This window comes from Sphingobacterium sp. UBA7625 (assembly GCF_002484085.1).
Lineage (GTDB): Bacteria > Bacteroidota > Bacteroidia > Sphingobacteriales > Sphingobacteriaceae > Sphingobacterium > Sphingobacterium athyrii.
The window spans coordinates 1-57671 of sequence record NZ_DLJD01000065.1 but is presented as its reverse complement, the minus strand read 5'-3'; the positions used below and the strand labels follow the sequence as shown (position 1 = coordinate 57671).

61 protein-coding genes (1 of these 61 running past the window's edge) are annotated in these 57671 nt (G+C 40.3%); 21 read left to right on the top strand and 40 right to left on the bottom strand.

The genetic code is table 11. The features are described from left to right. The 5 genes from B4G94_RS27705 to B4G94_RS27685 all read right to left on the bottom strand — a co-directional run. Nucleotides 1-260 carry the 5' portion of an OmpH family outer membrane protein gene (locus B4G94_RS27705; RefSeq protein WP_286863356.1) on the bottom strand. The gene continues 241 nt to the left of window position 1, outside the view, so 260 of the gene's 501 nt are visible here — the first part of the coding sequence; the start codon lies at nt 258-260; its stop codon lies off the left edge, out of view. A 384-nt stretch (nt 261-644) separates the two neighbouring features. Then, a complete protein-coding gene (locus tag B4G94_RS27700; protein ID WP_286863355.1) occupies nt 645-1523 on the bottom strand; it encodes a hypothetical protein in 879 nt (292 codons plus the stop codon). 3 nt (nt 1524-1526) lie between these two features. Beyond that, nucleotides 1527-1961: a hypothetical protein gene (locus B4G94_RS27695; RefSeq protein ID WP_286863354.1), complete on the bottom strand. Its 435-nt coding sequence runs from the start codon at nt 1959-1961 to the stop codon at nt 1527-1529. A 169-nt stretch (nt 1962-2130) separates the two neighbouring features. Further along, entirely contained in the window at nt 2131-2448 is a 318-nt protein-coding gene (locus B4G94_RS27690; RefSeq protein ID WP_286863353.1) for a hypothetical protein, read from the bottom strand. 131 nt (nt 2449-2579) lie between these two features. Continuing rightward, entirely contained in the window at nt 2580-3650 is a 1071-nt protein-coding gene (locus B4G94_RS27685; protein ID WP_286863352.1) for a hypothetical protein, read from the bottom strand. 412 nt (nt 3651-4062) lie between these two features. On the opposite strand from B4G94_RS27685, the gene B4G94_RS27680 reads away from it, so the two are divergent. Beyond that, a complete protein-coding gene (locus tag B4G94_RS27680) occupies nt 4063-4392 on the top strand; it encodes a helix-turn-helix domain-containing protein (protein WP_286863351.1) in 330 nt (109 codons plus the stop codon). Nucleotides 4393-5170: 778 nt separating this feature from the next. Here B4G94_RS27680 and B4G94_RS27675 read toward each other — a convergent pair. The 12 genes from B4G94_RS27675 to B4G94_RS27620 form a co-directional block, all read right to left on the bottom strand. Beyond that, complete coding sequence (locus tag B4G94_RS27675; RefSeq protein WP_286863350.1) at nt 5171-5680, bottom strand: hypothetical protein; 510 nt, start codon at nt 5678-5680, stop codon at nt 5171-5173. Further along, on the bottom strand, nt 5655-6095 hold the full coding sequence (locus B4G94_RS27670) for a hypothetical protein (protein WP_286863349.1): 441 nt from the start codon (nt 6093-6095) through the stop codon (nt 5655-5657). The genes B4G94_RS27675 and B4G94_RS27670 overlap by 26 nt, the downstream gene beginning before the upstream one ends. Nucleotides 6096-6325: 230 nt before the next feature. Beyond that, complete coding sequence (locus B4G94_RS27665; RefSeq protein ID WP_286863348.1) at nt 6326-6613, bottom strand: hypothetical protein; 288 nt, start codon at nt 6611-6613, stop codon at nt 6326-6328. Between the two features lie 113 nt (nt 6614-6726). Continuing rightward, nucleotides 6727-7020: an immunity 53 family protein gene (locus tag B4G94_RS27660; RefSeq protein WP_286863347.1), complete on the bottom strand. Its 294-nt coding sequence runs from the start codon at nt 7018-7020 to the stop codon at nt 6727-6729. Further along, complete coding sequence (locus tag B4G94_RS27655) at nt 7013-7738, bottom strand: RHS repeat protein (RefSeq protein ID WP_376786627.1); 726 nt, start codon at nt 7736-7738, stop codon at nt 7013-7015. The genes B4G94_RS27660 and B4G94_RS27655 overlap by 8 nt, the downstream gene beginning before the upstream one ends. Nucleotides 7739-7921: 183 nt before the next feature. After that, the gene (locus B4G94_RS27650; RefSeq protein ID WP_286863346.1) at nt 7922-8329 is read right to left on the bottom strand and encodes a hypothetical protein; all 408 of its coding nucleotides are present in this window, start codon (nt 8327-8329) and stop codon (nt 7922-7924) included. A gap of 1 nt (nt 8330) precedes the next feature. After that, a complete protein-coding gene (locus B4G94_RS27645) occupies nt 8331-11852 on the bottom strand; it encodes a DUF6443 domain-containing protein (RefSeq protein ID WP_286863345.1) in 3522 nt (1173 codons plus the stop codon). A 34-nt stretch (nt 11853-11886) separates the two neighbouring features. Further along, entirely contained in the window at nt 11887-15102 is a 3216-nt protein-coding gene (locus B4G94_RS27640; protein WP_286863344.1) for a hypothetical protein, read from the bottom strand. Nucleotides 15103-15792: 690 nt separating this feature from the next. Next, the gene (locus B4G94_RS27635; RefSeq protein WP_286863343.1) at nt 15793-16734 is read right to left on the bottom strand and encodes a hypothetical protein; all 942 of its coding nucleotides are present in this window, start codon (nt 16732-16734) and stop codon (nt 15793-15795) included. Nucleotides 16735-16816: 82 nt separating this feature from the next. After that, nucleotides 16817-17578 (bottom strand): tail fiber protein, encoded by a 762-nt coding sequence (locus tag B4G94_RS27630; RefSeq protein ID WP_286863342.1) that lies wholly within the window; start codon nt 17576-17578, stop codon nt 16817-16819. A 1-nt stretch (nt 17579) separates the two neighbouring features. Further along, a complete protein-coding gene (locus B4G94_RS27625; RefSeq protein WP_286863341.1) occupies nt 17580-18248 on the bottom strand; it encodes a hypothetical protein in 669 nt (222 codons plus the stop codon). Nucleotides 18249-18347: 99 nt separating this feature from the next. After that, on the bottom strand, nt 18348-18992 hold the full coding sequence (locus B4G94_RS27620; RefSeq protein ID WP_286863340.1) for a tail fiber protein: 645 nt from the start codon (nt 18990-18992) through the stop codon (nt 18348-18350). A 330-nt stretch (nt 18993-19322) separates the two neighbouring features. On the opposite strand from B4G94_RS27620, the gene B4G94_RS27615 reads away from it, so the two are divergent. Genes B4G94_RS27615 through B4G94_RS27580 form a run of 8 tightly spaced genes read left to right on the top strand, consistent with a single transcriptional unit; the run spans nt 19323 to nt 25059 of the window. Further along, entirely contained in the window at nt 19323-19691 is a 369-nt protein-coding gene (locus B4G94_RS27615) for a hypothetical protein (RefSeq protein WP_286863339.1), read from the top strand. Between the two features lie 7 nt (nt 19692-19698). Next, entirely contained in the window at nt 19699-20205 is a 507-nt protein-coding gene (locus B4G94_RS27610; RefSeq protein ID WP_286863338.1) for a type II secretion system protein N, read from the top strand. After that, complete coding sequence (locus B4G94_RS27605) at nt 20195-20830, top strand: toxin-antitoxin system YwqK family antitoxin (RefSeq protein WP_286863337.1); 636 nt, start codon at nt 20195-20197, stop codon at nt 20828-20830. Before B4G94_RS27610 ends, B4G94_RS27605 begins: the two co-directional genes overlap by 11 nt. Nucleotides 20831-20842: 12 nt before the next feature. Then, on the top strand, nt 20843-22093 hold the full coding sequence (locus B4G94_RS27600) for a hypothetical protein (RefSeq protein ID WP_286863336.1): 1251 nt from the start codon (nt 20843-20845) through the stop codon (nt 22091-22093). Beyond that, nucleotides 22083-22463 (top strand): hypothetical protein, encoded by a 381-nt coding sequence (locus B4G94_RS27595; RefSeq protein WP_286863335.1) that lies wholly within the window; start codon nt 22083-22085, stop codon nt 22461-22463. Before B4G94_RS27600 ends, B4G94_RS27595 begins: the two co-directional genes overlap by 11 nt. Beyond that, nucleotides 22460-22954, top strand: a complete 495-nt coding sequence (locus B4G94_RS27590) for a prepilin-type N-terminal cleavage/methylation domain-containing protein (RefSeq protein WP_286863334.1) — start codon at nt 22460-22462, stop codon at nt 22952-22954. Before B4G94_RS27595 ends, B4G94_RS27590 begins: the two co-directional genes overlap by 4 nt. Before the next feature lie 12 nt (nt 22955-22966). Next, complete coding sequence (locus B4G94_RS27585; protein WP_286863333.1) at nt 22967-24118, top strand: type II secretion system F family protein; 1152 nt, start codon at nt 22967-22969, stop codon at nt 24116-24118. Between the two features lie 17 nt (nt 24119-24135). Then, nucleotides 24136-25059, top strand: a complete 924-nt coding sequence (locus tag B4G94_RS27580) for a hypothetical protein (protein ID WP_286863332.1) — start codon at nt 24136-24138, stop codon at nt 25057-25059. Between the two features lie 329 nt (nt 25060-25388). Here the strand turns inward: B4G94_RS27580 and B4G94_RS27575 are convergent, their stop codons facing one another. The 13 genes from B4G94_RS27575 to B4G94_RS27515 all read right to left on the bottom strand — a co-directional run bounded on the left by B4G94_RS27575 (nt 25389) and on the right by B4G94_RS27515 (nt 36323). Continuing rightward, nucleotides 25389-25796, bottom strand: a complete 408-nt coding sequence (locus B4G94_RS27575) for a hypothetical protein (protein ID WP_286863331.1) — start codon at nt 25794-25796, stop codon at nt 25389-25391. Continuing rightward, entirely contained in the window at nt 25777-26157 is a 381-nt protein-coding gene (locus B4G94_RS27570; protein ID WP_286863330.1) for a hypothetical protein, read from the bottom strand. Before B4G94_RS27570 ends, B4G94_RS27575 begins: the two co-directional genes overlap by 20 nt. Nucleotides 26158-26168: 11 nt before the next feature. Further along, nucleotides 26169-26864 carry a hypothetical protein gene (locus B4G94_RS27565; RefSeq protein WP_286863329.1) on the bottom strand — a complete coding sequence of 232 codons (696 nt, stop codon included), beginning with the start codon at nt 26862-26864 and terminating at the stop codon, nt 26169-26171. 2 nt (nt 26865-26866) lie between these two features. Then, complete coding sequence (locus B4G94_RS27560; RefSeq protein WP_286863328.1) at nt 26867-27658, bottom strand: tail fiber protein; 792 nt, start codon at nt 27656-27658, stop codon at nt 26867-26869. A 170-nt stretch (nt 27659-27828) separates the two neighbouring features. Beyond that, nucleotides 27829-28464 carry a hypothetical protein gene (locus B4G94_RS27555; protein ID WP_286863327.1) on the bottom strand — a complete coding sequence of 212 codons (636 nt, stop codon included), beginning with the start codon at nt 28462-28464 and terminating at the stop codon, nt 27829-27831. Continuing rightward, nucleotides 28451-29308: a hypothetical protein gene (locus B4G94_RS27550; protein WP_286863326.1), complete on the bottom strand. Its 858-nt coding sequence runs from the start codon at nt 29306-29308 to the stop codon at nt 28451-28453. Before B4G94_RS27550 ends, B4G94_RS27555 begins: the two co-directional genes overlap by 14 nt. A gap of 35 nt (nt 29309-29343) precedes the next feature. After that, complete coding sequence (locus tag B4G94_RS27545; RefSeq protein WP_286863325.1) at nt 29344-29889, bottom strand: hypothetical protein; 546 nt, start codon at nt 29887-29889, stop codon at nt 29344-29346. Further along, nucleotides 29867-31102, bottom strand: a complete 1236-nt coding sequence (locus B4G94_RS27540; protein WP_286863323.1) for a hypothetical protein — start codon at nt 31100-31102, stop codon at nt 29867-29869. Before B4G94_RS27540 ends, B4G94_RS27545 begins: the two co-directional genes overlap by 23 nt. A 3-nt stretch (nt 31103-31105) precedes the next feature. After that, nucleotides 31106-33067: a type II secretion system protein GspD gene (locus B4G94_RS27535; RefSeq protein ID WP_286863321.1), complete on the bottom strand. Its 1962-nt coding sequence runs from the start codon at nt 33065-33067 to the stop codon at nt 31106-31108. Nucleotides 33068-33069: 2 nt separating this feature from the next. Further along, a complete protein-coding gene (locus tag B4G94_RS27530; protein WP_286863319.1) occupies nt 33070-34497 on the bottom strand; it encodes a GspE/PulE family protein in 1428 nt (475 codons plus the stop codon). Nucleotides 34498-34539: 42 nt separating this feature from the next. Continuing rightward, nucleotides 34540-35043 (bottom strand): hypothetical protein, encoded by a 504-nt coding sequence (locus B4G94_RS27525; protein WP_286863318.1) that lies wholly within the window; start codon nt 35041-35043, stop codon nt 34540-34542. Between the two features lies 1 nt (nt 35044). Continuing rightward, nucleotides 35045-35461, bottom strand: coding sequence for a type IV pilin protein (locus tag B4G94_RS27520; protein ID WP_286863317.1), 417 nt, complete (start codon nt 35459-35461; stop codon nt 35045-35047). A gap of 202 nt (nt 35462-35663) precedes the next feature. Then, a complete protein-coding gene (locus B4G94_RS27515) occupies nt 35664-36323 on the bottom strand; it encodes a hypothetical protein (protein WP_286863316.1) in 660 nt (219 codons plus the stop codon). A 266-nt stretch (nt 36324-36589) separates the two neighbouring features. On the opposite strand from B4G94_RS27515, the gene B4G94_RS27510 reads away from it, so the two are divergent. The 4 genes from B4G94_RS27510 to B4G94_RS27495 all read left to right on the top strand — a co-directional run bounded on the left by B4G94_RS27510 (nt 36590) and on the right by B4G94_RS27495 (nt 39781). After that, on the top strand, nt 36590-36910 hold the full coding sequence (locus tag B4G94_RS27510; RefSeq protein WP_108633675.1) for an ArsR/SmtB family transcription factor: 321 nt from the start codon (nt 36590-36592) through the stop codon (nt 36908-36910). A gap of 1 nt (nt 36911) precedes the next feature. Then, a complete protein-coding gene (locus B4G94_RS27505; protein WP_108633674.1) occupies nt 36912-37376 on the top strand; it encodes an SRPBCC family protein in 465 nt (154 codons plus the stop codon). 32 nt (nt 37377-37408) lie between these two features. Continuing rightward, entirely contained in the window at nt 37409-37990 is a 582-nt protein-coding gene (locus tag B4G94_RS27500) for a YdeI/OmpD-associated family protein (protein WP_108633673.1), read from the top strand. Between the two features lie 231 nt (nt 37991-38221). After that, on the top strand, nt 38222-39781 hold the full coding sequence (locus B4G94_RS27495; protein WP_286863314.1) for a sulfatase family protein: 1560 nt from the start codon (nt 38222-38224) through the stop codon (nt 39779-39781). Between the two features lie 66 nt (nt 39782-39847). Here the strand turns inward: B4G94_RS27495 and B4G94_RS27490 are convergent, their stop codons facing one another. The 4 genes from B4G94_RS27490 to B4G94_RS27475 all read right to left on the bottom strand — a co-directional run bounded on the left by B4G94_RS27490 (nt 39848) and on the right by B4G94_RS27475 (nt 42443). Beyond that, nucleotides 39848-40597: an SDR family NAD(P)-dependent oxidoreductase gene (locus B4G94_RS27490; RefSeq protein WP_286863313.1), complete on the bottom strand. Its 750-nt coding sequence runs from the start codon at nt 40595-40597 to the stop codon at nt 39848-39850. Between the two features lie 180 nt (nt 40598-40777). After that, a complete protein-coding gene (locus tag B4G94_RS27485; RefSeq protein ID WP_146191019.1) occupies nt 40778-41398 on the bottom strand; it encodes a hypothetical protein in 621 nt (206 codons plus the stop codon). A gap of 324 nt (nt 41399-41722) precedes the next feature. Next, nucleotides 41723-42103 carry a hypothetical protein gene (locus B4G94_RS27480; RefSeq protein WP_286863312.1) on the bottom strand — a complete coding sequence of 127 codons (381 nt, stop codon included), beginning with the start codon at nt 42101-42103 and terminating at the stop codon, nt 41723-41725. A 40-nt stretch (nt 42104-42143) separates the two neighbouring features. Next, nucleotides 42144-42443, bottom strand: a complete 300-nt coding sequence (locus B4G94_RS27475; RefSeq protein ID WP_165307301.1) for a hypothetical protein — start codon at nt 42441-42443, stop codon at nt 42144-42146. Between the two features lie 137 nt (nt 42444-42580). Between B4G94_RS27475 and mazG the strand changes: the two genes are divergently transcribed. The 4 genes from mazG (at nt 42581) to kdsB (ending at nt 45925) form a co-directional block, all read left to right on the top strand. After that, nucleotides 42581-43393 carry a nucleoside triphosphate pyrophosphohydrolase gene (gene mazG, locus B4G94_RS27470; protein ID WP_286863311.1) on the top strand — a complete coding sequence of 271 codons (813 nt, stop codon included), beginning with the start codon at nt 42581-42583 and terminating at the stop codon, nt 43391-43393. A 77-nt stretch (nt 43394-43470) separates the two neighbouring features. Beyond that, entirely contained in the window at nt 43471-44469 is a 999-nt protein-coding gene (trpS, locus tag B4G94_RS27465; RefSeq protein ID WP_108633667.1) for a tryptophan--tRNA ligase, read from the top strand. 15 nt (nt 44470-44484) lie between these two features. Next, nucleotides 44485-45102, top strand: a complete 618-nt coding sequence (locus tag B4G94_RS27460) for a deoxynucleoside kinase (protein WP_104381467.1) — start codon at nt 44485-44487, stop codon at nt 45100-45102. A 79-nt stretch (nt 45103-45181) separates the two neighbouring features. Then, nucleotides 45182-45925, top strand: a complete 744-nt coding sequence (gene kdsB, locus B4G94_RS27455) for a 3-deoxy-manno-octulosonate cytidylyltransferase (protein WP_286863309.1) — start codon at nt 45182-45184, stop codon at nt 45923-45925. Between the two features lie 7 nt (nt 45926-45932). Here the strand turns inward: kdsB and B4G94_RS27450 are convergent, their stop codons facing one another. Genes B4G94_RS27450 through B4G94_RS27440 form a run of 3 tightly spaced genes read right to left on the bottom strand, consistent with a single transcriptional unit; the run spans nt 45933 to nt 48549 of the window. Then, nucleotides 45933-46838, bottom strand: a complete 906-nt coding sequence (locus tag B4G94_RS27450; RefSeq protein WP_286863307.1) for an aldo/keto reductase — start codon at nt 46836-46838, stop codon at nt 45933-45935. Then, nucleotides 46825-47556: an FKBP-type peptidyl-prolyl cis-trans isomerase gene (locus B4G94_RS27445; protein ID WP_286863306.1), complete on the bottom strand. Its 732-nt coding sequence runs from the start codon at nt 47554-47556 to the stop codon at nt 46825-46827. The genes B4G94_RS27450 and B4G94_RS27445 overlap by 14 nt, the downstream gene beginning before the upstream one ends. A gap of 6 nt (nt 47557-47562) precedes the next feature. Continuing rightward, nucleotides 47563-48549 (bottom strand): glycosyltransferase family protein, encoded by a 987-nt coding sequence (locus tag B4G94_RS27440; RefSeq protein WP_104381463.1) that lies wholly within the window; start codon nt 48547-48549, stop codon nt 47563-47565. A 175-nt stretch (nt 48550-48724) separates the two neighbouring features. Here B4G94_RS27440 and B4G94_RS27435 point away from each other — a divergent pair, with 175 nt between their 5' ends. Together B4G94_RS27435 and B4G94_RS27430 are read left to right on the top strand one after the other, a co-directional pair. Continuing rightward, complete coding sequence (locus B4G94_RS27435; RefSeq protein ID WP_286863305.1) at nt 48725-49672, top strand: zinc dependent phospholipase C family protein; 948 nt, start codon at nt 48725-48727, stop codon at nt 49670-49672. A 227-nt stretch (nt 49673-49899) separates the two neighbouring features. Then, nucleotides 49900-51786, top strand: coding sequence for a TonB-dependent receptor plug domain-containing protein (locus B4G94_RS27430; RefSeq protein ID WP_286863303.1), 1887 nt, complete (start codon nt 49900-49902; stop codon nt 51784-51786). 160 nt (nt 51787-51946) lie between these two features. Here the strand turns inward: B4G94_RS27430 and B4G94_RS27425 are convergent, their stop codons facing one another. The 3 genes from B4G94_RS27425 to B4G94_RS27415 form a co-directional block, all read right to left on the bottom strand. Beyond that, nucleotides 51947-52660, bottom strand: coding sequence for a ThuA domain-containing protein (locus B4G94_RS27425; RefSeq protein ID WP_286863301.1), 714 nt, complete (start codon nt 52658-52660; stop codon nt 51947-51949). Nucleotides 52661-52795: 135 nt separating this feature from the next. Then, entirely contained in the window at nt 52796-53863 is a 1068-nt protein-coding gene (gene aroB, locus B4G94_RS27420) for a 3-dehydroquinate synthase (RefSeq protein WP_286863299.1), read from the bottom strand. Between the two features lie 50 nt (nt 53864-53913). Continuing rightward, nucleotides 53914-54120 (bottom strand): RNA-binding S4 domain-containing protein, encoded by a 207-nt coding sequence (locus B4G94_RS27415; protein ID WP_104381458.1) that lies wholly within the window; start codon nt 54118-54120, stop codon nt 53914-53916. 95 nt (nt 54121-54215) lie between these two features. On the opposite strand from B4G94_RS27415, the gene B4G94_RS27410 reads away from it, so the two are divergent. Both B4G94_RS27410 and B4G94_RS27405 read left to right on the top strand, forming a co-directional pair. Next, a complete protein-coding gene (locus B4G94_RS27410; protein WP_165307315.1) occupies nt 54216-55412 on the top strand; it encodes a proline dehydrogenase family protein in 1197 nt (398 codons plus the stop codon). A 283-nt stretch (nt 55413-55695) separates the two neighbouring features. Next, a complete protein-coding gene (locus B4G94_RS27405) occupies nt 55696-57474 on the top strand; it encodes an AMP-dependent synthetase/ligase (protein ID WP_286863296.1) in 1779 nt (592 codons plus the stop codon). Nucleotides 57475-57671 lie beyond the last annotated feature (197 nt).

Below are 57671 nucleotides of genomic sequence, written 5' to 3'. Positions count from 1 at the left end.
AGCTGTTTGGTGTTGTTATCCGATTGTCCGTCGTAACGGATGATGGCTTCACGAACCTCACGGTTCAGGGTGTCGATCTTGAGTTTGAACTCCTTGCCCCTGGCTTCAAGCCGGTCCCGCTCGGCCTTCGCTCCCTTGTATTCCTGAAAGATACGGGTAGATTCAACATAGGCAATTTTTTCACCTTTGAAGAACAATAGATAAACACTCAATCCCAAAGAAAGGATAATACACGCCCACAGCGCCTGAATACTTCTCATAAAAATGGTTATATTAAAATACTTTAAAACAGATCAGTTACAAGCTAAAACTGTAACAACTGAAATTTAATTCAAAATAACAAAAAAAATAATTATCATTAAACAGAAAATAAAAAAAATTTAACCCATCAATGATGACTATAAAAATTTATTGAAATAGACGCTTGTTAAAACAATTAAAATTAGCTGATTAGATTCATGGAAAATACCTATCGGTTTAACAGGTATACGGTGAAAGAGGGCATTATTGAAAATCTATGACCGAAAAGCCACCTCTACACCTATAAAATGATTATCACTTAAACGCCTATTTCAATTTAAATATTATCAAAACGCAATGCAGTCGAAACAATTATTTTTTAATACTGAAATATTGTTTTAAACTCAGTTTACTGATCCTATTGCTATTTTTTCAGACAGCTTGTCAATCTGTTTTTGCTGCGAAATCATATGCAATGTCAATTCCTCTATTTTTTTCAACAGAAGCAAGTTCATCTCTGCTAGGTCCAACCCCTCATTTGCAATTTTACTTGCCGAAGGAACCTCCGGAAGGTGTCTATGAAGTTTTACATAATCTTCAACCGATTTTAGTGAAGGTAATTCGTAATCCGGTTCAAATACATAATCAGGAACAGAAATATCTGTCTTGATCTTGATCTCTTTTGCAAGTATGTTTCCGTTTACCGCTAGTTTAGCTTGAGGATTTTCAGTGCCTATACCTAGATTACCATTAGAAATGATATGGTTTCCTAAACCTGATAAAACTAGTTTTCCTGTTGATTTAACATCACTATGCGAATCAAGTACTGTTCGCCAATTGTTAAATTGCCCGGTTCCATTTTCACTACTATTGTTAGCATATGCACTGGTTCTAAAATACATCTTTCTGTCACTGGCTCCGAAATAGAGATCTGTCTGCCAATGAGAAGCCAACCCATAAATCGCTAACAGTGTACCGTAACTGTTAGTCCCTGGGCTCACCCCGCCAGGACGATTGGTATTATAATCGTCAAACAATTTAATACTCATAGGATTCAGCTGCGTGCGGGGAGAACTGGTAAAATTATATTGTACTGCAGGAAAATTAAATTCATTGCCCTTAACTGTTCCTATTACATCCAAGGTCTTCGCCGGATTAGTTGTCCCAATTCCGACATTTCCATTTGTCGGGAACGTATTACTTTGTGCGGAGGCGCTTACACAAAATAATATTGCAAGCGCACTGCCACAAATACGTGTAAATATTTTATTCTTTATATGCATAACTTATTTAGATTCTAATTTTACAAGCCGGTCTACAATTTCCTTTATTGTTTTATCTTTTTCAATAAGGTGCAAGGTCAACTCCTCAACCTTTTTCAATAGAAGCAAATTCATTTCGGCCACGTCTAGACCATTTTTACCTACTTCACTTGCCGAGGGCATCTCTGGGAGATGTTTATTAATTTTGACGTAGCTCTCTATTTCCTGCAATGACTTAAGGTTATAGTCCGGTTCGAAAACATAATCTGGCACTGTAATATCGGTCTTAACTTTAATCTGTTTGGCTAGAATATTACCCTCTACGGCCAAATCCGCCTGGGGATTGGCAGTACCTATACCGACTCTCCCCATAATATTAAAGCGAGAAACATAGTTGGTGATCTGCCTACTGGGTGTATAATCTGCAATATCACTCAGTATATCGGTATTCTGCGGCACGCCATTCTTGTCATAAGGAACAAATTCAAGACTGACTCCAGACGATTTCGCCCATCCGACAAACTGGAAACCATTCGTATGTTGTGCACCTGCATAAGGTACATCTAAAGCGACATATTTTTTACCATTGTATTTACAGGTCTTTAATCGCCAGCTATAAGCACCCTCTTCATTCAGAAACTAAATTCGAGAAAGTAGTATTATAAGATGACGAACTGTTGATGTTAGCAACATTGAGCCGATTTAAAGCTCCAGTGCCACCACGTCGAGCAGCAACAGTCCCAATTAGATAATTATCTGAAAGTAAGGTTCCATCATAGATTTCATGCAGGATAATCAATGATTTGGTGTAAGTGGCATTCGTGGAAGAATTAATAATTTTGTGAATATAGTCGCCTGACACGGTAACTACTTGCGCTTTTGCCACTGGTCCGTGCAATAAGATCAAAACCAGTAAGCAAATAAAGTTTGAAAAATATCGTTTCATAAAAATATTTATTTTATTTTACTGTGTTCTCTTTTCATTGTGCCATTTCTAAGTAGTCAAATATTCGATATACGCAATTCCACTTAATGTTTTAGCGCAACATATCGGTCTTTCCGTTTTTTACTATCTATTTAATCATGCCTCGCCATAGAAGAGATTGTTTTCTCTGACTTCTCCAATCTTTGAACAATGTCCTGTAGCATTTTATCTTTTTCAATAAGATGTAAAGTCAGTTCCTCTATCTTCTTCAATAGAATCTTGTTCATCTCACCCAGGGATATACCTTCCGCTTCAGCTAGGCTTGCTTTAGGGACATCTGGAAGATGACCGTTCACTTTTATAAACTTTTCGGTGTCGGATAACGGCTGCAACTTATATTCTTCGTCAAACACATAATCGGGCCAGCCCGTTGTCTCGACTTTGATTTCCTGACTCCGGATCTTCCCGTTGACAGCCAGATCATATGCTCCCGGCGTAGTTGTTTTGATACCAACTTTTCCAGAGAAGGAAAAATCACCGAGCCCTATTGGATTATCCAGCAATGAGCTTAAGGTCGGTTCATTACCATTTACTTCCTCCAGCCGAGGCCCATAAAAATATTGACGGTCGCTCGTATTGGAATCATAGAATAGATAAGAGCGAAGACGGGTTGATGTTGCCGTAGATGGAAATTTAAAATCTAGCGCCGAAGCAACTTTGGTTCCTGTAACTCCATCGTAAACTCCACCCGAACTTGCTTTAGAAGGATCGGTGGAGCCGTGTACGTAACCAACCAACAGATACCACTTATCCAGTTCAGGCAGATTCCCATACCAGAAATAAGGATTATTATTCACAACATCATTCACCGAGTTGACATTTGCAGCGCAGCCAAAATACGCCGTTCCCGTCTTCGAGTTCGTTCGTTTTATCCATACCGAATAACGATATGTCTTCTGATGGTTGATAGGGATATCCACTGAATTGAATCCGCCGTCACCTTGCGAATCGCCGCTCGGAGTGCCTTTCCAGATGATCACTTGTCTTCCCTGTGGGCCAATACCCCATTCGCGTTCGTTTTCGGTCACAAGACCATTCGGAGTGAATCCGGCTGTGCCGCCACTTCCGATTACCCAATCACTAAGATTTAATAAATTTTGTGCGTTGCTTTCCATAGCAAACGCGCTGAGCACACATAGGATCCCTGACTTCAATATGTTCATAAGGATAAAACGGTTAATAATAATAAATAAACAAAATAAATACGGTTAATCCATCTGAGCTTAATTACTTTTCATCATTTGGCTACACACATTAACTTAAGCTCAATTAAAGATAAGAATTTTTCGAAAGCGCTGCATAAAAATTTTTCGTTAAATATTTCATTACTCCAGACTTAAATTATGAGCACTCCAAAGCCAACCTCTTGCTGGTTCAATAGTAGATTTTAATACAATATTTAATTGTGATACGCAGAAGCTATCTGATTCGCAAATTTACACCCTTTCAGATCGCAACAATCGGATATTACGCTGTCATAATGTATTCTCCACATGATCATTAAAATTTTAAAAAATCAAATATATTCTAATTAAAAGAATATTTTGCGTATCTTAAACTTTAATTAATTTTTAGATGAACACATTAGGGAAAAAAATTAGATTACTTAGACACCAAAAAGGCTGGAGCCAAAAGGATGCTGCGACACAATTGGATATATCAATTCCTGCATTTTCTAAGATTGAAACAGGAATCACAGATATTAATCTCTCTCGGATAATCCAAATCTCAAAGTTATTTAATGTCACGGTTTTACAGCTTTTATCTTCTTCTGACACAGAAGAGATTAAAGACTATGTCAACGATATAGACGCAATTAAGCAAAAGTTGCAAGAACGTGATGACGAAATTATCCAACTTCAGAAAAAAGTCATCGACCTATATGAGCAGTTGTACAAAAAATAACAACTGCAAAATTACCAGTGTGAATACGGCAGCAAATTTGAAGCTGACTTAGGAAACCCTATTTTTGTATTAATGCCAAGGATATGGCATTTTAATAACTGATAGGTATGCCTCTCGGACAAAGACTGATAACATTGAGAAAGGCTAGGAAACACCCACCTCACAGAGCTATCTTAGCGAGAAAGTGGGACTTCCGGCGATATCATAGGCAGGTATGAACGTGACGAGATTATGCCCTCTGTGGAGGTTACCTAATAAATCAGCAGGATCATGGAGATATCCGTTATGCCCGAGGACGACCAGAAACAGGTTTTTCTAGTGCTTGATGCACTTATAAGGCATTATAAGGCTAGAAAAGCCTATGCGTGATAAAAAAGCATCTGTTCTTCAGATGCTTTTTATTGCGATGATTAACCTAGCTAAGGATTATACTGTTTTAAGCACTTTTAATCTCATATCATTAAAAACATCGGAAGCAAAATAAGCACCCTCGGCAAGGAAAAAGGATGGTCACAGGACGCAACCTTGCCCGAAAGATTGATGCTTCACGTGAGATTATAGGAAAGTATGAACGCAATGAAAACTTACCGTCCAGATGCTGATACCAAAAGCATCCTGTTCAACGTCATTGATAATATCCAGCTGGTGATAAAATTTTAAATCACACAAAGTCCAAATTTACTTTGAAAAATTTCAAAGGTAAATTTGGACTTTAACACAGTTCATAGAATCTAGCCCCGTAATTGTACTGGTTACCATAATTTACGTTGGTCCGAAATTATTTCTTTATTCTTTCCGGAGTTTTAAATGGTAAAGAATCTTCTTCACTCTCGTATATGATTTTAAGAATTTTCCCTTTATTTAGGCATCGCTCTATTTTAGATATTTCTGGTTTCAAATCCGAAATATCAAATAACTTATAAGCTTCCAAACCATATATTTCTGGTAAATTACCATGATCAATATGTTCTAAATAATAAATTACCTTGCAAATATCCTGTTGATGATTTTTAGCAAATTCAGACATTGATATTTTAAATAGTCTCCTAAAGTCCTGTTCAACATCACCATTATCTATAATAAAAAAGGATGCTAAATACATTTTTATAGCTTTCTTATCTGAATTATTTTTTATTAATCTATCGCTTATCACTATATTAACATCCTTATCAATTTTATTATACTCTATACCGACATTGCCTTCTGCATCTTTTAGGACATACACCTCTTTTTTTTGAATTTGCCATAGCAGAATCAAAAAACTACTTATTAAAATCAGGCTTTTCATCTCTTTTAATATATTTTATGAGTATAATGTTACTCTTATTTGCTTCAGAATTACTTTTTACCCTCTCAGTGACATCGGAAACAAATCGATCCCTTCCTTTATTTCCTTTATCGGGACCAGATAAGGTGCAACATCCAAGAGATCCTACAACTCCACGGCGCCCTTCTGAATTTGTATATCTCCCTCCGACATGAATCTGGATATTACGCCTACCATCCACCTTATCATTATTTTTGTTGTTTAGATCCCTTAATTCAAGACGTCCTCCAGCTTTCCCGTCTGTCCTCATTACTCCTTGATATTCTCCGACACTATTTTTTGGCTCAAAAGCCAAATTATCAACTCGATAGGCTTCCTTATCATTTCCTTTAAAAGTTCCCTCAGGATCTTTGATAGCAGCAAAGAAGATTGCCAAGGCCTTTAGTGTCACCCTGGACTATCTCTCCGGGGAGACCAGCGACATGGCCTTTGACCGTAGGACTGTGGAAAGATTTCAGGATATCGAAAAGCTTAGCCAAAGTGAAAAGGATCACTTATTCGCCCTGCTCGATGCCTTCCTCGCCAAGAGCAAGATGAAGGAGATACTCAAATAATACAACAACGCCCAATCCGAGAAAGATTGGGCGCTGAAACAAAAAAACAGATTTACTCCTCTATTATTTTTATCTCAAAAGTACCATTCGGTACTTTTCTGTAAGCAAAAAAGCCAGGCTCCATATCAGAAAGAGACAACAGCCCCTCATCTATGTTCAATATCTCTTCCATAGAAATAACTTTATAGTCCGATTCTTCAACCGCTCTTTCACTAATAAATTCCCACATTACATCCTCTTGATGATGATACACTCTAGTTATTTGATCCGTCTTATTCAAGACAAATGATGTTGTCAAAACTGCCTCGTTGGGATCAGAAAAATAGTTAATTAATTCCATTAGAGATCCTGTTGTAGTGGAGGTATAATACCCACCGAAACTAAATAAACTATGACTTTTCCCTTTATACGATACTCCTCCGAAGTAGTACTCTTTTCATAAAGGATCTATATTTAAGTAATTTTCGATTGGGCAAATTTCACAAATTTATCAATAACAAAATCTAATTTATTTGGACTACAATACCCTTTAAATATTTCTCCATCACAATTTAAACTATACCAATCGTCGTCGTTCTCAATTGATTCCTCAAAGAAAGACCTACCCTCCAATTTAGTCTCTAGAATATTAGCACAAAAACTCCAGCCTGGATTATCTAATGTGGTAATCTTAATTCCATATATATGTTCCCAATCACCGTCACAATTTGATTGGTACCAATCCATTAATCCTTTTAAATCATTCATTACTTGTATTTCTACGTTTAGGTAATTCATCTTCCCGAGCCGGTCTTGTCCTTTTCCCTTCTCTCACATGGGGAGTCGGAATATGCTCACGGGCTTCTTTATCATAATGAGGTTCTCCAACTACATCGACCCTTTTAGTCTCTTGAAAACCACTTGGATTTTTTTGATTTTTTTCATAGGTTGTGGAATTAGTAATATCACCTGTATTTGGATCTCTTCTAAATGAAGAATGATCCCCTCCAGCCTCACTATCCGGTTTCAAATGATTATCTCCTCGTCCGGCATTAACGGTAGTAGGTTTCTTTATTTTGGCCGAAGGATTTCTCTGTATTGTCGTCCCCAAATCCTTATCACTCCTATTAGTAGTATTAATCCTATTGGGGTCAAGAGGTATATTATTACTCGTACCATCTCTCCTTACTGCAAAGTTTATCTGTGGATACTTGTCTGCATTCATCGCAACATGGCTGGCAACAAATACAGTAGCCACTAAAGCGGCGCCTTCCCGAGTCGCTAAAAATTCGGTCAACAGCGCAATACCTCTAATAATAGGAACTATATAAACTGGACGGGGGCCTCTTCCATCCGGGTCTATAAACCTAATCGGATTATTAAAGGCATAATTATACGGACTATGTCTCCACATTTCCTCCGCCAGCGGATCCACCACATTCCACCTCCCTATTTCCGCATCGTAGAATCTCGCTCCGTAATCCACCTGACTACCACTACTTTTTCGTAGCTTTCCAGATCCTGTGGCAGCTGCAGACCCGTTTTCTCAAAGAACTTTACCCTATCGGTTAGTCTGATAATTTGATTCAATAAATACTGTCTCAAATGTATATTCTAATCAAAGATACGACATCGTTTAAGTTCACCCTACCGTCATGCTAAAAAAGAATTATTTTTTCAACTTTAAAACAAGTTTATGATATTTTTTATCATATGTTAGTTTTTCCTCATCTGAGGTAGGTGGTCTGTCTGTTCTCTCTCGGAAAAAGAATTCTTCTTTATAACCTATAAACAGTTTATGATATTTGTTATCAATATTTATTATACTATCCAGCCCATTTACAATGACCCTGCAGTTTTCTTTATTTTTTATCTCAATATTACCTATCTTTCTGTAGGTAGCGACCTCTGTCCGGTATAGAGTTGTATCGAATACCACCTCTTTATTTGTTTCAATTTTTATATTAAAATCTTTAGTTATTAATGATGCTGAATTAAAATATATATCTAACTTCATCTTTTGTCTATCTGAACAGGAGACGATGGCAGTCAATAAAAATAATAATACGTATTTCATCTTATTTATTTGGATTTATAATTATTTTTGGAATCATCATTTTAAATGTACGCTGACCTTTATATGGTCGCTCATTTGTAGATCTATCGTTATATCCTGGCACTTTATTAATAATATACTGCTTATTAACGCCCTGATTTAACAACCCTGGTTTTCGTGCTCTATCATATATCTTCATCAATTGATCTCTTGAAAAGTTTAAGTTTCCTGGCGCGTATCCCATGGGATTAGTGTTATAGTCGGGTTCATCATCATCTGGATGTCCGAAGCCAAAGTTATGCCCCACTTCATGAAAAGCCAATTGTGCACTTTGACCATATTGGACTACAGAATTCTTTCCACTTTTACTGGCTATCCCACCAGCTGGCCCGCCTCCGAGAGCTGGATCAGCCTTACCTAAAACTTTATTTACTAGGGTTACAAGATGGTCTCCTTCCTTTACATCCTCTATCGACTTAGCTACAGTAAAGTTAGCTTGAATATTATAAACATTTACAGAGCCATCACTAAATGTCTTACTAGATTTCTGAGAATTTAATTTCGCGTTAAGTCCAGAGACAAAGTCCGAAATACCATAGGCATTCGCTTGATTCAAAACTTTGCCAGAAATGTGAGTAGTATAATAATTGTAAGTTACTCCATTTCTAACTTCTGATCTATGAGAAGTCCAGATACTGTCACCTTTAACGTCAATATTAAGAATAGGATCATTTGCGCCATATTGGTATGGGGATAATGATGAATACTTTTCGGCAAACCTATCTATAACGTTGAAACGTCCAATTTCAGCGTCATAGAACCTTGCCCCGTAATCCAGCTGATCCAGTCCCAACTCCACCTGTTTCTCCTTACCATTGTACTTGTAAAGATTCGAAGCCGTGTTCAACGCATTGCCCTGGTTCATCTCCATACCAAATGGATAATAATCCTGGATCTGCTTGATCCCCCCACTATGGTCTACCACCGCACGTGTATTACCCAGGTGATCCTTTAAAAAGTATTCATAAATGTAAGAACTACCATTTGGAAGGATCCTCCCCTCCTCCGTCTGGATAAACTTCAACACCCCATTCTCGTACTGGATACCGTCAACGTACTGGGTCACCGCAGAGCCTAGTGTCTTCGTCAGCTTCCTGCCCATTGCATCATAACTGTACAATAGGTTTTCAGTGCCTTTGATCAGCTTTACAGGTAAATTTAAGTAATTATAATCGATTTTGGTAATAGCTAGCCGGCTATTGCTTATACCGTTACCATTTACATCGTAGGTAAAGTTATTCGTCCTGGCTGCAGTACCCGCGTCGGTAACCTTGGTCAGCTTATTGCCCGAATAGGTGTATTTAAAGTGGTTGTACCAGCCTGTACCCGTGCCGTTTCGCCTGCGCAAAGTATCAATATTGCCCATTACATCATAGGCTAGTTCCTCGTCGTAAAAACTAGTTTTATTGGCGGCGACGTTGTTATACACGCCTTTTTTCAACCGATTCAGCTTGTCATAGTAATACGTGTAGGTCTGCACAGGCTGCATCGTCATACCCGAGCTGACCTGTGTGTTCCACTTCATCGTACCGATATTGCCATTGTAGGTATCGACCTTATCTCCATAGCTCAGTTCCATCCCAAATACGCGTTTTGTACTAACAGCCGCAGGATTGTTCAGTGACTTCAGCCAGCCCCGCTCGTTGTAGCCGTATACGATCTCCTGGGCCGCAGTACTCCCCGTATTGTGCAGGTTCTTCTGTTTGAGCTGGCCAATCTCATTGTACGAAAGTTTGCTCTGGGATATCTCGGCCAGTTCACCCATTTTCTTCTTGGTCTCAATCAACCTGCCCACATGGTCATATTCATTGGTCGTCAGGATCTTGACTGCGGCGACCGTTGCCGAAGCTCTGTGCTCACGCAAGCTGGTCTTCAGTTCGCCACTAAATAGGTAACTATTGGTCACATAGTCTGTTCCTCCCAAATGGTTATTGGAAGCCGTCTGAATCAGACGGGCCCGGTTATCGTAATAGTTGACAGTCAAGAGCGGTGCTGTACCTTCGGTTGTGGTCACCCGGGTGCCTGTAAGTAAGGTTTTTGTGTAGCTACTCTTGGTGATATTCATAGCTTGCAATGCCGATAGGTTTGCATCCCTAAAGGTATAATCATCATAGTAATTGGTGATATGGGGCATTGTTGTACCGATCGTCGGAAATGCCCGGTCCGTATAATCCAATGTACCAATCCGCTCCTCAGATTGGTATCGGATGCCATTGACCAGTGGATGGCTATTCACCGCAAGCTGGGCGGCTGCCTGGGTAACCAAGCCAGCTTTGACATAAATGCCGCTATAGGCCACATTGCCAAAAGCATCGTATTTGGTATAGCTCCAGCTGCCCGTAGCCCGTTGTAGTGCGTCCTGTTGCAATACCAATTGATTGTTGCCGTTGTAGGCCATATATTCCCAGCCCTTGCCGGGAATCTTTTTCTCGATCAACCGTCGTAATCCGTCGTAATGATAGGCGTAGATGTATTTATCAAAATATGTATCCGAGGCTAGCTCGCTAAACGTAGTTGCAGTCACAATCGGTGGGATAACGTAGCGCAGATCGCCCATATCGTCGTATACGTAATACGTGTTCAGCGATTTGGCTGTTGTCTCCCACACTCGCTTCAGCACAGTCCTACCAGCCATATCGATATACTCTTCCACCGTCCCTTCCTTACCCTGTGCAGAGGTCCAATTCTCATCCTTGACCACTGTTTTAGACAGCGTGTTCACGGCATAATAGCCCGTACTGCTTGCCCCTCCAGTCGCGGCCACTTTCCACAATCGGACGTCATCTGCAATATTGGTTCCATAGTCCATCGCCACCGTACGCCCCGTCGTAGAGGCCGATCCACGGTTGGAAATCGGCTGCCACATCACCCCTGGGGCCCCCTGCTCAGTGACCCGGCTGAGCGGACCATTCTCCAAAACACTTACTGAAAAGGGTTGAGTCGTCTTGCTGACCGCAGGATCCCAAGTATTACTGGCTCCATAATAGGCCAGTTGGTCTGCCTTGGCTGTGGTCTTAAAGCTACCATCATTGTTGAGTTGTCCAACATGGGGAAGATATTTCACCGTTTCACGCCCTAGGCCATCGTATGCCACATGTTGTACGATATCTTTATAAGTAGGGCTTGCCATCAACTGGATTGTCTGAACCACACGCCCCAGCCCATCAAAATATCGGATGGACTGATTCTCCAAATCAATGGACCGCACACTTGCAAGTTGTGTTTCTTTAACAGCACTCCGAAAAGTTTTTGTCAATATATAATTCCTGTCGGCCGACAATTGGCTGACTATATTTGGGAATCCACCGATTAAGAGCACCACATTCTTGCCAGCAGGAATATAGAAACCATTCTTGAGTGTAATGCTGTTAGCGGCCTTGATCGTCGTCTCATTGTTGTACACATTGAGTATCAAATCCGGCGACTGACATAGTCCCAATTGGGCCAATATCGTATAAAATACAATGAATGATAGTTTTTTCATGATTCTAACTTTTAAAATTCATCAAATATCGCTGTTAGTTACATGGGCCGATACTGGTTACCTTGCCATCGTTTCCACTGATATAATAGATCCCCGTACCGAGTGAATAATAACCCTGCTTTGCATAGACTCCGTCCATCGAATAGAGGATTGTCCCAACTCCAATAACCGGGTTTGGAATATTATTTACATTCAGCAGATAATAGGGAGATTTCGAGACAAATGAGGCACATAATGGAATGGCGGCAGTCAATACCGGTGTATAGGCCAGATTGAAAACATAGGCATTGTTTGACTTATAATGGTATTGATAGCCACTGATAATATTCCTGTCGAAATCCAAAATGTACTGCAGCCTGTCAAAGCTATCATAGTTGTAATATTCGGTGAGTCCGCGCGGATCGGTCATACTAGTCATCCCTACAAACGGCCTATACGTATAACTGGTCACACGGGCCTTCTTCATGTCTGCATGATTGCGGAGCGCGGCCATCGTGGTCTGGATATAAGCGTCCGTAACGCTCATCGAGTTCAGGTTGTTTAGAGTGGTCTGCCCCAAGATCGTCAACACGTCCTGATAACTAGCGTTCTCAACTTTGGCTATCGGGTAAAGCCCATTGTAGCCCCAGATATAGGCATACCGCTGATCACTTAGATAACTCAGGTCCAATGGATTGCCAGCCACGCTATACTGATTGAACTGCAGCAAAAGTTTCTCAGGGTTTGTCCTGTTGGTATAATAGTCATACTGGGGCTGTATCATATTAGTATACCATTCTTTAAAAACAGTACGCTTTTGCTCCTGCTGGACATTGTTTACCGTCCGGACAGTCTTGGTCGGAATGGAGACGATATTCATTGCCGTCATTTTGCTATTCACTGCAATAGCAGAGTTGTCGAAAGGATATTCATAAGTAAAGACCTCGTTCAGTCCATTGCTACTCACCACCTCTTTTCTCTTGACCTGCAAATATTTATCCTCTAGGATCGAAGTCTCTTTGATAGAAAAGACACCACCGTTATCATAAACCTCCCGGGTAACTCCTGTGGGCACATTAGCGCCAGACACGTATTTGCGGAAGCCGTAGCCGATAACCGAGCAAACATTCTCGTGGTAATCTTTTTCCTTGAGGTACCATTGGCGGTTCTTGTCGTTTGGGTATGACATGCTATAGTCGACTGAAAGATTGACGTGCCGATAAGTGGGCATGTCCCAAGTTTCGTCTTTAAGCACGGGGGTATAGCTATATTTTTCTACAGTAGCCAACTCATAGCTGTTTGTCGTCTGGTTTAAACGGAAAGATTCTTTTCGCCCCAGTTCTCCCCCCTCCCATAGATGAGAGGGATCTGTATAGTATTTGGGAAGTGGCGAATTCATCGATACATAATAAGAGTCGTTTATAATAAACTCGTTTTTATCATAGATTTTGCTTTCATAGTAGTAGACATCTTTGCGCTCGGGCTTGGACTCGCTGCCGCTGTACTCGGTAACAACATCATACAGGAGTCCGGTCTCCCCGAGGCCGGAAGATTTTATCTGGTGTTCCGAGGAATACCTGTGTACCCGGTAGCCAGCCTGTGCTTTAATATATGAATCATAATATGGGCTATAAAATTCCCAAAAGAACATACTGAACGTTTCTTCGGGAACATACGGCCGCAATTCGTACGCTTGATTGATATAACCATAACCGTCCTCAGCTGTACCATATTCAAACCTCCGGTAGGCAGCCTGACCGCTCTCTACAGTATTTCGAATCGTCTTGATACGCAAGCCCGGACCGTTATTGTGAATCACACCCCGATATCTGTTCAGTTCATAGTCAAAAGTGGTGGTACCACCAGTAGGATAGTTGATCGATTTCAGCATGCCCATCTTCCGGGAGTTCAGATCGGCTTGTCGTTCGATACCGTTTGGGGATATTACCCGTTTCAATAATTCATCACCATAAGTCGTAGGACGTACAATATCAATTGTCTGTGCAGGGATCAAGGCACCTAGCCGACCGGCAAGGGAACTATAATACCCCCATTCATCCTTAAACTGAACATCCTCTGTGGCAACATGGGGATTTTCCCATGATTGCGGTGCATAATAATCGAAACGGTATTGTTGCTCTACTTTTTCTACATTATTTTCCCTAGAGATAAATTCCAGCTTCTTCAGGTAATAAAGATAGGTCTCGCCAGCCTCCAATTGAGTATCAAAACGAAACTTGCGATAAGTGGGCGTTCCCATCAGCTCGATCGACTCCAGCATTTTGTTATTATAACTACGTTCGGGGGCTAAGCGGTAGTTAAAATTCAACGTACCGCCGGTAAAACTGATTGAAGTGATATAGGGAGCATTAATATACTCTGTATCCACGAAATGCATATCATCAATGGGTATTTGATTCAAATAGTCCATTAGGTATTGTCCGTAAAAATCCGTATCGTCAGGTCTATAACCGCTAGTCGAACCAAAATCATAGTCTCGCAGGCGGTCTGGAATTGTGATATAGTGATTATACACCGGTCGGCGTATGCCATAGGGTGTATAATTGAAATCAATTGCATCAGTCCCATCAGCGGAAACGATCTTTTTTAGGTACCAGCTCAAATTCATCAGGCCTACATTTTCATTGTTCACACTGATCCCGTTTGTAGACTCCCGATAATTATTGCTGGACATGTCACCATAGTAATATACCGTCCCATCGGTATCCGTGATACGGACCTCAGCATATGTATCCTGACTACCGCTGATCGTGCCACGGGTCAGCTCGATCTTCAGCCCACTATAGGGGATCAACATCGGTTTCTTTACGCCCTTTTCATCTTTCAGAATAAACTGTCCGCTTTTTCCGTTCGGTAGCGAATAATGGAAGATATCATATTCGGTATCGTATTTGGTTAATGGTCCAAGAGGTAGATAGTTTTTAGAAGATTCAACATTAGATGCATACAGCTGCTCATAGGTAGGCTGCAAGGTAGGAGTGATTGCAAAAGGCTTAATGACAGTCCATTCGTCCGGCCTACCTTGAATCGTTCTTGTTACAATCCCAAAATTGAGCAGCCAGCGGCTCCCAAGCATACCATTCACCTCATCGGCCATCCTCCCTGAGGCATGAAAGTTGATACTGACCGGTAGGCTAAGTTTCTTTGTTTTGATCTCATAGATCGGTACATTCATATCCACCATCCCTGTATTGTAATTAACAGGGTAGTCACCATAACGGGCCATCGCCATGGCCTGTGGTGATGGCATTATGTAGGTAGGTAATGAAGGCAACAACGGCGGATAGTCTATTACCGCCCCGTGCCCCGAACTGTTTTTTGGGCTATATGAACAGGATGCTTAACGGGCACTCCAAATCCGGCACAGAGCACATACAAGCAGCAGATCAGCTGGAAAATTCTGAATTTCATATTTCGGTCATTAAAAATAGTTCTACAATTGTTTTTTTCTTCAATCAAGTGTACCAAAAGTCTTACCCAAAAATGGATAAGGCATGAATCCTCCGAGTTTTAAAAACCAATGGAACATTTTTTTGAATGTCAGCCACATAACTACTCTGCACGGGAATTTTCACTGAATCAAACAAATAAATAAAAAACAGGAATTTAATTTTCATTTTTAAAAGGTTAAATATTACTAGATAATATAGCAAAAAATACGTCTCAATTATCAGAAAGATAAAATTAAGAGCTGGCAAAGCCTAATTACTTAATCAAAACAGGTCATATTTATAAGATATGAAAACTGTATTAAATTAGAAAAATAGTATACAGTAACTGTCCTGTGCTATCCTGCGTTATCAGTATATGAATTCGTACTTTATAAGGACCAGATCAATTGATTCTTGTGCTAATAATCGCCTTCTAGAACAACAATCGTTAGGATTAGCGCTCAGAATTCCGGCAAGATGCTTAATAATGAAACTGCTGGCATATCTTGCTAATTTGTTAATAGCTTCTCCAATTTTGATACTTTCTCCTCGAGCTCATTCCGTTTCCTTTCATTTTCGATCAGATGTAAGGTTAATTCTTCCACTTTTTTTAATAATAATAAATTCATTTCTGCCACATCTAAGCCGTCCTTTTTTATTTCTTTTGCAGAAGGAATTTCTGGAAGATGCTTGTGAGTTTTAACATAACTAGCAATGTACTCTAAACTGTTAAGTTCATATTCTGGTTCGAAAACATAATCCGGCACGTTAATATCTGTCTTTATTTTTATTTCTTTTGCTAGAATATTACCTTCTACTGCTAGTTTTGCCATAGGACTCCAGGTTCCGATACCAACATTTCCATCTCTGTTATATTGAACCATAAGTCCGTCATAGGCTTTGGTAGCTTCAGGTTGAATATAGAAGAGCTCTGCAATACCTAACCGATTCTGGATGTCATCGGTATTATAAAACGTAAAACGAATTTTTGATGGAGATACGGATCCAGGAGAAATCCGAGCTATATAATGCCCAGCACTATTATTGCTCACATCAGCAATAGTACGCCATTGATTATAACTACCAAAAGTATCAAAAACTTCTATCTTGAACTTTGTTGGCTTATAGTAACGCGTCGTGAATCCGATCCAAGCACCTTCCTGAGCTTGATATAGTGGTAGATCTTCGATAAGCACTACATAAGGATTTTGTGGATCTATGCCGGTACTTGTATAATTAGGAAAGAACTGGCCATCAAATAAGGGAGGCAAATTCAAATTGGCACTGCCAGACTGCGTCACCTTATAGCGCGTATCAGCAAAGAAAAGAGCATTTTTCTCCAATGAAGAAAAAGACCGGTTGGATGGTGGGACAATAGCTTCCGTTTGCGCAAAAACATGTAATTTCAAACTGATGACAAACAGCAAAACAAAATAGTTTTTTAGATTCATAATAATCTGATTAGAGATATTTATATAACCATTTTTTAACCAAATTCTGAAAGGATCTTCTGGAAAGGCACTTTCTTTAGGTTCAATATTCGTGTTTTAAGGATTTAATTATTTCTTCCTGTTTCTGAACCCGTTTGTTGAGTTCAATCATCTGTAAGGTTATTTCTTCTATTTTCTTCAAAAGGATTTTATTCATTTCGCCCAAGTGTATACCATCAGCTTCTGCCTCGGCAGCCTTAGGCACTCCGGGTAGATGACCATTTGCCTGAATAAACTTTTCTGTTTCGGAGAGTCTTGGTAATTGATAATTGGGTGCAAATACATAATCAGGCCAGTCTGCTGCTGAAGTCGTTACTTTAATTTCTTCAGCGCGGATCTTTCCTTTGACTGATAATTTGTCCTGCGGATTTAACGTACCTATTCCAACATTTCCTTCAACAGCTAACCCTACACCCCATGGCACATCGACATTAGCGGGATAGCCGATGCCAACACCACGGTAGAAATCCATCACATCAATTTTGGGTTGTAGATGTAACGAGGAGTAGTGCTCTCCATATTCAGGCACAGTTAGGTGGCGAGCCAAAATCCAGGCTCTGCGTGTATTCGTACCATTTGCGACACCTATTTCCATAGCATTATTATCAGCCTGAAAAAGCTGCATGACATTTCCCCTAGCGGCTTTGGTTGGATATGCCGCTGTACCGTTTGTCTTAATATGTAAAGGAGACTCAGGAGTGGAAATGCCAATCCCAACATTTCCTCCATTCGGGAATACATTTTGCGCTTGTGTTGCGCAAGAAAATGCAATAGTGGGTATTAAAAGTAAATTTTTGATTCTCATATTATTTATTTTGAGCAGAAATGGTTAGAATTAACTTTTCCAGCTGTGAAACTTTATCTTCTAGTGCAAGCCTCTTTTTCTCATTTTCGATAGCGTGCAGTGTCAGTTCTTCATTTTTCTTAAGCAACTTATTGATCATATCCCCCACCTGTATACCCTTGGATTCTACTTCTTGGGCAGTGGGAATTTCAGGTAGATGTTTATTTGCTTTGAGATAGGTCTCCAATTCAGTCAAACTTGGCAATTTATAATCTTCTTCAAATACATAATCAGGCCAGTTGGAAGTTTCGACTTTCACTTCATGCGCTCTAATTTTCCCATTCACCGACAGTTTTTCTTTAGGAGTAATTGTTCCAATACCAATATTCCCTTCTGGTAAAAAGGCCATAAACGTTTGGTCATATCCCCGGCCAATAAATGAATAAACTGCTTTGCTCACGCCGTTGGTTGTATTGCCGTATGACCCAAATTGTATAAAATTTTCTGCACCTGTTTGATTCGATACACGGTAGCCTCTTGCCCATATTCCATTTCCTCCCGGAAAATTAGCCCGTATGTTGACCCCATAAGCAGGTGCATCTAAACTGAGTTCAATGTTTGGATCGCCTGATTGCGCACATACAAACGTTGGCACAAAAGCCAAGAGTGATGCGATAAACTTTAATTTCATCTTTTTAAATGGTTATGAGCGGCTACGCTCGGTTAATATAATATGACACATTGAATTCTATAGCTTCCGATAGATAAGTTTAATAATCTATCAGAAACTTTAATTTCTTTTTTTCAAGTCATCAATCTGTTTCTGAAGCGATATAACATGCAAAGTCAACTCTTCGTTATTTTTGAGGAGTTTTTTAACCATTTCTCCCAATTGAATACCGTTTAGTTCAACTTCATTAGCCGTTGGCATATCTGGCAGATGCTTGTTGGTTTTGACGAAAGCCTCCAGATCCTTTAAACTATTTAGTTTATAATCTTCTTCAAAAACATAATCGGGCCAATCGCTGGAAGTGGTTGTTACCTTGATTTCCTCAGCTTGTATTTTCCCTTTTACGGAAAGCTTCTGTTGTGGATTGTCTGTGCCTATTCCTATATTACCATTATAGCGAATCCTCAACCGCTCCGATAGCGGGAAATTATCGCCAGGTTCTCCCGTAGATAAGACCAAATCCATTGCCTGAACTAATGCATTATTCTGCCCCCAAGTATTGATCCGTTCAGCGCGAATGCGTGCTCCTATATAGTCAGGTATAACATCTCTCCATGTAGCGAAATCAATGTTATAACCTCCAGATACCCCCATCAAAGGCACGTAAATATTACCTTGGTCATGTCCTGTCCCTATTTTTATGGTGCTCGTCGTGCTATTAGCAGCACTGCCCATATTTAAAGGAGCTGCTGGTTTTTTGCACAAGTTATGCTTATTAAGTCATTACCGAGACCGTCAAAGCCAGATCAAAGGCGAAGAAAATCAATTTTCAATTATTTTTATAAATATGAATACATCTTTCGGTTAATATTTCAGCTTAATATATGGCGAGATAAACTATCGTCATCCATTTCTATTGACCTGGCTAATTTAGTAAAAATTCATAATATGCTTATTTAGTAACGAAATTTATTTTCCAACATTTATTAAGAACAGTAAAACACTAAAAACTACCATCAATACATTTTCACTATTGTCAATTTATATTATGTAGATTTTTATGTAGATTTACAAAACATAGCTAATTAATGTTATATGAAAAGATTTTTAGCCGTATTTTTTTTATTTTCAGGCTGTTTTGTAGCTTGTTCAGAATTTATTGAGTATCCACTGGAAAAGAAAAGTGTCAATCTCATTGCTCCGATGGATAGTCTATCGACACAGGACGAGGTCGTTAGTTTTTTTTGGGAGAGACACGAGGATGCGGACAAATACCGTCTTCAGGTGGCAACACCTAATTTTGAGGCCATACAAAAAATTGTCATTGATACTGTCACAACGGTGGACCACCTTAATCTTACTGTCAAACCGGGCAATTATACTTGGAGGGTCAGACCAGAGAATTCGGGCAGTGTGGGATTGTTTAATTCGCGCCAATTAACCATATTGCCAAGCGCTAAATAGACCTGCAATGAAGAATAAGGCGATGACGTATATCTTGCTTTCTCTGGTCGTCGGACTTTGGGGCTATATTATTTATAGGATTTTCGCTGCTGTCTCCGATGAAGATCAGGCTCCACGTGCTGCCCAGAAAAATTTTGCGCAAAATGTAAGTGACCTGAGTTTCTACAATCAAAAGAAAACAACCGCACTTTTGCTCAACTACCCTGATCCAATGCTTAAGGATGTTGTCCCTGCGGCACTGCCCATTGAACCACCTGTACAGAATCCCGAAAGTTACGTGGCGCCGCCCGTCGAGAATGATCAGCCGGAGCCGCAGATAAATGTACAGTATATGGGCTTTATCGAAAATCTAAATGACAAAAAGCCAACGGCCATTGTCATGATTATGGATCGTCAATATATGATGAATGTCGGTGACGAACAAGGTGAAATAAAATTGACTGGCATACAACAGGGACATATTTCAATCAAAGTAAATGGCAAAAACAAGACGATATTTAAAAATGGTAACTAAACTACTTCCAATTTTCTTTTTTTGGTTCGCCTCGCTCCCTTGCCTAGCGCAGGTAAAGGAACTGGCGATTTTCAAAAGATTTACCATTTTATCTGAAGATGGTGGAAAAGCTATTTTATATGCTGAAAATATCAAAATAAAACCGAATAGTGACAAGACTTATACCTGGTATGAAAGCAATCAGCTCCATAAAACAATGGGTGGATACTCGGGCAAGCTATTAAATGGACAATTTACAGCGTACTTTTCAAATAAAAACCTATCCGAACAGGGGCTCTATGTAAAAGGTCTAAAACAGGGGGTCTGGCGCCAGTGGTATACCAATGGTAACCTTAAAAGCGAATCGCAGTGGATGGCCAACATCGAAGAAGGGCCTTTTGTACGTTACAACGAACAGGGGGATTGGATACAGCGCGGCTATCTAAAGGATGGAAAATTGCATGGCGCCATCGAAAATCGGGCGAAAGACAGCAGCAGTTATCAATATTTTGACCAGGGTCAGGAAATATCAAAAGAGGTCTATCAGGGCAATAATATTTTTCGAAAAACTGGTAAATTGATCGGCGACCAGATCAATAAATGGTTTAAAAAGAAGGATAACAGCCCCCAAGCAGTTGCTCCTTAAATTCCAAGAATCATGCTCAAAGCGGCAGCATTATATCTGGTATTGGTTATCTCTCTTATCGTATCGGTAATATTGGGAAGCTTGATCTATCTGGCTTTTTTTTATCGTGATCAGGATGCAAGGTTCACCCGAAAGGAAAAAATCCGCCAGCAGGTTGAAGCAGGATTTAGCTTGGTCACTTCCCGCGGCTTCCCTTATGTAATGGACAGTACTCTGACCAATGTGTTGCAACAGGGAGATTCTGTCTATATATCCAAATATCAGTGGGGGCTGTACGATATTGCTGTGGTACGCGCGCACATGCAACAGGATTCCATGCTGAAAAATGCGCTCTTGGGTGCTGTAGTCACAGATTCTACGGTACTTTACATTACGGATGAGGATAGACCGGTATCTGTTAGCGGTGAAACAGTAATCAAGGGTGTTGCTTTCTTACCCAAATCTGGTGTCCGTCCCTCCTACGTAGATGGCGAGTACTTCAAAGGAAATGAAAAAATTGTTGAAGGAAAAAGTAAAGATAGTGAGCGTCAAATGCAAGCTCTTAATAGCCCTCGCTTAAATTACCTTCAAGAGCTTACAAAACGAGACAGCACGGTTGAAACATTGCTGCCGACAGGAGCTACAACAAAAAATCCGTTTTATCACAAAACAGCTAAATATAGGTTGATCGCTGGCCAGTCACAGCTTAATGACAGCCTCTTGGGAAATATTCAGTTGGTCTCAGATACCACAATCATTATACCGGCGGGTGTGGTCTTACAAGATGTGGTTGTAGTAGCCCCATGTATCCGCATTGAAAAAGGATTTAGTGGTGCTGCTCAGTTCTTTGCCACAGATTCGCTAATCTTGGAAGATGATGTTACGTTACAATACCCATCCACTGCAGCTGTCATAGGTAAGGAAGGTAAAAAAATCAACATCCGTGTCGGCAACAATTGTAAAATAATGGGCACAGTGTTATTATACGAACCAAAACGTTCGGATATGCCTGCTTCCGCAAGTTTTGGAAAAGATTGCCTGATCCAGGGTGATCTTATTGTCTACGGCCTGCTGGATTATAGCAAAGGAATGCAGGTACATGGCTACACGACATGCTACCGCTTTTTATATAAAAGTCCCTCATCCATGTATGAGAACTTTTTGGTGAATATCAAATTTGACCATAGTAAATTGTCTCCGCATTTTTTACGTTCATTTTTAACGATTCCGGATCCAAAAAAACAGATTAATAAACCGCTAAAATGGTATTCGTATGGGGGTTAGAACGGTTCAGCTCAAAGCTTCATCTCTCGTAGAAACGTTGGTTTCGATGATTATCATCTTGATTGTCTTTGGAATAGGTCTATTAATCTTTGTCAATATCACCAAAGCTTCAAGGAGCGAAACGCGCAAGAATACAGACGAAATGATGGCTGCCTGGAGCCATGAACTCGAGTCCACAGGTTTCGAAGGAGATTCGACTGGAGAAAGATTTCAGGACAGCATACAGCTAACATACGAGGTTGCTACCGTTGGAGCGTACCCTGACCGGCTACGGCTGGTCATTTATTCCATGCATCCGCAAGATAAAAAAATAACGGACAGTCTTGTACGCTATATTCCGGGCAAAACAGAAGAAGGAGGCCAGCCATGAAAAATCCAAAATTAAAAGCTTTTACATTGATGGAGATGACTATTGCGATGCTCATTTCGGCGATCAGCATTGGGATGGCATTCTATATGTTTCAATATTTCCAGCAGTTGTTTCTACAGCAGCAAAAGCAGCGGCAGGAACGCTTTTCCTATAGCCTATTTAAGCATCTGATGCAGCAGGATATTGATCGCGCTGTATGGCTAAGGATGACAACAAATGGTTTGGTCTGTGTCGGAGAAAGGGGTAATATCAGTTATCAGTTTGACCCTGCTTATATCATAAGGAGCCAAAACGACGATCATAGGGATACCTTTCTGATTCGGACAATTACCTATGATACTGCTCCACAGCTCAGCAATCTTCCATCACCGGAGCTGACAGATCATCTGAGTCTAGAGGTTAAATTTGAGAATAAAGAGCACAGGTTTAATTTCCATAAAATATACGCCGCGCAGCAGTTAATGCAGCCGGAGCTATTCAGTATTAATTAAATACCTTTTCCTATGCCTTCAATTGATATATCAAAATATAAGAAAAAAAACGAAGTTCCCGGGCCGCAGCCCAGTAAGGAGGAATCGGGTGGTTTAATTGCTTTTCTGAGCAGGGATATCAGTTTCGGGAGTACGCAGCTTCCGGACAAGAAGAAAGAGGAATTTTATGTGGAATTCAGCACCTTACTGCTATCAGGTGTCGATCTCAAAACGGCTTTTGACTTAGTGCTCTTAGATCAAAAAAATAGCAAGGACAACAAGCTTTTTCAGGAGATCAAGGGAAATGTGCTTGTGGGCGACAGCCTTTCTGATGCCATTCGGAAAAGCGATAAGTTCAGCAATTACGAATTTTTCAGTTTACGTATCGGCGAAGAAACGGGCAAACTTGGTGAAGTGATGAAAGAGCTCGCCCTCTTTTATAAGAGCAAGATCAGCCAGCGGCGCAAGATTATCTCGGCGCTCACCTATCCTGTTATTGTATTGAGCACCTCTGTTGGGGCCATACTGTTTATGCTCAAATTTGTGGTGCCGATGTTCTCGGATATCTTTACACGTTTTGGGGGTGAACTACCTGCTATTACGGCTTTCATTTTAAAGGTATCCAAATTTATGGACAGGACATTTTGGTGGGCTGTCCTGGCGATCCTCATTTTCGTTGTTTTTATCCGTGTTAATCGCAAGCAGCTCTGGTGGCGCAAATGGTCTTCAAAAATTATGTTAAAGTTGCCATTATTTGGCGATATTATCCGTAAGGTGCATCTGGCCCGTTTTGCCAATACCATGCGCCTTTTGGTCAGCACCAATACCCCCTTGCTGCAGTCTATTCAACTGGTCCAGCAGATGACTGATTTCTATCCCATTGCCCATTCATTGGAAGGAGCAGAAAGGGAAATTCTACAGGGGGAATCGTTACATGCCGCCCTTGCAAAATATCCATTTTATCCAGCCAAAACAGTACAGTTGATCCGCGTAGGTGAAGAGGTCAACCGCCTGGATTTTTTCTTTGAAAAGATCGCCACACAACTTACGGAAGAAGTTGAATATAAAACCTCTACCCTATCCAGCCTCCTCGAACCTTTTATTATCATCTTTCTGGGGCTGGTCGTAGGATTAATTTTGATTGCCATGTATTTGCCCATGTTCCAGATGAGCAATAGTTTTTAACCTCAATAATATATTTTATGAACAAGTTGATTTTATTTTTTGTCCTGCTTTGGTTTGGATATGGTTTTAAAGCCAACGCGCAGAGTGCCAATGATTATTTCCAGACGGCTGTAACCTTTCCCGCAGATTTTAAAGTGGGTGATTTTATTGAATTTGCATCAGCAAAGCCTACTGCTGTCGGAGCCTCAGGTTACTATGAGGTGTCTATCGCCTATACACGTGGTAATATTGCTGCTGCTGCAACGCATATAGCATCTTCGACACACTCCAATCCTGCTAGATGGCTAGAAGCTGGCCGAATAAATAATAATGTATATACGAGTGGGGGTATAAATTTTACAATAGATCACAATCCAGGAACAAAAGGTTTTAGAATAAGGGCAATTAACACCTTAGGTATAAGTACGCCTTTGCTTGTAGATGTAAAAATTCGATCTATTAATTTCAACACGAACTATACCAGCTCCCTGACAACCGGCACCGAAACAAACGCAATTGGTCTTTTACCAATGACTTACGATTGGAGTTTAATTGTGGGTAATACCGCTACAGCAAATCCAGGAATATTAGCAATCAAAGCCGCCCCTAATGGAAATGTGGGTATCGGAACGGCCAATCCCCAGGACAAACTTTCTGTCAATGGTAAGATTCGCGCGCATGAGATCAGAGTAACGACAAACGCTGCCGACTGGCCTGATTATGTATTTGAAGAGAATCATCCACTAATGCCTTTGGAAGAACTTGAAAGTTTTGTAAAAAATAATAAACATCTACCCAGCATTGTTCCTGCAAAAACTGCTGCCGAGAATGGCGTCGCACTAGGTGAGCTCAACCGTCAACTCCTTCAAAAAATCGAAGAAATGACCCTATATCTCATTCAGCAGAACAAAGAAATTAAGCAGTTAAAAGAGGATGTTATTGCTTTAAAAGAAACCAAATAATAAATTGATAAGCTAAATTATCAATATCAAAAAGCCTATTTATAATTAATTCACAAAATACTCCATACTATTCAGTATATCTCAAAGAGTCGAAATTGATTATAATTTCGACTCTTTTTTAGGACTCTACACGATTCTATCTAGGCGTATTTTAATCGAACTTGAGACCACATTTTTCCAGCTTTAATATCCATCACCTCCTTTAAAATTCTAGTTCCTATTGTCATACGCTATCGGGTCAATACTCGTAAATCTGCCAATCTCTGCATCATAAATCCTCGCCCCGTAGTCGTGCTTATTATTTCAATTACCCTGTTTCCTCTATACCATCATTCACATACTCTATTATCTAAGCTATGGAGATTTCCCAAACTATCAGTATAAAGTTTTAGTGAAGCAGGAGTAGCATCATAAACTGTACTATTAGTGAAAATATAATTACTATTCGGTTTTAAAGAAAAAATTGATTTTTCAGATTCAGGATACACCTCTACTAAATCATTATTTAAACCAATGTTTTCAAGATCCACAGTTTTTTGATGTTTTATCCTACCCTTCAAATGAAAAAAATAGATGGCATCATCATCTTCGATGTTAAAACGTACAATGTCTCCTTCTTTTGATATTATTTTTTTTTCATTCAGATTAATGCAAATATTATTTCCAGCGCATGCTGTAATAATAAAAATAATTATCAAAAAAAAAGGAATAAATAAATCATTTTTTATTTTTCTCATTTCCAACATTTTTATTTGAGCTATTATAATAATTTATCCACCTTTGGAGTATATCAATTTTCTTATCTTCTGATAATCCGCCGCTTAAAAGATCAGTAATTCCATTTTTTCCTATGTTTTCATTAACAAACCTATCGAATTTAAGAAAATTTACTGCACCTTTATCTGCTTCTTTCTCATATTCAGCATTATCATGTCCATCATTCGAAGAAAATCCATTTTCTATAAATGAACTGGTATATTGTTTAGCGAATTCTCCGAAATAAGAAATCAAACCATCATGCTTTTCCACTTGGGGTAAATGTCCTACTTCATGAGATGATAGATACAACCATTTATCCAAGATCTTTCCCGTAGCCATTATTATTATATTTATTTATCGTTACTTTCCAGCCTTTCTAAACGTCTCATTACTTCTACCAGACTCCTATTCTGTTTATCCAGTTGTTTATCTTTTTCAATCAAATGTAGGGTAAGTTCTTCAACTTTTTTGAGCAGCGCTAGGTTCATTGCAGTCAAATCAACGCCGTCTTTCTGCATATCAGTTGCCGAAGGGATTTCTGGCAAGTGTCGATGTTTTTTTACATAGTCTTCAATACTGGATAGGGAGGGCAACTCATAATTAGGATCAAAAACATAGTCAGGAACAGAGATATCGGTTTTTATTTTTATCTCTTTGGCAAGAATATTACCATTCACAGCTAGACGAGCTAAAGGATTTGTTACGCCGACTCCAACATTGCCATTAGCTAAAATATGTAGGCCTAACTGGCTATCCCACGGAGATTGGGCATGAAATCCCATATAAAACCTTGTCGGAAGAGCAGCTGCCCCCAACATACCCATTCCAAAAAAATGGGTTGACAAATCTGAATTATAAAAACGCATCCCCCTGGCCCAACCACCGGTAGTCACTGGAGCTGCAAAGTCTATTGCTCCACCATCAATTTTAACATTAGTTCCTTTTGCTGTTGGATAAATGTTTTGAGACCTAACTTCCCCTATATTTAACAGACATGTAAAAAAAGTTGAAAATGCAAAAATTGCATAAAATCTATTTGTTTTCATAATCAGTCTTTTTTATTTTCTTCCTTTTTATTCATTCTTCTCTCTAAAGCCTCAATTCGTTTATCTTTATCGATCATATGGAGCGTCAGTTCTTCAATCTTCTGCATCAAGATCTTATTCATTTCTCCAAGTGACAATCCGTTTGCTTCAATTTCCGCAGCTTTAGGAACACCGGGAAGATGCTTATTTTCTTCAATAAATCTAGCAGTTTCTTTGAGAGAAGGCAATTGGTACCCATCCGCGAAAACATAATCTGGCCAGTCGGCAGCTGTTGTTGTCACTTTAATTTCTTTGGCCTGAATATTTCCGTTAACAGAAAGTAACTCTTTGGGCGAATCTGTCGCAATACCTACTTTACCATCCATATAGTAGAGATTCGCTCCATAGCGCTGCCATTGAAAAGATGAGCCGAATAGGTAGGGCACAACATTTCCGTTACCTGTATCGTAAAACTCGACAAAGACTTTGACAGCATACAAGTTAGCATGATTCGTAAACACCTTTACTACATTATTCTCCACTTCCAACATTGGGTGGTTTGAGCTCAGTCCTGCAGCTGTTACCAACCGTATTTTCCAAGTACTAGTTGGAGCGTCATACCACACCAGATATTCCACACCTGTTTTTGTTCCGGTAGTAACCACGGACATCTTTACACGATAAAGCCCTCCTATTTTTAAAGGTTGATTACCCGCATCAGTTAATTCGACTTTAGTCGTGAGGTTTACACTAACTTGTTTGATAAATGTAGCTGTCTGCGCCATCGCTTGTGAGATGCCGAGGATGCATATCATCGTTAAGAGAAACTGAAATAATTCTTTTCTTTTCATAAGATGTCGTGTTTATAAAATGTTTTGAATATGGCTTATTATCTACTGTGCGTTATTTGCACTGGCTAATTTAATTGTTTAAATAAATTTAATACAAATATTTCAATTCATTCAATAAAAGTGATAATAGAAAATTACTTCATTTCTATCATTTTCTTAATCTGTCTCTCCAGATGTTCTAAACGTTCCTCTTGGTGTTCAATCTTTTTCTCTTTTTCGATTAGATGTAAGGTCAATTCTTCGATCTTCTGCATCATAATTTTATTCATTTCCCCTAAGGCCAATCCATTTTCTTCAATCTCCACAGCTTTGGGAACCCCAGGAAGATGTTTATTTTTTTCGATAAATAATGCCGTTTCCTTAAGGTTAGGCAATTGATATCGATCTGCGAAAACATAATCCGGCCAATTACTCGTCTCCACCTTTATTTCTTGCGCGCGGATCTTGCCATTTACTGACAGCGCTTCTTTAGGTTTAGATGTGCCTATGCCTACAAACCCGCCAATATCATTGAGGATCAAATTTCCTGCATCATCTGGTACCTGATACGCAACACTTCTGATATAAAAATCACCGGTCGGCGTTGTATGTTCTAAAACCTGTATTCCGGATGAGCCACGAAAAACGACGTTGCCGATACCCACGGATCCTGTCCGACTGATAGTTGAGGTTGTGTTAACAGTTCCAGTAAAAAACTGTTGCGCTTTACTCTTGTTAAAGCCCATCAAAGTAAGAATAAAAAATACGGGCAAAAATTTAGTCTTTTTCATTGATTTGTTTTTTTAGGTTTAACAATTCATCTTTTATAATTGACATCTCGTTATCCTTATGAATCAAATGCAAGGTAAGTTCCTCCACCTTCTGCATTAAAACCCTATTCATTTCACCTAATGAAAGTCCATTCTCTTCGATGTCAGCGGCTTTTGGAACTCCCGGTAAGTGTTTGTTTTTTTCGATAAACTTTGCCGTTTCTTTGAGGCTAGGCAATTGATATCCATCTGCGAAAACATAATCCGGCCAATTACTCGTCTCAACCTTCACCTCCTGTGCTCGAATCTTACCGTTAACAGATAGCGTCTCTTTGGGTGCCGTAGTACCTATCCCGACACGTCCATTATGCGCTACATATAGATGATCTCCAATATTCAATCGCCCTCCTTTAGCTTCTGCCCTAATGGTACCACTGCCATTGGGCAACACCCCCGTATAGAGTTTCGCCACATTCCAACCATAAGTATCACTTAGCAGCTGTAAACCTGCTATAGCTGTTGTAAAGTTAACCTCAATAAATGTAGTGTCCTGATCATAAGTAAGCCTGGTCCCGTTCCAATAGCCAGCACCACCATTTGTTTTGAGCGTTAGACCACCTGTGTTCAGCCAGTCTTTAAACCACTCGATATCAAGATAATTAGGCGCTTGGCTTCCACCAGAAGTAAAGATACTGATCTTCCCAAATCCTCTCCCACCGGTGTTATTCACATAAGCAACACGTTTCCATCCAGCTGCGTCGACCTTGGCAGTAACAGGTGTTTGAGCTCGAAGGTTTATAGAACTTAACAGAACGACTAAAAGCAATAAGAATTTTTGCTTATTGAAATAATAAATGGCTTTCATAATTTATATAGTTAAGTAAACAACAATGTTTTTTTTTAACGTCCACCAAACTTCACCTTAAACCCCACTTCGCCCTCAATCACCTTGCGCTCACTTGTGGAAGCGCGTTTGCTATCAAACTTTAAGGTGACGGTACTTAGATAACCCAAGGTATTGATCTTTTCCAATGCTGCAACTGATTCGACGATCGCCTTGTAGTCTCCCTTAACGGTCAGATTCTTTGACTTAATTTTACTGGTATCAGCTTGTGTCGCATTTTTAGTAGTATTATTAAAATACACCTGAATACGGGGCGAATTGACTGCGCGACTTGCCTCCGATAGGAAATTATCATTCCACACAGCGGAATCGCTCTGATAAACTTTACTTAAGCTATCCAACACTTTACTTTTACGTTCGAAGTCGTACTGGGTACTATTGCTAATATCCTTGCCTATCAGCTGATTTAGTCTACGGTTTTCCCGATAGGCGTCATAGGTCTTTTGGAAAGCCAAAAACCAGGCAAGAACCAGTACAACACCAGCACCGGCAAACAGCAGCTTATTGCGTTTTTTGTAATCAATTTCCTTCCACCTGATCATTGTAAGTTATCTTTATCGTAAAGGCATCGAGCGTATCATCCTGTTGCTTGTTGCCATATTCTTCAATGCTGACTTTGGTAATCCAGGGATTATTTTTTAGTTCACGCAACCATAAATTGAGCATTTCCAGTGTCGGACTATTCCCCTTGACAACAAGCTGATCGGCTTGCTGTATAACGGTATTGCCCAATCCCTTTGACTGTGGGTTGACCTGGATCTGCGACAGTGTTATCTGTGCATAATGCCGTATGGTATAACCGATCTGGTCCAGAAGCCAAGCTTTCGAAACCCCACCATTCCAGCCCAGCTCTGCCAATAAGTTTTCGTTTTCTTTTATTCCGGCTTCTAATTTGTCCAAATCTTTTACTGTACTCTGCTGCGTGCTTACCTTTCCCGCAAGAGCTTGATTTTCCTGATAGTAATGACTGAATAAAAACGTATTGATTAAAAGCAATAGAAAAAGTAATCCCGTTAGGGCTACTAAATTTATCTTAAATTGCTGTTTTTCAAGCCAGATCTGCCGTTGCTCTTCTACTGCTGCAACGTGAATGGAGTAATCACTTACGTAGTCCAGCATCAAGGTCGAAAATGCAGCGGCATACGGAAGCAGATATTGCTGCTTGATCGGGTGATCGCCTATTTTTAACGCAAATCGGTTTTCAAATTCGTCTCCTGAACGATATTGCAGCCATTTTTTATTTTCCGGATGGATATGAATAGCATGCCTATCGAAGCTATACTCGCTGCCATAGCTATTGAGCTGCCCGAGAATATTGTCAAGCAGGAATGGACCAATAAAAACCTTTATGACCTCATACCCTGCCGCGGTAAAACGGTCTAAAATTTCTGTGATATAGTCCCTGCGCACAAAAGCAATCCAACTTTTCTCTTCGCCCGACATCTGTACCGTATAAAATCGGCTAATATCATAGCTCGGAAAAACTGACTTTAGCTGATCCTCATCGAGTCCGATTGCCAAACTTTCTTTTATTAAAATCTGTCTGGATTCCAGGTGCAAAGCAACAGGAATGGATTTGTGCTTAGCATTCGCCAGCAGTTCCCAATCGTTAACTTCCCAAGTCTCCTCAATCTCCAGCTGTTCTTTGTCCAAGTGGACCATACAGCAACAAAAAGACAGATGCTCTCCCTCCTGCCGTAGTGAAATGCCAATGCAGTCATTCAGTCGATATTTTTCCTTGATCCTTGCCAGCATCGCTTAATACAAGATTGTCGGTTTGATAAATACCACAGATACCACCTTTTGTGTGGTTTTTTCCCGGCTACTGAATAACCATTTTAATATAGGTATGCGGGACAATAAGGGTAATCCTCGGCCGCTGTTGCCATTTTCTGTACGTTCCATTCCTCCTAGTACGATCATATCTTCGTTGCGTGCCCGGATAATGGACTCAAACCTGCTGTTGGAGGTTGGTGGCGGTTCATTTTTAGCAACAGTTCCGATAAAATCAGAAATATTGACAGAGATCTTCATCGTGATCTGATCGTCACCGGAAACAACTGGGGTGACATCAATCTTTAGGTTTGCTTCTACTTCATTATACTGCTTTGTAAAGACATTTGTATTATTCGTTCCCCCCGGAAAGACATTTTGAGTTTCTATCAAATAATAACGTTTACTGCCTATGCTCAATGTTGCTTTATGCCCATTCAGTGTAGAAAGCTTTGGCACTGACCTAACCTCAACATTTTTATTTTCTTCCAATGCCTGCAGGCGTACATAAAAGTTGGGGGTCACCCGGCCGAGATTAAATGAATTATTCTTTCCTAATTGCGACAGAAAACGATTAATAGAACCTGAACCAAATGTAAAGCCATCGGAAAGACTACCGCCTACCTTCGGCGAGATCGAATCTACGCCCATTTTTATCCCTGTTTTTATTGTATTGCCTTTCTGAATATCCAATAATGTCACTTCTATTAGTACCAGGGGCACCAGTTTGTCCAACTGTTTGACATAAGTCTCGATTTCCCGAATCTGCGGTCCGGATCCCGAAAGTAGTAACATATTCTGCTCTTTAAATTCCTTGATCTCGACATCTTTACGCCAGTCCATCGGTATCATCATCATAATGGTGTCAATGGAGCGGTGCTGCAGGTGTATAATGCGGTTGTCACGTAAGCCTTCATTACGACGGTTACCGATCAGATAGGTCTCCTTCTCCATCCGAAAGGTGTATTGCGTGCCTCGAAAAATTGATGTCAAGAAATCCTCAAAGGAAATATCTTTGACACTTGTGGTAATATTACCATCAATCTGGCTGTAAATAAAATAATTGACACCAGATTCTTCAGATGCACGTTTGATCAACTCAATAATTGGTGTATTGCTTGCCTGAATCGTAAACAGCTTTCCCTTGCCTTGTTCTGTCTTTCCATACAAGGCATAATTCCCGGGTTGTCCTCCTCCCATTCCTTGATTCATTGCACCAGCAGCAGGATTGTTTATATTATCAGGCCGAAAACGGACATCCGTCAGGCTGTCGGCATTGATAAATAATTCCTCGCCGGGTATCAGCGATTCGAAGACATATACATTATCATTCGTTTTTCTATACTTCAGCCCATTGACGTAAGCGAGTTTTTCAAGCGAAGTTTCAAAGGGTGCCTCCGCCATATAACCCGTCACCGCTTTCTGCAGCAATGGCGTAGGTACAATCAGGTTTTTACCGGACAATGAGCTGATCTTTTGCGCGACCCGACCCAAAGAATCTTGCTGCAGTTCGTAACTCAGTCCATCGGTATTCACATTATACTGTACTTTTATATCTTTTACCACTGGCATCATCCGGGGCTCCGGTATTTTCTTAATATTCATAATGGAACCGATCACATCGATATCCAGATGGTATGTTTTAGCAAGAAACAGGAGTACGTTTTTGGCTGTTTCGCCCGTAAAATTATTGACAATGGAAAAATTCAATGTCGGATCCACGTTGATATTAAGATCATTCGACTGGGCCAAAGCCCTTAAAAATTCCTGGGCTGAAACGCCGGAAACAGAAAGTTTCACTTTTTTTTCCAGTCCCGGCACGGTACCAGCGAGCGCATTCAGGCGCTGCTCAACCCGGGCATAATTTTCGGTCGTTTCTTGCGCAACAGCCCCCATGCCAAAGCATAGTAAAAATAATATGGTTATATATATAGTTCTCAAGCTCATTATCAATAATTGAATAGTAATGGATAAATTTCCTCTATTGTTGTTTCCCCGTTAGCAAATAGCTCAAAGGCATTTTCACCCAGGGTTTTAATCTTACGTTCTCTTAAAAGTTCATCCACGCGCATATTTCCTTTTTTTATTTCATCGACCAACCCCTGATCCATCGGAATAATTTCATACACTGCCTTTCGGCCTTTAAATCCGGTAAAATAGCATGACGCACAGCCAACGGCCACGGCATGCCGCTCCACTGGGAAATAAGGCTTAAATTGCCTTGGGTATAACGATGCTGTCATTTGTTTCTCCCGTTTGCATTTGGGACATAATGTACGTACCAGACGCTGTGCAACGGAAGTATTTAGCGTATTGGCAATCAAAAAATTAGGTATCCCCATATCAACCAGACGCGATACCGTTCCCCAAGCAGAGTTGGTATGTATAGTCGATAGTACCAAGTGGCCTGTAAGGGCTGCCCGTATGGCCATATTTGCCGTATCGGGATCCCGGATCTCTCCTACCATAATGATATCGGGATCCTGACGCAGAAATGTACGCAGGGCAGCACCAAAGGTCAATCCGATATTTTCTTTGAGCTGCACTTGATTAATCCCTTCCAATGTATACTCAATCGGATCTTCGATAGTAAGTATATTATTGGTCGTTTTGTTCAGATATTTGAGCGTAGCGTACAGCGTTGTTGTCTTTCCTGACCCTGTGGGTCCACTGATAAGCAGAATTCCATTGGGTTTCTTTACTCCGTGAAGATAATTTTCGTAATCTTCTGTCGACATCCCCAATTTGTCCAATTGGATATTAGTCGCATTGTTATTGAGCAAACGTAATACAACTTTCTCGCCGTGGAGCGTGGGCAATACGGATACCCGTATATCAAATTGATCTTGGTTTCGCCTGTAATGGATACGTCCATCCTGCGGCAGGCGCTTCTCGGCAATATCGAGATTGGACATGATCTTGATTTTATTGATCAGGGCGGGATAGTCTTCTCGCTGCAGGACATAACGCTCCACCATCATCCCATCAATTCGGACACGCACACGGCATCGGTTTTCATACGTCTCAATATGAATATCACTGCTCTTCAGCTGTTTGGCCTCATAGATGAGATTGTCCAAAAAATCGGCATTGAATACTAGATTCTTGACGGTTTCATTGCCTTCACTTGATTTTTCGCCGAAATAGTATTTGTTCAGCCATTCTTCTATCTGACCGGAAGGCACAGTTTCCAGTGCGATATGCTCATCAAAAAGAATCGCCAACTCATTCTGCAACGCTGGCAGGTTATTGGACTCATCAGAATAAAAGAAGATCTTACCTTCATACCGATCATAAGGGATAATACGATAATGCCATGCGATATCTCTGGAAATCGCATGCAATGTCTCTGCTGAAAAATTAGTTGTTACCCCCACACAAATACGATGTTAATAATTGTATATACTTTTCTTTCAATTTTAGGAAAACAGCTTTTGAAACGTCTGTTCCCATATTATACATCCCGTTCTTTCGACAATAAAGTACCCCATAAAAAGAAGGGCCTGGCAGCCAGCCAACGGTATTCCCTTATCAGGGTTGCGCCAATTCTTTCGGATCAATGTCACCAACAGTACCAAAAATAAACTACTCGCATAAAATATGAAAAAGCTCAAAAATGGCATATATAAGGTCAGGCAACCTAAGAAAGCGATATCACCCCAACCAAGCTTGCGATCCATTATCTGTTCCCATCTGCCCGTTTTGATCCGAAAATAAACTAAGATCACTCCTAACTGAAGAACCAAAAACAGAATATTGGCCAGCATCTGCGGATACTTGTCCTCCCAAAATCCCACCGAGAGATTCAACCCGAGTAACAACAGCGCTAAAACAATAAATAATACCACATTTACAGCGCGCTGTTTAAAATCCTGATAGGCGACGTACAACAGGCTTATGCAGATGGCGATATCCCACCACATCCTAATCCGCCGTTACTTCCTTTAAATTTTTATCCTGGTCAATTTCCCATACATTGAAGGTACCATCCCCATCAAAATCGACAACAGCTGTCGCACGACCCAAAAATGTATTTTGATCTGCGCGGACAATTTCGACTCTGTAATTGGCTTTACCATCCTTTCCGTCAGTGCTCAGTTTTTCCTGAACAAAACCTATTTCATCCAGATTACCACTGTACTTGGACTTTTCAAAGAAATAGTTTTTTTGTAATGTCTGTAAATGCTGGAGCTGCACTTTAGCTTCCGTACTTTTTGCCTTGGTAATCAAAGGCATCAGGTTTGGCAGTGCTAATAACACCAGAATACCAATAATCACCATGACGACCAAAATTTCGGTCAGGCTATACGCCTTTAATCGTTTTTTTAAAAATCTTTTCATAACACTTTTCAACCCCAATCCATTTAGGTAGTGCTAATATAAATATTTTCGTTTAACTCTTATAATTAAATCAAAATGATTGGAGACTTTGTGTTTATATGCGATTGTACTTAATATTTTCGACGCTCCCGCCCGATTCGGCAGACAACTTTGCCATGTCCTATTTTCGCTAAAAACATTTTATACATCATTCACAGTCAATTTATCTGCTTACCAAAGATGCATCCGAACCAGAAAACCAAACAAACAGAACAATCAGCCATTGAATAGCGATACAGATCCAAAAAGGTCTATTGTCAGCCTCTGTCAGCATTTCCAATACAGCAATAAATTTGGACTTCACAATATCATAAAAGTTATTATTATTGTCGAGATCTAAGCTGTCAAAGCTTATCTTGTTCAAGCCAAACACCACAATGCGCTTGATCCATGGATTTTCAATCTTTGTATTTTTCACTTCGTTGATCAACTTGAGTTTCGCAAAAGTATAATCACCCGCATTTTGAACGAGGTCAGGCTGGTTGGATTGAAAAACCAATAGTACTTTGTCCAATGCTGGTATGATAAGATCATCCTGTCTTTCCTCCACTACCTTACCGGCCACCGTCGAGAAAACATATTTATTGCTAAATAAGAAAAGAAGTATCGGTAAAAGGATCAATCCGGTCAACCAGAGGAATTTTCCAACGGTCTGTACGGAGCCGTTCATTGAAAAGAAGGCACCATCTGCATTGCTTCTGAGCAGTAGGTATCCGACTATGAGGTACAATACTGTTGACAGAATAGCTAACAAATAGCACTTAAATAAGGTTTTTGTTGCCAGAACAGTTAACTTTTTAATATAAGATAAATTTGCATTCATAATATTATCGTATAATTTATCGCTCTAAATTAAAACTAATCTCTTCAAATCTCTTATTGAATTCCAATTCGCCCATGACTATTTTAAATTCGTTGAAGTTTAACTTCTATTCGTATTTCGGCGACCTATTTCCAAGTTAAACCTATGCAATAGCATTGTTATTGATTTTATAATTGACAAATAACTCCCATATATCACATAAAAAAATAAAAAAAACTTGCGTAGTTAAATAGCGACACATATATTTGTAGCTAAATAACTTCATAATGAATTTAAGACGAGATGTTTTCCAAGCCATTGCGGACCCAACGAGAAGGGCAATACTTCTTCTTTTGGCTTCGCAATCAATGACGGCAGGGGCTATTGCCGCAAACTTTGATACCGCAAGACCGACTGTGTCCAAGCACTTGCAGATACTCAGTGAATGTGAACTGCTTAAATCTGAACAAAATGGCCGTGAAATTTACTACCAGCTCAACGCACCTAAAATGAAAGAAATAGCAGATTTTATAGAGCCGTTCCGTAGCATGTGGGATGACCGTTTTAATAAATTGGAAGAAATTATGAAAAACTATAAAGACAAATAAAATGGAAAAGAAAACAAAAATCCATGCCGAAGATGGTAAACAGGAAATTTTGATTACCAGAGAATTTGACTTACCCCTTCATTTGCTATTCAAAGCTTATGAAGAAGCTGAAATCTTCGAGCAATGGATGGGGACCAAGGTGTCAAAATGGGAGAATAAACGACATGGCTCTTTTGCTTTTGAAACCTTCCACAACAATATGGTCGCCTTCAAAGCCAACGGAACGATACACGAATTTATACCCAACGAGAAAATCACTAGAACTTTTGAAATGGAAGGTACTCCCTTCCCCGTCCAATTAGAATACCTAAACTTCGAAAAGATAACCGACACGAGCAGCAAACTGATCATGCATATTGTCTTTCAATCCATTGAGTTTCGTGACCAGCTCCTCCGGATGCCTTTCGCTCAGGGTATCAATATGGCGCATAACAGACTTCAGGATATGGTGTCCAAACTCGCATAAACCTAAAATTTTCACTAAACCAAAGCAACAAAATGAACCTAAAAGCAGCACATTTCTTCGAAAATGCCTCGAGATGGAACGAAGAATTTAATTTATTACGGAAAATTGTCACCGAAAACAAGGCTCTCGTGGAAGATTACAAATGGATGCACCCTTGCTATACCTTTGAGGGGAAGAATGTTGTCCTGATCCATGGATTTAAAGATTACTGCGCCTTATTATTTCACAAAGGCGTGCTGCTAAAAGATCCAAAACAACTATTAATTCAACAAACTGAAAACGTGCAGTCCGGCAGACAGTTGAGATTTACCAGTATTGAACAAATTATAAACCTGAGCGAGACAATAGCTGATTATATCCAAGAGGCCATAACCGTTGAAAAATCCGGAGCAAAAGTCATTATGCGAAAGACTGAAGATTATCCGATTCCAGACGAATTCGCAAGAGCCTTAAATGAGGATAAAGAACTTAAAGCTGCTTTTTCATCTTTAACCCCGGGCCGTCAGAAAGGATATTTATTTTATTTCAATCAGGCAAAACAAGCAAAAACACGTGAATCAAGAATCGAAAAGTACTATCAACACATTTTGGATGGAAAAGGTATAGACGATTAAAAATGCCATACGCTGGGCAAGCAATGTAATATTACAGCTGACTGCATAGGTTCTGTCCAGAAAGATAGGCTCAACATGGGAAGTGAACTTATGGTGATTGTAGCATATAATATGAGCAAAATTTGATAACTTTGATCTGCGTTGTGAAACAGCGTCTAAACCACTATGCGTGCTATCGGTACATCCCGTACGACTGCATTAAAACACTTAATTTTACACAAGGAGCGTAACATGAATAAAAAAATTTTCCTGTTCATCTGTGGCCTACTGCCATTCCTGACACAGGCCCAGCAACAAATCAATAGCAAAACACGTCCAAATATTGTCTTTATACTGACCGACGACTTCACGGCGCAAGCATGGGGTGTTTATGGCGGAATTTTAAAAGATATTGTAAAAAATCCAAATATCGAAAGCCTTGCCAGACAGGGTGCGATACTGAACAATGCTTTCTGTACAAACTCCATTTGCACGCCGAGCCGGGCAGCTATTCTTACCGGACAGTACAGCAACAAAAACAAGGTATATACCCTTGATGATGCATTAGACCCTAATAAAGAAAATATCGCCAAAGACTTGCAACATGCAGGTTATCAAACGGCTGTTTTTGGAAAATGGCATCTCAAAAACAGACCGTCGGGATTTGATGAGTACAACGTATTACCGGGACATGGTGTTTATCACAACCCTACATTTCTATCCAAAGATAACTGGAATGACAATGAAGAGGCTGGCACTCCCTATCAGGGTTATGTCGATGACATCACGACAGACCTGAGTCTTGACTGGTTATCCAAATGCAATCCGGAAAAGCCTTTCTTTTTGCTTTGCCATTACAAAGCAACGCATGAGCCCTTTGACTTTGCTGACAGGTTCAAGGACTTATACCAGGATATTGAAGTTCCTTATCCAGCAACATTTTTGGATTCTGGCGCAACAACCACAGGGAGGTCTTTTGAAGGCCAGCCACTTGAAGAACTTGGCCATCGTTATGAGCTAGCCTCAACAGGACCTTTCTGGACCTCCTACCCTGATCTTCCCTTCTCTACCAAGGGGATGAGTGCGATCGACGCACGAAAAAAAATCTATCAAAAATTGATGAAGGATTACCTGCGTTGTGTGGCGGGCATCGATGACAATCTCGGAAAAATCATGCGCTATCTAAAAGCGGCCAAACTAGACGAAAATACGGTTGTCATCCTTTCCTCTGACCAAGGGTATTTTTTGGGCGAACATAATTTTATGGACAAACGCCTCATGTACGAAGAGTCGCTACGCATGCCTTTCATCATCAGTTATCCCAAAGAAATAAAGGCTGGCAGTAAGCTGAATGATATGGTTTTAAATATTGACTTCGCTGCATTATTCGCGGATTATGCCGGCATAAAAAAGCCGTCTTACATACAAGGAGAAAGCTTTCGTAAAAATCTGAAAGGAAATACGCCAAGTAGTTGGCGCTCTTCCATGTATTACCGTTATTGGCAACATGACCCCATACGTCCCGCCCACCTGGGTGTGCGTGATGAACGTTACAAACTGATTTATTTTTATGGCCAGCCGCTGGAAATGACCGGCAGCGACAAAAAGTCTACAGCAGCAGCTTGGGAGTTTTACGACCTGCAAAAAGACCCGATGGAAACACATAATGCAATCCATGACAAGCAATATGCAAAAGAAATTAGTCGCTTAAAAAAGAAACTCGTTAAACTGAAAACCGAAGCGGGTGACGATGATGAAAATCGGCCGGTATTTCAACAACAATTACGCAAAGAAAATCTGATCGAAAAATAGGTTCATTATAAAGAAGCGGAACTGTCTCCATGGACAATTCCGCTTCCTTGCATATCTATCGTGTAATTAAACTGCAGTATAACCGCCATCAACCAAATAATAACCACCGGTCATAAAAGATGACTTTTCGGAGCTCAGAAACAGCACTAGTTCCGCCACCTCTTCGGCCTTCCCTAAACGACCAATAGGGTGTTTACTAATCAACGCATGAACGTGCTCCTCATCCAAATTTTTGAGCAGGGGCGTATCGATATATCCGGGGCCTACTGCGTTGCAACGAATATTTTTCTGACCATATTCTGCTCCTATATTTTTAGTCAGGCCTACCACAGCATGTTTTGCCGCCGTATAAGCGCTTGACATAGGAGCAGCAACTGTGCCATGAATCGAAGCCATATTGACAATAATGCCAGCACCATTTGCCTCCATGGCCTCAAGCTGGTATTTGCAGCCATAGAATACGCCATTGAAATTAATATCAATCACCTTTTTCCAACCATCCAAACTATAGTCTCCAGTCAATGCTGCCTCACCTCCGATACCCGCATTATTACAGGCAATGTCCAATTTCCCATAGGTGTTTACTACAAAACGCACCAAGGCTTCATTATCTTCCGCCAATGAACTATCTGCTTTATAAAAAGCGGCCTCAGCTCCTAATGCTTTAATCTGTTGCACCGCATCCAGGCCAGCCTGCTCATTAATATCCGACACCACTACTTTCGCTCCTTCTTTTGCGTATGCCAAAGCAACTGCTAACCCTATACCGGAGCCAGCTCCTGTCACCAAAGCAACTTTATCTGCTAAAATATCCATAGTATATAAATTTTATGACATATACAATTTACCAAAATTTTAACGCAATCTGTCCAAACTGCGCCCCAAAAAAACAAAAAAAAGAAACTTAAATGACATTCCCGCGGCATTCAACATAGGCAAAAAAATAGCTCCATTGCTACGAACAATGGAGCTATACTACCTTAGCGCTAAGTGTTTTTAATCTTGGAGCTGGGGATATTTTTGATACAGTCGGTTCAGAAAAAAACGACCCATCAACTGAAGTTTTGACTGCGTTTCAAACATACCCGGGCCCGGAGATATCATGCCATCTGGCATTCGCTGAACAGCACCATAATAGATTATATCAAGCCCGTTTCCATTAATGTCAAGATGCATCTTTTTCGGTTTCAATCCCATGATAGATCCCATCCGGGTAACTTTCTCCGAATTACTGATCTGGGCAGGCCGGGCATTCAATAACGTTTCATGGTCAAAGACCAAATGGTCCTTTGCTTCGCCGTCATCAAAAAAGACATAATGCAATTCATTATTGCTAAGGACAAGATAAGATGCATTGTCTCGCTCGTGGTAACGTGCTTTGACCCCTACAGCCGCCCAAGCCACTGTCTTAGCGGCTGTTTTCGCAGCCGAAGCTACTTTATCCCCGACCGTCGCAATGTATGCACACTGTGTAAACGCCTCAATCGGTGCACCATTCATCTGCTTGCTTAGTTCTTGAAACTCCTGGCCCAACAACTCATCCTTTACCCCAGAGGCTAAAGCAATCCCGGCCTCTCCTTCATACTTTCGGGCGGTCTCTTTTTGTTTTTTCATCATAATGATAGAGATAAAAACACAGGCTGCCACAATCACTACAAAAATACCGATGTATAAAATCATATGATTTATAATTTAGAAATTGGTTAATAGTTCACAAATAAATTTAGCGTCAAAAAAGAGGATATTGATTTTCAGTATCCCCTTACCGTGATAGTTCACAACAAAAATTTTGCCAAATCAGAGTATCCGATCCGGATAATAAATATTATTTAATGCCGTTTGATGCATATCTACCCAGATATCGCCGTAAGACTGCTTCAATAACCAATTTGGTGAACTACGCATATCTGCATCTTGATCATTATTGTAAATGGAAGGAAATTACGACTCCTTTGCACGTAACAACACTACTATCGTTCCTTTCATCGTGAGCGGAAGATCACCCAAAACGAGGTTATAAAACCCTTCTTCGAGCAAGTCAGGACTGAACTTTTCAAGACTATCGTAACTTCGTTCCAATTTACCAATGAGTTTCTCCAGCTCTTGCGGATAATGACGTTCAACATAAGACTCAAAAAGCCCCGTGCCCCTGTTGTAAGCTCCTGCCTTCATTAAGTTGAGCGCTTCATTGCGGTACACTTGCAGATGACGATCAGCGTTTAAATCGGAATACCCGCCATCCAGGGGTTTTCCATCGCGACGTAAGGCCCAGGTCTTAAGTTCTCTGAGCCTTTCTGATTCTGTAAAACTATTCCCTTCCATTGCTTATGTGCTAAATAGTCGTCATTTTTATTGCGTATTGCTAATGCTCTCTTTCTTTAAGTTCAAGCTGTAGCAGAATGTCCCGTTTTTTGCCCTCAATCAAAGATAAATTACCGGCCACAAAAACGCCTTTTTCCCCAGAATTTCTACTTATGCCATATACGGTAGATTCATCGTCCGGATCTGAGGCCCCTTCATAACGAAACAAATAATCAATTTTAAACTGGTCTGCATCTGCCAATAGATCATCAAATTCGATGTTGTAATCTATTGTATAGCCCATATCACTTAACTTTGCCAATGCTACACTAGCTGAGGAATACCCATGCATTCTTTCCATAACTGAATCTTCTTTGTTTAACCGTTATCACCATTTTTATTATAAAACGATTATTTAACCGTTTTTGTTTTCCTCAATTTCAAATAGTTTATTCAAGATCATATTTCTATTTTTGTGGAACCAAAACGAAATATGATATGGCAAATCTAGCAGCTCCGGCTTATCAACATACACCCCAACTTGCTTTCCAGCGTTTACTTGATGTACTGTACACCTTGAGACTCGAGTGTCCCTGGGATAAGAAACAGACGATGGAATCGCTACGTCATCTAACGATGGAAGAACTCTACGAGTTGACGGATGCCATCCTAGAACAGGATTATCCCGAAATAAAAAAAGAACTCGGCGATGTCTTAATGCACCTCCTATTTTATGCCCGCATAGCAGAAGAAGAAGGGCAATTTAATATCGTTGACGTCCTGAATGCAATCTGTGATAAACTCATTACGCGCCATCCTCATATCTATGCCGGCACAAGTGCAAACACGGAAGATCAAGTCAAATCCAACTGGGAAGCGATCAAGCTGAAAGAGGGCAATAAATCTGTTCTTGCAGGTGTCCCAAAAGGACTACCTGCCCTTGTCAAAGCCTATCGCATTCAGGATAAAGTAAGAGGTGTGGGTTTTGACTGGGAAGATAAAAGACAAGTATGGGAAAAAGTTGAAGAAGAACTTGCTGAATTTAAAACAGAATTCAATATCGAAACAACCGAGGCTATTGACCGCGAAAAAGCTGAATGCGAATTTGGAGATCTCTTATTCTCGTTAATTAATTATGCCAGACACATCGGCATCAACCCTGAAAATGCGTTGGAACGCACCAATAAGAAATTCATCGCAAGGTTTACCTATTTGGAGCAGAGGGCTGCCGAAAACGATCAAAAACTTCAGGATATGAGTCTCGAAGAAATGGACGTTTATTGGAATGAGGCCAAAAAATTAAAAAAATAACAACTATCCATTAAAAGGTGGGCGACTCATGGAATTTAATTCTACTTTGTCAAATTTATCCGTAAATTCGCAGGAATATGGAAACAGTTGTTAGTGGTATCAGAAGTACCGGAAAATTACATTTAGGAAATTACTATGGCGCATTGAGCAATTTTGTGAAAATGCAAAATGAATATAATTGCTTTTTTTTTATTGCGGATCTACATTCGTTGACGACACACCCTACACCACATGGCCTCCAGGGAACTGTACGTCAAGTTATCGTTGAATATTTGGCGGCTGGAATCGACCCTGAAAAATCAACCATCTACGTCCAGTCTGATGTTCCGGAAGTTGCTGAGCTTTACCTTTACATGAATATGAATGCATATTTAGGTGAGCTTGAACGAGCTACCGCGTTTAAAGACAAAGTACGCAGCAATCCGGACAATGTCAATGCCGGCTTACTCACGTACCCAGTATTGATGGCTTGCGATATCCTGATTCACCACGGAACGAAAGTTCCTGTCGGCAAAGATCAGGAACAACATCTGGAAATGACGCGTACATTTGGCAATCGCTTTAACCGTTTATATAATGTCGATTATTTTAAAGAAGCTTTTGCTTTTTCCTATTCAGACAAATTGGTTAAAATACCGGGATTAGCCGGACAGGGCAAAATGGGCAAATCCAATGGTGAAGCCGACTGTATCTACCTTTCAGATAGCGCTGATGCCATTCGCAAAAAGGTAATGCGTGCCGTTTCTGATTCAGGTCCGACTGAAATGAACCAGGCCAAACCTGAAGCAATCCAAAATCTATTTGATTTAATGAAAGTAGTTTCTACGCCTGACACATTACAGCACTTTGATGAGCTTTATAATAAATGTGAGATTCGTTATGGCGATTTCAAGAAGCAATTGGCAGAAGATATGGTATTGGCAACAAATGATGTACGCCTACGTATCGAGGATATATCAAACGACGATGCCTATATCGCAAAAGTTGCAAAATTAGGCGCTGAAAAGGCGGGAGAGTCTGCTCGCAAAACACTGAAAGAAGTGCGTGAGATCATTGGTATCAAAAGATTTTATTAAATAAGGAAAGAGAATATGCATATAGCTATCGTAGGAAATATAGGTGCTGGAAAAACAACGCTAACGGAATTATTGGCGAGTCATTTCAAATTTGAGCCTCAATTTGAGGCGGTAGACAATAATCCCTATCTGGAAGATTTTTATTCAGACATGAAACGTTGGGCCTTCAACCTTCAGATTTTCTTCTTAAATAGTCGCTTTAGACACATTGTAAAGCTTCAGGAAACAAACATAGATATGATCCAAGATCGCACGATCTATGAAGATGCTTATATCTTCGCTGAAAACTTATATGATATGGGCTTAATGAGTGCACGTGACTTTGAAAACTATAGCAACATCTTCCAAAGTATAATTCATTACATTAAACCACCAGATCTGCTGATCTACCTGAAAGCCTCTGTCCCTACTTTGGTAAACAATATTCAAAAAAGAGGGCGTGATTATGAATCAGCAATCCGATTGGATTATTTATCTAAACTGAATGATAAATATGACAAATGGATCAATAATTATAAAGAAGGAAAAGTGATGATCCTCGACAAGGATAACCTTGACTTTACTTCTAACCCCGAAGATCTAGGTGGCATTATACAAAAAATAGAAGCTGAATTATTCGGGTTGTTTGAATAATCGCAGAAAACAAATAGACAAAAGCCTGTAAAATCATCCATTTACAGGCTTTTTAATACGTAAAAATTCGCAAAGTATCATGAAATTTTTAGGCATTATTCCAGCGCGATTTGCTTCCAGTAGATTTCCCGGCAAACCGTTGGTTGATATTGAAGGTCAGACCATGATCCAACGGGTCTACGAGCAGGTAAAAAAATCAAAAAAAATAACCAAAGTAATTGTCGCCACAGACGATCAACGTATCGCATCCGAAGTACGCTCTTTTGGCGGTAATGTGGTTATGACCTCCGAAACGCATCAATCGGGTACAGACCGCTGTGCCGAAGTCATCAGCCATGATCAGGAGTATGATGTTGTCATCAACATTCAGGGTGACGAGCCTTTTATTAACCCTGAACAAATTGATTTACTTGCAGCTTGTTTTGAAAATCCACAGACCAAAATAGCGACTTTAGTAAAAGAGATCAAAACATCGGAAGAATTGTTCAATCTGAATATTCCAAAAGTTGTCCGAAACGTCTCCGGTGAAGCCATCTATTTCAGCAGGCAAACGATCCCCTTTTTAAGAGGAGTTAATCAGGAGCAATGGCTTGAGAAGCAGAAATTCTACAAACATATTGGAATTTATGCCTACAAAGTGGATACGTTAAGGGCATTGACCCAGCTACCAGTCTCGGGTCTTGAGGAAGCTGAAGCACTTGAACAGTTACGCTGGATAGAAAACGGGTATGCAATACAAACCGCAGTGACCACACATGAAACTGTTGCTGTGGACACGAAAGAAGATCTTGATAAGATTTTAAAGTTATTTTTTAACAAATAATTGCGACCTACCGGTGTTCGGTATACAGCAAAGACCGGACTCCGTCCAATAATTTCTTTTTGTCCTGCGCATTCAATTGGGCAAGCTGCTGTTTTGTCGCCGTCAATTCATCGAGTTGTAGTCTGGTGCTCACCCCTACCACCGCCGTCGCTACGGCAGCATTGGAAAGTACGTAGGATAAAGCTTCAGTCGTTCTGTCTTTTCCTGATTGTTTCACCATCTTGTCCAGGTTACGGAGCAGATGTGACACCTCTCCCGACGTATATTGAAGATAAGGTTCCACAGGTTTATTTACTAAAAGTCCTTTTGCCAATGTGCCCCGGGCCAGAATAGACACATCGTTCGCAGTCAACAATGTATCCATCTCCTCCTCGAGCCTTCTGTCCAGGAGATTATATTGCATCATGACCGACGAAATTGCAGATTTTGACAGAAATTCTTTAATGACATTAGGACGAATGGACGACAGTCCGTAGGCACGGATCTTCCCTTGCTTCTTCAGTAATTCAAAAGCTTCAATTATTTCATCTATCGGATCATCAATAGTACCGCCATGCAGCTGATAGAGATCGATGTAATCTGTTTTCAATCGTGAAAGAGACCCTTCAATAGCTTTGACAATATAATCTTTTGATGCTTTCCAGTCCCAGCCCGAGCCATCCGCCCGCCAGAGATTACCTACCTTACTGGCTAATACAATTTGTTTGCGAAAAGCCTGTACACTCTCACCGACAGCCATCTCATTTTGACCTTTGTCATAAAGGTCCGCTGTATCAAAAAATGTAATCCCTATATCGAAAGCCTTTTGGATAATATCTTTGGATTGCTTGGGCTGATTGCTTTTTAACGACATACAGCCCAAACCAATTTCCGAAACCATCAGGCCACTGTTACCTAATTTACGTTGTTTCATTTGTGTTGAAATCAAGCAATTCCACCTCAAACACCAAGGTACTATTGGCTGGAATCTCACCCGTAGCTCTTTCACCATAAGCTAGTCGGCTTGGTATAAAAAATTTATATTTAGCCCCTTTTGACATCAATGGAATGCCAATTTGCCAGCCTTTAATCACTTGACCCAACGATAGTTTTAATGGCTCATTGCGATCATAAGAACTGTCAAACTGTTTCCCGTTCAATAAAGTTCCCTTATAATGTACGGTAACTTCGTCATTGGTGCTAGGTTTTGCACCTTCTGCCTGATTTAATACAAGATACTGAATTCCTTCGGCTGTTGTTTTCATCCCAGCTATTTTTGCATTTTCAGCAAAGAACTTATCTTCTTGGGCGCGACTTATGGCCTCTTTCTCAGCCCGTATGTCCATAATGGCTTTCTGGATAACCTCTCTTGTTTGTCCATCTTCCAATAAGGTTTTCTCGTTTTTTAAAGTAGCGGTAATTGCTTTTGCGATAACATCAGCTTTTAAATAGTCTACTTCAGTAGATTTCAGTGATTTTCCGATATCCATACCAAATGCATACGATACGGAGTCAGCTTTGCTAGTTAACACATTGGTTGAACCAGTTTTTGTTGCCGTCGTTTTTTTTCTGACCGAACTGGTCTTTTTTTTCTGCTGGGCAAATCCAGTCACGGTTGTCAGAGACAATAGGGCTAATGCGATGTATTTCATGTTTACTTAACGGTGCTTTTGCACAATTTCTTCAATAATTTCCTGTGTTATATTAGGGTAATCAACTTCAACCCTTGATTTACTGTTTAGCCAAGCTTCTATGGCTAGCATATTTTTCTGTTTTAAACTCGAAATTACCGGTACGCCCATTTCTTCCAATGACGCGGCATTCAGATGCTGTTCATATTGATTTTTCATTGGGACGACCAACAGTTTCTTTTTCAAATATAAGGCTTCTGCGGGGGTTTCAAAACCCGCACCGCATAAAACTCCTGAAGAAGATGCCATACTATCAATAAAAGCCTGGTTATTGATGGGTCTTATGGTCACATTCTTCATTTCAAACGGTCTTGAATTGTGCTTACTGAATACATCCCACTTCACATCAGGAAATTTCATTAAATGCTTCAGTAAGTGTGCATCATCGTAGGCCGGTAAATAAACCGTATAATGCCCCTCGTCCGTAACACTTAGATCGCGAACAGCATTGCGGATAACTGGCGGAAAAATATTTTTGGCATATCTTTTAAAATGAAAGCCATAAGAATGCGTTGCGGGAGCATAATTTTTCATAATAAACTTCCCTAACATGTCACTTTCTTCTGGTTTAGGGCTTGCGGGGTCCAAGGCACCGATCTGATGGCTCAGTCCAATACATTGGAGATCTTTAGAATGACAAGCCCAGGCCGAAATGGGCTCAAAATCATTTATAACCAAATCATAATCTTCGATCGGCAAACTCTTGATCTCGTTGGTAAATTTACGTATGGTTGAGCTCATAAAAGTCTTCCACAGATCCACCCCCCCGGATTTTCCAAATATGAAACTTAAACCATGAAAGCGATACTTGACTTCGAAAGGCAACGAAAGATCCGCCTGAATCCCACTGACCAAAACATCCACTTCTCCTAAGGCTTTCAAACAGGGAACAATATCCATAGCACGGCTTAGATGTCCGTTACCGGTCCCTTGTACGGCATACAATATCTTCATAACGACTGTATTTTGTGTCGGCAAATTAATGAATTTTAACGAATTTCAATATTATTTTATTGTTTCGTTGGGTTAAGAAAATATAAATTAACACAATAAACCAATCCAGTTAACACACATTTACCTTCTTTTTGCGTATATTTAATACCAACAATTATTTAACAACCAATTTACTATGATAAAGTCTCCTCTCCTTTGGACACTTTCCATTGTGGCTCTGCTCACATTTAGTTCCTGGGGATTTTTTGCACATAAAAAAATTAACCATTATGCAGTTTTTGCACTCCCTGCAAAATTGGCAAAGTTTTACAAACCCAATATCGATCTGATTACAGAGAAAGCTGTTGATCCCGATAAACGTTGTTTTATCGACAGTGCGGAAGGACCACGGCATTTTATAGACGTTGAAGATTATCGGGAAGATCGACAAATAGATTCAATACCCATCCATTGGTCACAGGCGAAAGAGAAATTCCAAGAAAGACAGCTACTCAAAAATGGTATCGTCCCCTGGCAGATCCACTTTACTTATCTCAAACTTGTAAAAGCTTTCCACTCGAAAGACTACGACAAAATCATCAAGCATTCGGCAGATCTTGGACATTATATCGCCGATGCCCACGTTCCGCTACATACAACCAAAAATTACAACGGACAATTAACCGGTCAGATCGGCATTCATGCTTTTTGGGAAAGCCGATTACCCGAAATGTTCGCCGACAGCTATAACCTCCTCGTCGGAAAGGCGATTTATATCGAGGATCCCCTAAGTGAAGCATGGAATATTGTCCGTGAGAGTAACCTACTCGTTGACTCTGTACTTCATATGGAGTCTTTGCTCAACAAACAATTTAAAGCTTCACAAAAAAACTCGTTTATTGAGCGAAACAATCAGTTATTATGGACCTATTCGGACGATTATGCAAAGGCTTACCATCAGGCTTTGAACGGAATGGTGGAACGAAGAATGCGCAGAACGATCCTGCGCGTAGCTTCGTACTGGTATTCTGCCTGGATTGAATCCGGACAACCCGAGCTTTCCACAACGATAAAATTCGAAAATAAGGCAGATAGCATTATCATCAAGGATAAAAAACCAATTGGCCGAGAAGAATGGATGTAATCCGAGCAGATAAATACAACCGGACTACACACTATATTGATACCGGACTATTTACTTTCTTATTCAACTGCACTAGTTTTGCGGCATAAAACCTATGAATGGCCCGACCGTAATTTTAGAATGACACGAAAACGGGCTGGTGCAGATTAATTAAAAGTAATGATGCGAACTTATAGCTCCACCTTACTTTCAATTAGTTCGGATTTAATAGGGCAACTAGATAAATCATGTTGAATAAGAAAACTGCGTTAACAAAACTTGCTATCGTGCTGACTGTGGGCACCTCCTTTGCACAGGTAAAAGATACAACAGCATTGAATGAGGTTGTTATCAATCAGAATAGACTTCAGATTCCCTTCTCGAAACAAAGTAAGAATATACAGATCCTTACACAGGAAGATATTCAGCGCCTTCCCAACCGTTCGATCAACGAGCTGTTAACGAATATTCCGGGCGTAGATGTGCGGCAGAGAGGACCATTTGGCTCGCAGGCAGATATTAGTATAGATGGTGGTTCATTTGAACAAACAGCTATACTATTGAACGGTGTAAAAATTACGGACCCACAGAGTGCACACCATAACATGAATCTACCCGTACCTGTGGAAGCGATTGAACGTATTGAAATCATCCGGGGACCGGCTTCGCGTATCTACGGTATAAATGCCCTGACCGGTGCAATCAATATCGTGACCAAAAAAGTGGAATCCAATCTGATTACCGCACAGGCTTATGGCGGTTCTTCATTTAAAGGCAATGAACAGGCCAGCTCGGGCAAATACTATGGAAAAGGAGCCCAACTGGCGGCACAGTACAACAACGGGCGTACAAGTCATGGTCTCTATCTCGGCCATGAAGATTCCAATGGCCAGCGTTACAATACAGCCTCCAATAACAACAAATTGTATTATGACGGCACCTACCAGCCAAATGAATCCAATCAAATAAAAGCAAACTTTGGCTACATTGACAATCAGTTTGGTGCCAATGGATATTATGCTGCCCCGACAGATAAAGAAGCTTATGAGCAAGTTAAAACAGCATTTTCATCTATACAGTCGAAACATCAGCTGAGTCCTGCATTTTCAATCAGCCCGAGGCTCAGCAACCGATACAACGAAGACGAATACTGGTATTTGGGAAAGGAAACGACCAAAGGACGATCAAAACATTATAGCAACGTCTTCGGAGCTGAGGTAAATGCTGCTTTGGAAAAGCATTATGGCTCCTTTGGAATTGGACTGGAAAGCAGATTTGAACGAATCAATAGCACGGCGATTGGCTCACATAATCGGGAAAATTACGGCGGTTACCTCGAATTTAAGACCGAAGCGATCAGCAAACTCATGGTTAATGCGGGAGCGTATGTAAATTACAATTCCAAGTTCGGATGGCAAGTGTTCCCCGGACTTGACTTAGGCTACGCGATAACCGAACGCTGGAAATTTGTCTTCAGTGCAGGATCCGCTCAACGCATTCCGTCATTTACGGACCTATATACCAATCAAACGGCTAATATCGGAAACCCGGACCTGACATCGGAAAATGCCTACCAGATTGAAGGTGGCATCAAGTATTTATCGAATCGTATTGTTGCTCAGGCAAGCTATTTCCACCGAAATATAAATGATTTCATAGACTGGCAAAAAACCGACGGTGCCGTTGCTGAAGGAACTGTAGTTCCCTGGAAACCTTCCAATATTGGCAAGAACACAGTCGATGGCTTCAATACATCTTTCCGCTACCAACTCAGCGATCCCTCGGCTGCCACCCGATATTACACGACAGTGAGTTATAACTACCTGAATCCTAAAATTAAAATTGAAGACGGACTCCGTTCCAAATATGCGATCGAAAATCTAAGACATCAGGTTATAGTTAATTTTACGGTAAATCATAAAAACTGGATGCTGACAACAGCCAATCGTTTTAACGAGCGGATCAGCTATAAAAACTATTTTATTGCCGATTTAAGAGCTTCCTATCAGTTTGCTGACCTTCTTGTTTTTGCAGATATACAAAATATTTTTGACAAGAGTTATATTGAAGCCGCCGCGGTACCAATGCCGGGAAGATGGTTTAGTCTTGGAGCGAAATATAAATTCAAGCACTAGACCTATCTTATAAAGAGGAAAACGCTAAAGAAGAAACCAAGGTACTTCCAGCGAAATAAAAGCTTATATACATAATATGCCCCTTAAAAAAACAGTTATTTAAGGGGCATATTTCTTTAAATCCCTAAAAACGAAACACTAATCGTCGATGGTGACCATACTATTTTTTGGGAAGTACAGATAAGATGCCGCCGATCACGTGTTTTTGAAATTTGGGCTCATCATAAGATTCTTCCGTATGCCCGAGTCCTGTATAAAAAACTTTTCCGCCATCGTAATCCTGACTCCAGGAAATCGGGTGTTTATCCCCCATTTTTCCGCCATTGTAACTTTTCTCGTCCAAGTTCATCAACACGTGTAAATCATCTTTGACATCTTTAAAATTGTACCATTCATCCTTATGCTGCCAGACGGGATCAAGATGTTTGGTGGCCGCATGTTTCCTGTCGAGAACATCTATCTTTGCTTGCTGTACGGCGGGATGTGAGGTAAAATAGGCTCCCACCAAACCGTTATACCAAGGCCAATCATATTCGGTATCCGTTGCCGCGTGGATCCCCACAAAGCCTTTGCCTGATTGAATATAACGGACAAACGCTTCTTGCTGCGTGTCGTCCAAAATATTACCTGTGGTACTTAAAAAAATGACCGCGTCGTATTTTTTTAATCCTTGATCCGTAAAAAGAGCCGCATCTTCGGAATGATCAGAGGCAATCTTTTCCTTGTCCAACAATTGTTTCAGCACCTGAGCACCTTTTTCGATACTACTGTGTCTAAACCCTTGCGTTTTACTAAAAATCAGCACCCTTTTTTGTGCAATGGCGGTCATGCTCACCGCAAAAAAGAAAAACAGAAAAATGAAGAATTTATTCATGATATAGTTGGTTATTATTAAATTTTAGTTTAGGTTTTCTACAAGTTTGAATCACTGCACTTTTTCATGCATTTAAAAGTTATTTGATAATAGAAAAAGCCATGTACTCTCCCCGTACACGGCTTTTTCAAAATTTTATCGTGCTGTTAGCTCCCGATAGAAATCAAGACTTTCGATAATATCTTCCTCAGAGACGAAAATATCATACTGACAGCTACCAATCTTATCAAGTAGTGCAAAACCGATCTGATTAGACAAGTTTTTCTTATCATTGCGCATCAAATCCAACAAAGTTGTATCTATGGCGGGACTAAACGAATAATCGTCAAAGTATCTTCTGAAAGTAGCAATCAGGTCATTTAATTCATCCAACGAAAGTCCATTCAATTTATGCGAAAGATAACCTTCACAGATCATCCCCACAGCTATTGCCTCCCCATGCAGCAAAGGCTTACGGTCATTCAGCAACGAATATCCTTCAATGGCATGGCCAATTGTATGTCCGAAATTGAGGATCTTGCGAATACCTTTTTCTTTGGGATCGTCTAAAATCACTTTATTTTTAATGGAAACAGAATGCTTCACCAGTGTATTGTCTACTTGAGTAATAGCTAATGTTTTTACATGGTTGTAGTAATCCCGGTCAAAGATCAGCCCATGTTTAATAACTTCGGCAAACCCAGAGATCAATTGCCGTTGTTCCAATGTTTTTAAAAATTGACTCGAAATAAATACGGCCTGTGGTTGTGCAAATGTCCCGATAATATTCTTCACATTACCCATATCAATCCCCGTCTTACCCCCTACGGAGGCGTCTACCTGCGAAAGCAAGGTGGTCGGAATCTGAATAAAGTCCATTCCGCGTTTAAACGTGGATGCTGCAAAACCGCCCATGTCGGTGACGACACCGCCACCAAGGTTAATCAGCAACGAATGCCTGTCAGCGCCAAAATCAAGCATATTCTGCCACACGCCAATACAAAAATCTATATTTTTATTCTCTTCGCCCGGATCTACTTCTATGACGTCATAGTTCGTTAAATTAGGTAAGGCCTGTTGAAACAAAGGCAAGCAATTGTCTAAGGTATTGGTATCTACCAAAACGATAATTTTTGAATATTTGCGTTCCGATAAAAACGTCTCCAGTGAGACCAACGTATCATCAAAATATACCTGATAGCCCAAACTTTCTATGACTTCCATTCTACGATTCTTTAAGGTTTAAGTTTTCTATTTACCAATATTGTTTAATATTACACCAATTTTATTTCCATCCCATCAAATTCAACAACATCCCCGGGCTTCAATTTCAGTCTTTTGCGATAATCTACCTGACCGTTATACTTCACATAGCCCTCAGCAACAACCCACTGAGCCATAGCACCATGCTCCACCCAATTTAAAGCTTTGAGTAACTGAATAAGCTGTATATATTCCCCTTCGATTTTAAATTCTTGCATTTCACAAAAATAGTGGTTTAAGCGAGGAATACAAGAATAATCATCGTTTTAATGTTTACTAAATTGCTACATTTGCCTTATTGCAAATAAAGATTATGATTGAGAATTCTGAGCCCAGAACATTGTCCTTTGATAATACAGAGATTGCTTTTAAAAGTAAAAGCGATAAGGATTTAGAAAGAGCGTATTGGTTATTCAAAATAATAGCGAATAACTTTTTGACAAAAGTAGGTCCATCCATGACCAACTTTGCGCTGAATATTGGACTGCCGATCCAAGGTATCATCCGAAGTACAATCTTCAAACATTTTTGTGGAGGAGAAACCATCGCGGGTTGCGAAACAGCGATCAATGAATTGGGTGAAAATGGCGTCGGAACCATCCTGGACTATTCAGTTGAAGGTGAAGAGACAGAAAGTGCATTTGATGCCTGCTGTGATGAAGTGTTACGTACGGTCATTGCTGCAAGCAAAAATAAATACATCCCATTTTCAGTTTTTAAGCCAACAGGATTAGGTCGTTTTGAATTGTTCGAGAAGGTGAATGCAAAAGAAACATTAACAACATCGGAACAAGCTGAATACCAACGTATGTTGGATCGTACGGACCGCATCTGTAAAGCCTGTCACGAAGCTGGGGTAAAGGTCTTGGTCGATGCCGAGCATTCCTGGATCCAGGATGCTATTGACGATATCGCTCGCGAGATGATGGAGAAATACAATATGGAAAAACCTATTGTCTATAATACCTATCAACTGTACCGCAGCGATAAATTAGCTTCTTTAAAAGCTGATTTTGAATATGCCAAGGTAAGGGGTTTCCATATGGGAGCAAAAATTGTACGTGGTGCCTATATGGAAATCGAACGTGCCCGTGCCAATCAAATGGGGTATGCAGACCCGATCCAACCGAATAAAGCGGCTTCTGATAGAGACTATAATGATGCAATTGAGTTTATACTGGACCACTTGGATAGCTTTGGACTGATGGCTGGCACGCACAACGAAGACAGTAGCATGTTATTGGCCAAGGAAATTGACAGACGTGGTATCGACAGATCTTCAGACCGTATTTATTTTGCACAACTTTTAGGAATGTCAGACAATTTGAGTTTCAACTTGGCTGCACATGGTTATAATGTTGCCAAATACATGCCTTACGGACCAGTGAAGGCTGTTATGCCATACCTCTTCCGAAGAGCACAGGAAAATACCTCTGTTGCCGGAGCCACAGGCCGGGAGCTCGGGCTTTTGATCAAGGAAAAACAAAGAAGAAAAGCTAGTCGTCGATAACGACTAGCTTTTCTTTTACTGCTTCCCATTAAATTCTGCCTTTTTTAACCTGCAATAGATCCTCGTTATTTCGCAAATCCGGATAGCGTCACGGCTCCCCTACTCCCAAGAGCTTGCGAAGAGCTGAAATAGAACTGCTTTCCAGTCTACCGTATCGAAGTGTGCTAATTACAACTTGATTCTCAATTATTGAAACAATTATTTATGTTTGCAAACTTTTCCCTTAAAATAAAGTTCATAGGAAGAAGGTGTCCCCACGGGATACAAAGTATATATATTTGAAATGGAGGAAAAACTTAGATTATTTGATCTTGCCCGTCATCAGATCAGCAAATATCCCGATCTTGACATGTTTGCACATAAACTGGATGGCAAGTGGAACTATATCAAAACGGCTGATTTTCTTAAAAAAGTAGACAATCTTTCCAAAGGACTGATTGAGCTTGGCGTCAAACCTAACGAAAAGGTTGGTCTTATCGCGGGCAGCAGTATTGAATGGCATATCATAGATTTCGCAATTCAACAAATCGGTGCGGTAGTTGTCGCCATCTATCCCAATATTACGGACGCTGATTATCAGTACATTTTTAATGATGCTGAAATCAGGGTTTGTATCGTTAGCAATAAGGGCTTATTTGACCGTTTGATGAACCTGACCACATCGATCTATACCTTAAAATATATCTTCTGTATTTCCGATCAGGAGTCTACACGAAGCTGGAATGAGCTCAACGACCTAGGGGGCGACTGTCCAGATGAAAAATTAACGCAATTGCGTGATCAGATCAAGCCTGACGATTTGGCGACACTGATCTATACCTCCGGCACCACAGGAAAGCCAAAAGGTGTCATGCTCTCCCATAATAATATTTTTTCGAACGTACTTGGTGCAGCTGAAATTACTCCATGTAAAGTATACGACCGGGGTCTCACTTTTCTACCTCCCTGTCACGCTTATGAACGAATGGTACTGTATACTTACATGTACTTAGGCTTTACCATACATATTGCCGAATCTTTTGACAAAATTGGTGATAATTTAAAAGAAGTAAAGCCGCATATCATGACTGTGGTTCCCCGTATTCTTGAGAAGGTTTATGAAAAAATCATGAAAACGGGACATGAACTCACCGGATTCAAAAGAAAAATATTTGATTGGGCAGTAACCGTTGCGGAAGAATATGATCCGAATCCCGCAAAAAGAAGTTTCGCTTATACAATGAAGCTTAAACTAGCCAAACAACTTGTGCTCAATAAATGGTATGAAGCACTCGGTGGCGAACTCTTGACTGTCGCCTCAGGATCAGCATCATTACATAACAGGCTGACAAGAGCGTTTTTGGCGGCAGGTATTCCGCTATACGAAGGATATGGCATGACCGAAGCTTCGCCTTTGATCTCTGTCAACCATTACATGAAAGGAGTCCGTATTGGTACAGTCGGGCTACCCGTGCGCTTTGTAGAAATCAAACTCGCCGAGGACGGAGAGATATTGGTCAAAGGACCCAATGTGATGATAGGATATTACAAAAATAAAGCTGAGACTGACAAAACCATTATTGATGGATGGTTGCATACCGGCGATATCGGCAAATGGGAAGACGAGAAATTCCTGAAAATCATAGACCGCAAAAAAGAAATGTTCAAAATATCCGGTGGCAAGTACGTGATTCCACAACCTATTGAAACAAAACTTGTCGAATCCAAATTTATTGAACAGGCCATGGTTATCGGTGATGGCATGAAATTCGCCTCTGCCTTTATTGTGCCCAATTACGCTCACTTATTGGATTGGGCCAAAAATGACGCACCTGAACTCGCCGATATGACCAAAGAGGACTTTCTGACAAATCCAGTCATTATCAAAAAGGTGAATCAGGAAGTGCGTCGCGCCAATCAGCATTTCGGCAACTGGGAACAAATCAAAAAACCTATTATTCTAAGAGATGAATTCACGGTTGAAAATGGCGAACTGACGCCGACATTAAAAATGAAACGTAAAGTCATTCTCGAACATCATCAGGAAGAATTCAATAATCTATATCAGATGGAGACCGATTGATCTCAATCACTCCTACTTTAATGTATTTTCGCAATTATCAATAAAAAGTATCACATGAAATTATTAAAGGATAGAATCCTTAATGACGGCAAAAGCCTCGCTGGGGGCATACTCAAAGTAGATAACTTCATCAACCACCAGATGGATCCCGTGTTGATGAAGTCTATTGCGGTAGAATTTGTCCGTCGTTTTGCAGA

Bases quoted from the DNA above. Each gene is read 5' to 3' on its own strand.
- B4G94_RS27700 (WP_286863355.1), bottom strand. From the start codon at position 1,523: ATGCATATAAAGAATAAAATATTTACACGTATTTGTGGCAGTGCGCTT.
- B4G94_RS27690 (WP_286863353.1), bottom strand. From the start codon at position 2,448: ATGAAACGATATTTTTCAAACTTTATTTGCTTACTGGTTTTGATCTTA.
- B4G94_RS27685 (WP_286863352.1), bottom strand. From the start codon at position 3,650: ATGAACATATTGAAGTCAGGGATCCTATGTGTGCTCAGCGCGTTTGCT.
- B4G94_RS27680 (WP_286863351.1), top strand. From the start codon at position 4,063: ATGAACACATTAGGGAAAAAAATTAGATTACTTAGACACCAAAAAGGC.
- B4G94_RS27675 (WP_286863350.1), bottom strand. From the start codon at position 5,680: ATGAAAAGCCTGATTTTAATAAGTAGTTTTTTGATTCTGCTATGGCAA.
- B4G94_RS27665 (WP_286863348.1), bottom strand. From the start codon at position 6,613: ATGGAATTAATTAACTATTTTTCTGATCCCAACGAGGCAGTTTTGACA.
- B4G94_RS27660 (WP_286863347.1), bottom strand. From the start codon at position 7,020: ATGAATGATTTAAAAGGATTAATGGATTGGTACCAATCAAATTGTGAC.
- B4G94_RS27650 (WP_286863346.1), bottom strand. From the start codon at position 8,329: ATGAAATACGTATTATTATTTTTATTGACTGCCATCGTCTCCTGTTCA.
- B4G94_RS27645 (WP_286863345.1), bottom strand. From the start codon at position 11,852: ATGAAAAAACTATCATTCATTGTATTTTATACGATATTGGCCCAATTG.
- B4G94_RS27640 (WP_286863344.1), bottom strand. From the start codon at position 15,102: ATGCCATCACCACAGGCCATGGCGATGGCCCGTTATGGTGACTACCCT.
- B4G94_RS27635 (WP_286863343.1), bottom strand. From the start codon at position 16,734: ATGAATCTAAAAAACTATTTTGTTTTGCTGTTTGTCATCAGTTTGAAA.
- B4G94_RS27630 (WP_286863342.1), bottom strand. From the start codon at position 17,578: ATGAGAATCAAAAATTTACTTTTAATACCCACTATTGCATTTTCTTGC.
- B4G94_RS27625 (WP_286863341.1), bottom strand. From the start codon at position 18,248: ATGAAATTAAAGTTTATCGCATCACTCTTGGCTTTTGTGCCAACGTTT.
- B4G94_RS27615 (WP_286863339.1), top strand. From the start codon at position 19,323: ATGAAAAGATTTTTAGCCGTATTTTTTTTATTTTCAGGCTGTTTTGTA.
- B4G94_RS27610 (WP_286863338.1), top strand. From the start codon at position 19,699: ATGAAGAATAAGGCGATGACGTATATCTTGCTTTCTCTGGTCGTCGGA.
- B4G94_RS27605 (WP_286863337.1), top strand. From the start codon at position 20,195: ATGGTAACTAAACTACTTCCAATTTTCTTTTTTTGGTTCGCCTCGCTC.
- B4G94_RS27600 (WP_286863336.1), top strand. From the start codon at position 20,843: ATGCTCAAAGCGGCAGCATTATATCTGGTATTGGTTATCTCTCTTATC.
- B4G94_RS27595 (WP_286863335.1), top strand. From the start codon at position 22,083: ATGGGGGTTAGAACGGTTCAGCTCAAAGCTTCATCTCTCGTAGAAACG.
- B4G94_RS27590 (WP_286863334.1), top strand. From the start codon at position 22,460: ATGAAAAATCCAAAATTAAAAGCTTTTACATTGATGGAGATGACTATT.
- B4G94_RS27585 (WP_286863333.1), top strand. From the start codon at position 22,967: ATGCCTTCAATTGATATATCAAAATATAAGAAAAAAAACGAAGTTCCC.
- B4G94_RS27580 (WP_286863332.1), top strand. From the start codon at position 24,136: ATGAACAAGTTGATTTTATTTTTTGTCCTGCTTTGGTTTGGATATGGT.
- B4G94_RS27575 (WP_286863331.1), bottom strand. From the start codon at position 25,796: ATGAGAAAAATAAAAAATGATTTATTTATTCCTTTTTTTTTGATAATT.
- B4G94_RS27570 (WP_286863330.1), bottom strand. From the start codon at position 26,157: ATGGCTACGGGAAAGATCTTGGATAAATGGTTGTATCTATCATCTCAT.
- B4G94_RS27565 (WP_286863329.1), bottom strand. From the start codon at position 26,864: ATGAAAACAAATAGATTTTATGCAATTTTTGCATTTTCAACTTTTTTT.
- B4G94_RS27560 (WP_286863328.1), bottom strand. From the start codon at position 27,658: ATGATATGCATCCTCGGCATCTCACAAGCGATGGCGCAGACAGCTACA.
- B4G94_RS27555 (WP_286863327.1), bottom strand. From the start codon at position 28,464: ATGAAAAAGACTAAATTTTTGCCCGTATTTTTTATTCTTACTTTGATG.
- B4G94_RS27550 (WP_286863326.1), bottom strand. From the start codon at position 29,308: ATGAAAGCCATTTATTATTTCAATAAGCAAAAATTCTTATTGCTTTTA.
- B4G94_RS27545 (WP_286863325.1), bottom strand. From the start codon at position 29,889: ATGATCAGGTGGAAGGAAATTGATTACAAAAAACGCAATAAGCTGCTG.
- B4G94_RS27540 (WP_286863323.1), bottom strand. From the start codon at position 31,102: ATGCTGGCAAGGATCAAGGAAAAATATCGACTGAATGACTGCATTGGC.
- B4G94_RS27535 (WP_286863321.1), bottom strand. From the start codon at position 33,067: ATGAGCTTGAGAACTATATATATAACCATATTATTTTTACTATGCTTT.
- B4G94_RS27525 (WP_286863318.1), bottom strand. From the start codon at position 35,043: ATGTGGTGGGATATCGCCATCTGCATAAGCCTGTTGTACGTCGCCTAT.
- B4G94_RS27520 (WP_286863317.1), bottom strand. From the start codon at position 35,461: ATGAAAAGATTTTTAAAAAAACGATTAAAGGCGTATAGCCTGACCGAA.
- B4G94_RS27515 (WP_286863316.1), bottom strand. From the start codon at position 36,323: ATGAATGCAAATTTATCTTATATTAAAAAGTTAACTGTTCTGGCAACA.
- B4G94_RS27510 (WP_108633675.1), top strand. From the start codon at position 36,590: ATGAATTTAAGACGAGATGTTTTCCAAGCCATTGCGGACCCAACGAGA.
- B4G94_RS27505 (WP_108633674.1), top strand. From the start codon at position 36,912: ATGGAAAAGAAAACAAAAATCCATGCCGAAGATGGTAAACAGGAAATT.
- B4G94_RS27500 (WP_108633673.1), top strand. From the start codon at position 37,409: ATGAACCTAAAAGCAGCACATTTCTTCGAAAATGCCTCGAGATGGAAC.
- B4G94_RS27495 (WP_286863314.1), top strand. From the start codon at position 38,222: ATGAATAAAAAAATTTTCCTGTTCATCTGTGGCCTACTGCCATTCCTG.
- B4G94_RS27490 (WP_286863313.1), bottom strand. From the start codon at position 40,597: ATGGATATTTTAGCAGATAAAGTTGCTTTGGTGACAGGAGCTGGCTCC.
- B4G94_RS27485 (WP_146191019.1), bottom strand. From the start codon at position 41,398: ATGATGAAAAAACAAAAAGAGACCGCCCGAAAGTATGAAGGAGAGGCC.
- B4G94_RS27480 (WP_286863312.1), bottom strand. From the start codon at position 42,103: ATGGAAGGGAATAGTTTTACAGAATCAGAAAGGCTCAGAGAACTTAAG.
- B4G94_RS27475 (WP_165307301.1), bottom strand. From the start codon at position 42,443: ATGGAAAGAATGCATGGGTATTCCTCAGCTAGTGTAGCATTGGCAAAG.
- mazG (WP_286863311.1), top strand. From the start codon at position 42,581: ATGGCAAATCTAGCAGCTCCGGCTTATCAACATACACCCCAACTTGCT.
- trpS (WP_108633667.1), top strand. From the start codon at position 43,471: ATGGAAACAGTTGTTAGTGGTATCAGAAGTACCGGAAAATTACATTTA.
- B4G94_RS27460 (WP_104381467.1), top strand. From the start codon at position 44,485: ATGCATATAGCTATCGTAGGAAATATAGGTGCTGGAAAAACAACGCTA.
- kdsB (WP_286863309.1), top strand. From the start codon at position 45,182: ATGAAATTTTTAGGCATTATTCCAGCGCGATTTGCTTCCAGTAGATTT.
- B4G94_RS27450 (WP_286863307.1), bottom strand. From the start codon at position 46,838: ATGAAACAACGTAAATTAGGTAACAGTGGCCTGATGGTTTCGGAAATT.
- B4G94_RS27445 (WP_286863306.1), bottom strand. From the start codon at position 47,556: ATGAAATACATCGCATTAGCCCTATTGTCTCTGACAACCGTGACTGGA.
- B4G94_RS27440 (WP_104381463.1), bottom strand. From the start codon at position 48,549: ATGAAGATATTGTATGCCGTACAAGGGACCGGTAACGGACATCTAAGC.
- B4G94_RS27435 (WP_286863305.1), top strand. From the start codon at position 48,725: ATGATAAAGTCTCCTCTCCTTTGGACACTTTCCATTGTGGCTCTGCTC.
- B4G94_RS27430 (WP_286863303.1), top strand. From the start codon at position 49,900: ATGTTGAATAAGAAAACTGCGTTAACAAAACTTGCTATCGTGCTGACT.
- B4G94_RS27425 (WP_286863301.1), bottom strand. From the start codon at position 52,660: ATGAATAAATTCTTCATTTTTCTGTTTTTCTTTTTTGCGGTGAGCATG.
- aroB (WP_286863299.1), bottom strand. From the start codon at position 53,863: ATGGAAGTCATAGAAAGTTTGGGCTATCAGGTATATTTTGATGATACG.
- B4G94_RS27415 (WP_104381458.1), bottom strand. From the start codon at position 54,120: ATGCAAGAATTTAAAATCGAAGGGGAATATATACAGCTTATTCAGTTA.
- B4G94_RS27410 (WP_165307315.1), top strand. From the start codon at position 54,216: ATGATTGAGAATTCTGAGCCCAGAACATTGTCCTTTGATAATACAGAG.
- B4G94_RS27405 (WP_286863296.1), top strand. From the start codon at position 55,696: ATGGAGGAAAAACTTAGATTATTTGATCTTGCCCGTCATCAGATCAGC.